Annotated in this window: 43 protein-coding genes and 1 pseudogene (1 of these 44 cut by a window edge); 31 read left to right on the forward strand and 13 right to left on the reverse strand. The window is 50.9% G+C overall.

Features of this window, described 5'->3' with window-relative positions:
• The 7 genes and pseudogenes from ftsK to dmsC all read left to right on the forward strand — a co-directional run.
• Positions 1-1,575 (forward strand): annotated as a pseudogene (gene ftsK / locus D9738_RS25205) (DNA translocase FtsK); the annotation flags it as partial.
• 158 nt (positions 1,576-1,733) lie between these two features.
• Positions 1,734-2,345: an outer membrane lipoprotein chaperone LolA gene (lolA, locus tag D9738_RS17735; RefSeq protein ID WP_001295343.1), complete on the forward strand. Its 612-nt coding sequence runs from the start codon at positions 1,734-1,736 to the stop codon at positions 2,343-2,345.
• Positions 2,346-2,355: 10 nt separating this feature from the next.
• Positions 2,356-3,699, forward strand: a complete 1,344-nt coding sequence (rarA, locus tag D9738_RS17740) for a replication-associated recombination protein RarA (RefSeq protein WP_130205287.1) — start codon at positions 2,356-2,358, stop codon at positions 3,697-3,699.
• A 90-nt stretch (positions 3,700-3,789) separates the two neighbouring features.
• On the forward strand, positions 3,790-5,082 hold the full coding sequence (gene serS / locus D9738_RS17745) for a serine--tRNA ligase (protein WP_000886683.1): 1,293 nt from the start codon (positions 3,790-3,792) through the stop codon (positions 5,080-5,082).
• A gap of 238 nt (positions 5,083-5,320) precedes the next feature.
• Complete coding sequence (gene dmsA / locus D9738_RS17750) at positions 5,321-7,765, forward strand: dimethylsulfoxide reductase subunit A (RefSeq protein WP_130260770.1); 2,445 nt, start codon at positions 5,321-5,323, stop codon at positions 7,763-7,765.
• A gap of 10 nt (positions 7,766-7,775) precedes the next feature.
• Complete coding sequence (dmsB, locus tag D9738_RS17755; RefSeq protein WP_000213094.1) at positions 7,776-8,393, forward strand: dimethylsulfoxide reductase iron-sulfur subunit DmsB; 618 nt, start codon at positions 7,776-7,778, stop codon at positions 8,391-8,393.
• A gap of 1 nt (position 8,394) precedes the next feature.
• On the forward strand, positions 8,395-9,258 hold the full coding sequence (dmsC, locus tag D9738_RS17760; RefSeq protein ID WP_130260771.1) for a dimethyl sulfoxide reductase anchor subunit DmsC: 864 nt from the start codon (positions 8,395-8,397) through the stop codon (positions 9,256-9,258).
• 35 nt (positions 9,259-9,293) lie between these two features.
• Here dmsC and ycaC read toward each other — a convergent pair whose 3' ends face one another.
• Entirely contained in the window at positions 9,294-9,920 is a 627-nt protein-coding gene (gene ycaC, locus D9738_RS17765) for an isochorismate family cysteine hydrolase YcaC (RefSeq protein ID WP_012133028.1), read from the reverse strand.
• Between the two features lie 314 nt (positions 9,921-10,234).
• Between ycaC and D9738_RS17770 the strand changes: the two genes are divergently transcribed.
• Together D9738_RS17770 and D9738_RS17775 are read left to right on the forward strand one after the other, a co-directional pair.
• Positions 10,235-11,383 (forward strand): MFS transporter, encoded by a 1,149-nt coding sequence (locus tag D9738_RS17770; protein ID WP_130205293.1) that lies wholly within the window; start codon positions 10,235-10,237, stop codon positions 11,381-11,383.
• Between the two features lie 209 nt (positions 11,384-11,592).
• A complete protein-coding gene (locus D9738_RS17775; RefSeq protein ID WP_130260772.1) occupies positions 11,593-13,023 on the forward strand; it encodes an amino acid permease in 1,431 nt (476 codons plus the stop codon).
• A gap of 78 nt (positions 13,024-13,101) precedes the next feature.
• Here D9738_RS17775 and pflA read toward each other — a convergent pair whose 3' ends face one another.
• The 4 genes from pflA to ycaO all read right to left on the reverse strand — a co-directional run bounded on the left by pflA (position 13,102) and on the right by ycaO (position 19,394).
• Positions 13,102-13,842, reverse strand: a complete 741-nt coding sequence (gene pflA / locus D9738_RS17780; RefSeq protein WP_000111043.1) for a pyruvate formate lyase 1-activating protein — start codon at positions 13,840-13,842, stop codon at positions 13,102-13,104.
• Positions 13,843-14,033: 191 nt separating this feature from the next.
• The gene (gene pflB, locus D9738_RS17785) at positions 14,034-16,316 is read right to left on the reverse strand and encodes a formate C-acetyltransferase (RefSeq protein WP_001292820.1); all 2,283 of its coding nucleotides are present in this window, start codon (positions 16,314-16,316) and stop codon (positions 14,034-14,036) included.
• Positions 16,317-16,370: 54 nt separating this feature from the next.
• Positions 16,371-17,228, reverse strand: coding sequence for a formate transporter FocA (gene focA, locus D9738_RS24925; RefSeq protein WP_000642546.1), 858 nt, complete (start codon positions 17,226-17,228; stop codon positions 16,371-16,373).
• A gap of 405 nt (positions 17,229-17,633) precedes the next feature.
• Complete coding sequence (gene ycaO / locus D9738_RS17795) at positions 17,634-19,394, reverse strand: 30S ribosomal protein S12 methylthiotransferase accessory factor YcaO (RefSeq protein WP_130260773.1); 1,761 nt, start codon at positions 19,392-19,394, stop codon at positions 17,634-17,636.
• A 129-nt stretch (positions 19,395-19,523) separates the two neighbouring features.
• On the opposite strand from ycaO, the gene D9738_RS17800 reads away from it, so the two are divergent.
• From D9738_RS17800 to D9738_RS17870, 14 genes are all read left to right on the forward strand, one after another.
• Positions 19,524-20,216: a DUF421 domain-containing protein gene (locus D9738_RS17800; RefSeq protein WP_130205321.1), complete on the forward strand. Its 693-nt coding sequence runs from the start codon at positions 19,524-19,526 to the stop codon at positions 20,214-20,216.
• A 198-nt stretch (positions 20,217-20,414) separates the two neighbouring features.
• Positions 20,415-21,503, forward strand: coding sequence for a 3-phosphoserine/phosphohydroxythreonine transaminase (gene serC / locus D9738_RS17805; protein ID WP_022645462.1), 1,089 nt, complete (start codon positions 20,415-20,417; stop codon positions 21,501-21,503).
• A gap of 70 nt (positions 21,504-21,573) precedes the next feature.
• Positions 21,574-22,857 (forward strand): 3-phosphoshikimate 1-carboxyvinyltransferase, encoded by a 1,284-nt coding sequence (gene aroA / locus D9738_RS17810; protein WP_130260774.1) that lies wholly within the window; start codon positions 21,574-21,576, stop codon positions 22,855-22,857.
• Positions 22,858-23,021: 164 nt separating this feature from the next.
• A complete protein-coding gene (gene ycaL / locus D9738_RS17820) occupies positions 23,022-23,786 on the forward strand; it encodes a metallopeptidase YcaL (protein WP_130205325.1) in 765 nt (254 codons plus the stop codon).
• A gap of 172 nt (positions 23,787-23,958) precedes the next feature.
• Positions 23,959-24,642 carry a (d)CMP kinase gene (cmk, locus tag D9738_RS17825; protein ID WP_000125014.1) on the forward strand — a complete coding sequence of 228 codons (684 nt, stop codon included), beginning with the start codon at positions 23,959-23,961 and terminating at the stop codon, positions 24,640-24,642.
• A gap of 110 nt (positions 24,643-24,752) precedes the next feature.
• A complete protein-coding gene (gene rpsA / locus D9738_RS17830) occupies positions 24,753-26,426 on the forward strand; it encodes a 30S ribosomal protein S1 (protein WP_000140327.1) in 1,674 nt (557 codons plus the stop codon).
• Between the two features lie 159 nt (positions 26,427-26,585).
• On the forward strand, positions 26,586-26,870 hold the full coding sequence (gene ihfB, locus D9738_RS17835; protein WP_000167336.1) for an integration host factor subunit beta: 285 nt from the start codon (positions 26,586-26,588) through the stop codon (positions 26,868-26,870).
• A 205-nt stretch (positions 26,871-27,075) separates the two neighbouring features.
• Positions 27,076-29,340, forward strand: coding sequence for a ComEC family protein (locus D9738_RS17840; RefSeq protein WP_130260775.1), 2,265 nt, complete (start codon positions 27,076-27,078; stop codon positions 29,338-29,340).
• 36 nt (positions 29,341-29,376) lie between these two features.
• Positions 29,377-31,125 (forward strand): lipid A ABC transporter ATP-binding protein/permease MsbA, encoded by a 1,749-nt coding sequence (msbA, locus tag D9738_RS17845; RefSeq protein ID WP_130205329.1) that lies wholly within the window; start codon positions 29,377-29,379, stop codon positions 31,123-31,125.
• Positions 31,122-32,108: a tetraacyldisaccharide 4'-kinase gene (gene lpxK, locus D9738_RS17850; RefSeq protein ID WP_130260776.1), complete on the forward strand. Its 987-nt coding sequence runs from the start codon at positions 31,122-31,124 to the stop codon at positions 32,106-32,108. The genes msbA and lpxK overlap by 4 nt, the downstream gene beginning before the upstream one ends.
• Before the next feature lie 36 nt (positions 32,109-32,144).
• Positions 32,145-33,377 (forward strand): crosslink repair DNA glycosylase YcaQ, encoded by a 1,233-nt coding sequence (gene ycaQ, locus D9738_RS17855; protein WP_130260777.1) that lies wholly within the window; start codon positions 32,145-32,147, stop codon positions 33,375-33,377.
• A 51-nt stretch (positions 33,378-33,428) separates the two neighbouring features.
• Entirely contained in the window at positions 33,429-33,611 is a 183-nt protein-coding gene (ycaR, locus tag D9738_RS17860; protein ID WP_000350058.1) for a protein YcaR, read from the forward strand.
• On the forward strand, positions 33,608-34,354 hold the full coding sequence (kdsB, locus tag D9738_RS17865; protein WP_064528339.1) for a 3-deoxy-manno-octulosonate cytidylyltransferase: 747 nt from the start codon (positions 33,608-33,610) through the stop codon (positions 34,352-34,354). Before ycaR ends, kdsB begins: the two co-directional genes overlap by 4 nt.
• Before the next feature lie 154 nt (positions 34,355-34,508).
• Positions 34,509-35,402: a YcbJ family phosphotransferase gene (locus tag D9738_RS17870; protein WP_130205335.1), complete on the forward strand. Its 894-nt coding sequence runs from the start codon at positions 34,509-34,511 to the stop codon at positions 35,400-35,402.
• Here the strand turns inward: D9738_RS17870 and elyC are convergent.
• Positions 35,379-36,158: an envelope biogenesis factor ElyC gene (gene elyC / locus D9738_RS17875; RefSeq protein ID WP_130260778.1), complete on the reverse strand. Its 780-nt coding sequence runs from the start codon at positions 36,156-36,158 to the stop codon at positions 35,379-35,381. The genes D9738_RS17870 and elyC overlap by 24 nt on opposite strands.
• A gap of 135 nt (positions 36,159-36,293) precedes the next feature.
• Between elyC and cmoM the strand changes: the two genes are divergently transcribed.
• The 7 genes from cmoM to gloC all read left to right on the forward strand — a co-directional run bounded on the left by cmoM (position 36,294) and on the right by gloC (position 47,051).
• Positions 36,294-37,079, forward strand: a complete 786-nt coding sequence (cmoM, locus tag D9738_RS17880) for a tRNA uridine 5-oxyacetic acid(34) methyltransferase CmoM (protein ID WP_130260779.1) — start codon at positions 36,294-36,296, stop codon at positions 37,077-37,079.
• Positions 37,076-38,398, forward strand: coding sequence for a chromosome partition protein MukF (mukF, locus tag D9738_RS17885; RefSeq protein ID WP_130205341.1), 1,323 nt, complete (start codon positions 37,076-37,078; stop codon positions 38,396-38,398). Before cmoM ends, mukF begins: the two co-directional genes overlap by 4 nt.
• A complete protein-coding gene (gene mukE / locus D9738_RS17890) occupies positions 38,379-39,083 on the forward strand; it encodes a chromosome partition protein MukE (RefSeq protein WP_010344468.1) in 705 nt (234 codons plus the stop codon). The genes mukF and mukE overlap by 20 nt, the downstream gene beginning before the upstream one ends.
• Positions 39,083-43,543, forward strand: coding sequence for a chromosome partition protein MukB (mukB, locus tag D9738_RS17895; protein ID WP_130260780.1), 4,461 nt, complete (start codon positions 39,083-39,085; stop codon positions 43,541-43,543). The genes mukE and mukB overlap by 1 nt, the downstream gene beginning before the upstream one ends.
• Positions 43,544-43,800: 257 nt before the next feature.
• Positions 43,801-45,648, forward strand: coding sequence for a L,D-transpeptidase (gene ldtD, locus D9738_RS17900; RefSeq protein WP_130260781.1), 1,848 nt, complete (start codon positions 43,801-43,803; stop codon positions 45,646-45,648).
• Positions 45,649-45,828: 180 nt separating this feature from the next.
• The gene (locus tag D9738_RS17905) at positions 45,829-46,377 is read left to right on the forward strand and encodes a YcbK family protein (protein ID WP_130205347.1); all 549 of its coding nucleotides are present in this window, start codon (positions 45,829-45,831) and stop codon (positions 46,375-46,377) included.
• 26 nt (positions 46,378-46,403) lie between these two features.
• Entirely contained in the window at positions 46,404-47,051 is a 648-nt protein-coding gene (gloC, locus tag D9738_RS17910; RefSeq protein WP_130260782.1) for a hydroxyacylglutathione hydrolase GloC, read from the forward strand.
• 221 nt (positions 47,052-47,272) lie between these two features.
• Here the strand turns inward: gloC and aspC are convergent, their stop codons facing one another.
• From aspC to pncB, 4 genes are all read right to left on the reverse strand, one after another.
• Positions 47,273-48,463 (reverse strand): aspartate transaminase, encoded by a 1,191-nt coding sequence (aspC, locus tag D9738_RS17915; protein ID WP_130205351.1) that lies wholly within the window; start codon positions 48,461-48,463, stop codon positions 47,273-47,275.
• Between the two features lie 183 nt (positions 48,464-48,646).
• Positions 48,647-49,717, reverse strand: coding sequence for a porin OmpF (ompF, locus tag D9738_RS17920; protein WP_130205353.1), 1,071 nt, complete (start codon positions 49,715-49,717; stop codon positions 48,647-48,649).
• 602 nt (positions 49,718-50,319) lie between these two features.
• Positions 50,320-51,720 (reverse strand): asparagine--tRNA ligase, encoded by a 1,401-nt coding sequence (asnS, locus tag D9738_RS17925; protein ID WP_130205355.1) that lies wholly within the window; start codon positions 51,718-51,720, stop codon positions 50,320-50,322.
• A 168-nt stretch (positions 51,721-51,888) separates the two neighbouring features.
• Positions 51,889-53,091, reverse strand: a complete 1,203-nt coding sequence (pncB, locus tag D9738_RS17930; RefSeq protein ID WP_130205357.1) for a nicotinate phosphoribosyltransferase — start codon at positions 53,089-53,091, stop codon at positions 51,889-51,891.
• Positions 53,092-53,356: 265 nt separating this feature from the next.
• Between pncB and pepN the strand changes: the two genes are divergently transcribed.
• A complete protein-coding gene (gene pepN / locus D9738_RS17935) occupies positions 53,357-55,969 on the forward strand; it encodes an aminopeptidase N (RefSeq protein WP_130260783.1) in 2,613 nt (870 codons plus the stop codon).
• Between the two features lie 89 nt (positions 55,970-56,058).
• Here the strand turns inward: pepN and ssuB are convergent, their stop codons facing one another.
• The 3 genes in view from ssuB to ssuD are tightly spaced (at most 11 nt apart) and all read right to left on the reverse strand, a layout consistent with a single transcriptional unit that may run on beyond the window.
• Positions 56,059-56,826 carry an aliphatic sulfonates ABC transporter ATP-binding protein gene (gene ssuB, locus D9738_RS17940; protein ID WP_130260784.1) on the reverse strand — a complete coding sequence of 256 codons (768 nt, stop codon included), beginning with the start codon at positions 56,824-56,826 and terminating at the stop codon, positions 56,059-56,061.
• The gene (ssuC, locus tag D9738_RS17945) at positions 56,823-57,614 is read right to left on the reverse strand and encodes an aliphatic sulfonate ABC transporter permease SsuC (RefSeq protein ID WP_130260817.1); all 792 of its coding nucleotides are present in this window, start codon (positions 57,612-57,614) and stop codon (positions 56,823-56,825) included. Before ssuC ends, ssuB begins: the two co-directional genes overlap by 4 nt.
• Positions 57,615-57,625: 11 nt before the next feature.
• Positions 57,626-57,671: the end of an FMNH2-dependent alkanesulfonate monooxygenase gene (ssuD, locus tag D9738_RS17950; protein ID WP_130260785.1), read on the reverse strand. The gene runs 1,100 nt beyond the window's last position; the window shows 46 of its 1,146 coding nt (coding positions 1,101-1,146); its start codon lies beyond the right edge, outside the window; its stop codon occupies positions 57,626-57,628.

Here is a 57,671-nt window from a genome sequence, read left to right on the forward strand (position 1 = left end):
CAGCCGCAGCAACCGGTAGCACCACAGCCGCAGGATACCCTGCTTCATCCGTTGTTAATGCGCAACGGTGATAGCCGTCCGTTGCATAAACCAACGACGCCACTACCCTCGCTGGATTTGCTGAAACCACCGCCAAGCGAAGTTGAGCCAGTAGATACCTTTGCGCTTGAGCAAATGGCGCGTCTGGTAGAAGCACGGCTGGCCGATTTCCGCATTAAAGCTGATGTGGTCAATTATTCACCAGGACCTGTAATCACCCGTTTTGAGTTGAATCTGGCGCCGGGCGTAAAAGCCGCACGTATTTCTAACCTGTCACGCGACCTTGCCCGTTCATTGTCGACCGTGGCGGTGCGTGTGGTTGAAGTCATTCCTGGTAAACCTTACGTAGGTCTGGAGTTGCCGAACAAAAAACGACAAACCGTTTATCTGCGCGAAGTGCTGGATAACGCGAAGTTCCGTGATAACCCATCGCCGCTGACGATTGTTTTGGGTAAAGATATCGCAGGCGATCCGGTCGTAGCCGATCTGGCTAAAATGCCTCACTTGCTGGTTGCGGGGACCACTGGTTCCGGTAAGTCGGTGGGTGTAAACGCCATGATCCTGAGCATGCTCTATAAAGCGCAGCCGGAAGATGTTCGTTTCATTATGATCGACCCGAAAATGCTGGAGCTTTCGGTTTATGAAGGCATCCCGCATCTGTTAACGGAAGTCGTAACAGACATGAAAGATGCTGCCAACGCTCTGCGCTGGTGCGTAAATGAAATGGAACGCCGTTATAAGCTGATGTCGGCACTGGGAGTGCGTAATCTTGCGGGGTATAACGAAAAAATTGCTGAAGCGGACCGAATGATGCGTCCGATTCCAGACCCGTACTGGAAGCCAGGTGACAGTATGGATGCCCAGCATCCAGTGCTGAAAAAAGAGCCGTACATTGTAGTGCTGGTGGATGAATTTGCCGACCTGATGATGACGGTAGGTAAAAAAGTGGAAGAGTTGATTGCGCGTCTGGCGCAAAAAGCCCGTGCCGCAGGTATTCACCTCGTGCTGGCAACGCAGCGCCCTTCGGTGGATGTTATTACGGGGCTGATTAAAGCGAACATTCCAACCCGTATCGCCTTTACCGTATCCAGCAAGATCGACTCACGTACCATTCTTGATCAGGCTGGCGCGGAATCACTGCTTGGTATGGGGGATATGCTTTACTCCGGGCCGAACTCAACCATGCCGGTACGTGTCCATGGTGCTTTTGTTCGCGATCAGGAAGTTCATGCCGTGGTGCAGGACTGGAAAGCGCGTGGTCGTCCGCAGTATGTAGATGGCATCACCTCCGATAGCGAAAGCGAAGGCGGAGCTGGTGGTTTCGACGGTGCTGAAGAACTGGATCCGCTGTTCGATCAGGCGGTGGCGTTTGTCACTGAAAAACGCAAAGCGTCTATTTCTGGTGTTCAGCGTCAGTTCCGCATCGGTTACAACCGTGCTGCACGCATTGTTGAACAGATGGAAGCGCAAGGGATCGTCAGCGAACAGGGTCACAACGGTAATCGTGAAGTACTGGCTCCGCCACCGTTTGACTAATTAGTGCATCGTAGGCCGGATAAGACGCGATAGCGTCGCATCCGGCACTCTATCAACTGAAAATTCAGTATTTTCTTCTTTCCTCAAGCTGATTATTAGCCTGGAATAGAGAGTAGAGGGAACTCCCGATCGGGAGTGACGTAATTTGAGGAACAATGATGAAAAAAATTGCCATCACCTGTGCATTACTCTCAAGTTTAGTGGCGTCCAGTGTTTGGGCTGATGCCGCAAGCGATCTGAAAAGCCGTCTGGATAAAGTCAGCAGCTTCCACGCCAGCTTTACGCAAAAAGTAACTGACGGTAGCGGCGCGGCGGTGCAGGAAGGTCAGGGCGATCTGTGGGTGAAACGTCCAAACTTATTCAACTGGCATATGACGCAACCTGATGAAAGCATTCTGGTTTCCGACGGTAAAACATTGTGGTTCTATAACCCGTTTGTTGAACAGGCTACGGCGACCTGGCTGAAAGATGCCACCGGGAATACGCCATTTATGCTGATCGCACGTAACCAGTCCAGCGACTGGCAGCAGTACAACATCAAACAGAACGGCGATGATTTTGTCCTGACGCCGAAAGCCAGCAATGGCAATCTGAAGCAGTTCACTATTAACGTGGGCCGTGATGGCACCATCCATCAATTCAGCGCGGTGGAACAGGACGATCAACGCAGCAGTTATCAGCTGAAATCCCAGCAAAACGGTGCTGTGGATGCAGCGAAATTTACCTTCACCCCGCCGCAAGGCGTAACGGTAGATGATCAACGTAAGTAGAGGCACCTGAGTGAGCAATCTGTCGCTCGATTTTTCGGATAATACTTTTCAACCTCTGGCCGCACGTATGCGGCCAGAAAATTTAGCACAGTATATTGGCCAGCAACATTTGCTGGCTGCGGGGAAGCCGTTGCCGCGCGCTATCGAAGCCGGACATCTGCATTCCATGATCCTCTGGGGGCCGCCAGGTACCGGTAAAACTACCCTTGCCGAAGTGATCGCCCGCTATGCAAATGCTGATGTGGAACGTATTTCTGCTGTCACTTCTGGCGTGAAAGAAATTCGCGAAGCGATAGAGCGCGCGCGGCAAAACCGCAATGCCGGTCGCCGTACCATTTTGTTTGTCGATGAAGTGCATCGCTTTAATAAAAGCCAACAGGATGCGTTTCTGCCACACATTGAAGATGGCACCATCACGTTTATTGGTGCAACCACTGAAAACCCGTCGTTTGAGCTTAATTCGGCGCTGCTTTCCCGTGCTCGTGTCTATTTGCTCAAATCCCTGACCACCGAGGATATAGAGCAAGTACTGACTCAGGCGATGGAAGACAAAACCCGCGGCTACGGTGGGCAGGATATTGTTCTGCCAGATGAAACACGCCGCGCGATTGCTGAACTGGTGAATGGCGACGCGCGCCGGGCGTTAAATACGCTGGAAATGATGGCGGATATGGCCGAAGTCGATGACAGCGGCAAACGTGTCCTGAAGCCTGAGTTACTCACCGAAATTGCTGGTGAGCGTAGCGCTCGTTTTGATAACAAAGGTGATCGCTTTTACGATCTGATTTCCGCGCTGCATAAATCGGTACGCGGTAGCGCACCTGATGCGGCGCTGTACTGGTATGCGCGGATTATTACTGCGGGCGGTGATCCGTTATATGTCGCACGTCGCTGCCTGGCGATTGCTTCAGAAGATATCGGTAACGCCGATCCGCGGGCGATGCAGGTGGCGATTGCTGCCTGGGATTGCTTTACCCGCGTAGGTCCGGCAGAAGGTGAACGCGCCATTGCCCAGGCGATTGTTTATCTCGCTTGTGCGCCAAAAAGTAACGCTGTCTACACCGCGTTTAAAGCCGCGTTAGCTGATGCCCGTGAACGTCCGGATTATGACGTGCCGGTACACCTGCGTAATGCGCCAACCAAACTGATGAAGGAAATGGGCTACGGGCAGGAATATCGTTACGCCCACGATGAAGCAAACGCTTATGCTGCCGGTGAGGTTTACTTCCCGCCGGAAATAGCACAAACGCGCTATTATTTCCCGACAAACAGAGGCCTTGAAGGCAAGATTGGCGAAAAGCTCGCCTGGCTGGCTGAACAGGATCAAAATAGCCCCATAAAACGCTACCGTTAATGTTATCGTTGCGGTAATGTTGTTACTGTATCCCTGTGGTCGCAGGCTGTGGCCACATCTCCCATTTAATTCGATAAGCACAGGATAAGCATGCTCGATCCCAATCTGCTGCGTAATGAGCCAGACGCAGTCGCTGAAAAACTGGCACGCCGGGGCTTTAAGCTGGATGTAGATAAGCTGGGCGCTCTTGAAGAGCGTCGTAAAGTATTGCAGGTCAAAACGGAAAACCTGCAAGCAGAGCGTAACTCTCGATCGAAATCCATCGGCCAGGCGAAAGCGCGCGGGGAAGATATCGAGCCTTTACGTCTGGAAGTGAACAAACTGGGCGAAGAGCTGGATGCAGCAAAAGCCGAGCTGGATGCTTTACAGGCTGAAATTCGCGATATCGCGCTGACAATCCCTAACCTGCCTGCAGATGAAGTGCCGGTTGGTAAAGATGAAAATGACAACGTTGAAGTCAGCCGCTGGGGTACCCCGCGTGAATTTGACTTCGAAGTTCGTGACCACGTGACGCTGGGTGAAATGCACTCCGGCCTCGACTTTGCGGCAGCGGTTAAGCTGACAGGTTCGCGCTTTGTGGTGATGAAAGGGCAGATCGCTCGCATGCACCGCGCACTGTCGCAGTTTATGCTGGACCTGCACACCGAGCAGCATGGCTATAGCGAAAACTATGTCCCGTACCTGGTTAACCAGGATACGCTGTATGGTACGGGTCAGTTGCCGAAGTTTGCTGGCGATCTGTTCCATACTCGTCCGCTGGAAGAAGAAGCTGATACCAGTAACTACGCGCTGATCCCAACTGCAGAAGTTCCGCTGACCAACCTGGTTCGCGGTGAAATCATCGATGAAGATGATCTGCCGATCAAAATGACCGCTCATACCCCATGCTTCCGTTCTGAAGCCGGTTCTTATGGTCGTGATACCCGTGGTCTGATTCGTATGCACCAGTTCGACAAAGTTGAAATGGTTCAGATCGTGCGTCCGGAAGATTCAATGGCGGCACTTGAAGAGATGACTGGTCATGCGGAGAAAGTCCTGCAACTGCTGGGCCTGCCGTACCGCAAAATCATCCTTTGCACTGGCGACATGGGCTTTGGCGCTTGCAAAACTTACGACCTGGAAGTATGGATCCCGGCGCAGAATACCTACCGCGAGATCTCTTCCTGCTCCAACGTCTGGGATTTCCAGGCGCGTCGTATGCAGGCACGTTGCCGCAGTAAGTCTGACAAGAAAACCCGTCTGGTTCATACCCTGAACGGTTCTGGTCTGGCTGTTGGTCGTACGCTGGTTGCGGTAATGGAAAACTATCAGCAGGCTGATGGTCGTATTGAAGTACCAGAAGTTCTGCGCCCGTATATGAACGGACTGGAATATATCGGCTAATATCCAACTATTCTGAATCTAAAAAGCGCCTGCGGGCGCTTTTTTTATCTCCCTTTGATACCAAACAATAATTACAGCTGACTTAAGCGCAATACTACTTTCGAGTGAAAATCTACCTATCCCGTTGATTTTCAAATTATTCGATGTATACAAACCTATATAGCGTGCCGCTATGAAAATAATTACATAAGACGGTTTGTTACTGGAATCAATCGTAAGCAAGCTTGAGTGAGCCATTATGAAAACGAAAATTCCTGATGCGGTATTGGCTGCTGAGGTGAGTCGCCGTGGTTTGGTAAAAACGACAGCGATCGGCGGCCTGGCGATGGCCAGCAGCGCGTTAACATTACCCTTTAGCCGGATTGCGCACGCTGCTAATAGTGTCGCTCCGGCAAATTCAGACGAAAAGGTGATATGGAGCGCCTGTACTGTTAACTGTGGCAGCCGCTGTCCACTGCGTATGCATGTAGTGGACGGCGAAATCAAATATGTCGAAACGGATAATACCGGGGATGACAATTACGAAGGACTGCACCAGGTGCGCGCGTGCCTGCGTGGGCGTTCTATGCGTCGCCGCGTTTACAATCCCGACCGCCTGAAATATCCGATGAAACGAGTAGGTGCTCGTGGCGAAGGTAAGTTTGAGCGTATTAGTTGGGAAGAAGCCTACGATATCATCGCCACGAATATGCAGCGCCTGATAAAAGAGTACGGTAACGAATCCATCTATCTGAACTATGGTACCGGTACGCTGGGCGGCACCATGACCCGTTCCTGGCCGCCGGGAAATACTCTGGTAGCGCGTTTGATGAACTGCTGCGGCGGTTATCTGAACCATTATGGTGACTACTCCTCGGCGCAAATAGCCGAAGGTTTGAACTATACCTATGGCGGCTGGGCCGATGGCAACAGTCCGTCAGATATCGAAAATAGTAAACTGGTGGTGCTATTTGGTAACAACCCTGGCGAGACGCGTATGAGCGGCGGCGGGGTGACCTATTACCTGGAGCAGGCGCGGCAAAAATCAAATGCACGTATGATCATTATCGATCCGCGCTATACCGATACGGGCGCCGGACGCGAAGATGAATGGATCCCGATTCGTCCGGGAACAGATGCGGCATTGGTTAACGGTCTGGCGTATGTCATGATCACCGAAAACCTGGTTGATCAGGAATTCCTCGACAAATATTGTGTCGGCTACGACGAAAAAACGTTGCCTGCCAGCGCGCCGAAAAATGGTCACTACAAAGCGTATATTCTGGGTGATGGGCCAGACGGTGTTGCCAAAACACCGGAATGGGCCTCGCAAATTACCGGTATCCCGGCAGATAAAATCATCAAACTTGCTCGTGAAATCGGTAGCACCAAACCGGCATTTATCAGCCAGGGGTGGGGGCCGCAGCGCCATGCCAACGGTGAAATCGCCACGCGTGCCATTTCGATGCTGGCAATCCTCACCGGGAACGTCGGTATTAACGGTGGTAACAGCGGTGCGCGAGAAGGTTCATACAGCTTACCGTTTGTGCGGATGCCTACCCTGGATAACCCGATTCAGACCAGCATTTCCATGTTTATGTGGACCGATGCCATTGAACGTGGCCCGGAAATGACGGCACTGCGTGACGGTGTGCGCGGGAAAGATAAGCTGGATGTTCCGATCAAGATGATCTGGAACTATGCCGGTAACTGCCTGATTAACCAGCATTCGGAAATCAACCGTACCCATGAAATCCTCCAGGATGATAAGAAGTGTGAGCTGATTGTGGTTATCGACTGCCACATGACCTCATCGGCGAAATATGCTGACATCCTGCTGCCGGACTGCACTGCCTCCGAACAGATGGACTTTGCGCTGGATGCATCCTGCGGGAATATGTCTTACGTGATTTTTAACGATCAGGTGATTAAACCGCGCTTTGAATGTAAGACTATCTACGAGATGACCAGCGAACTGGCAAAACGTCTTGGCGTCGAGCAACAGTTTACTGAAGGTCGTACCCAGGAAGAGTGGATGCGTCACCTGTATGCCCAGTCACGCGAAGCGATTCCGGAACTGCCAACCTTTGAAGAGTTCCGCAAACAAGGGATCTTTAAAAAGCGCGATCCGCAAGGGCATCACGTTGCTTACAAAGCCTTCCGTGAAGATCCGCAGGCTAATCCATTGACCACGCCATCGGGCAAAATTGAGATCTATTCACAGGCGCTGGCTGACATTGCCGCCACCTGGGAATTGCCGGAAGGCGATGTGATCGATCCGCTGCCGATCTACACACCGGGCTTTGAAAGCTATCAGGATCCGCTGAACAAACAGTATCCGCTGCAGCTTACGGGTTTCCATTACAAATCTCGTGTTCACTCGACTTACGGTAACGTAGACGTGCTGAAAGCAGCTTGCCGTCAGGAAATGTGGATCAACCCACTTGATGCGCAAAAACGTGGTATCAGCAACGGCGATAAGGTGCGGATCTTTAACGATCGTGGTGAAGTCCATATTGAGGCGAAAGTGACGCCACGAATGATGCCGGGCGTGGTCGCATTGGGCGAAGGTGCCTGGTATGACCCGGATGCGAAACGTGTCGATAAGGGCGGTTGTATTAACGTACTGACCACTCAACGTCCGTCTCCTCTTGCCAAGGGGAATCCATCACATACGAACCTTGTTCAGGTTGAAAAGGTGTAAGGAGTAACCGATGACAACCCAGTATGGATTTTTTATTGATTCCAGCCGTTGCACCGGTTGCAAAACCTGCGAGCTGGCCTGTAAAGACTACAAAGATCTGACGCCGGAAGTTAGTTTCCGCCGCATTTATGAATATGCTGGTGGAGACTGGCAGGAAGATAACGGCGTCTGGCATCAAAACGTATTTGCCTACTATTTGTCGATTTCATGCAACCACTGCGAAGATCCGGCTTGTACCAAAGTCTGCCCAAGCGGTGCAATGCATAAACGTGAAGATGGTTTTGTCGTTGTCGATGAAGATGTGTGTATTGGCTGTCGTTACTGCCATATGGCCTGCCCGTATGGCGCACCGCAGTACAACGCAACCAAAGGTCATATGACCAAATGTGATGGTTGCTATGACCGCGTCGCAGAAGGTAAAAAACCGATCTGCGTCGAATCTTGCCCGCTACGGGCGCTGGATTTCGGACCTATCGACGAGCTGCGTAAAAAACACGGCGATCTGGCGGCTGTTGCGCCGTTGCCGCGTGCGCACTTCACCAAACCGAATATTGTGATTAAACCTAACGCCAATAGCCGCCCAACCGGGGATACCACTGGCTATCTGGCAAACCCGAAGGAGGTGTGAGATGGGAAGTGGATGGCATGAATGGCCGCTGATGATCTTCACGGTCTTCGGGCAATGTGTGGTGGGCGGTTTTATCGTTCTGGCTTTGGCACTGCTCAAAGGCGATCTGCGAGCAGAAGCCCAGCAGCGTGTTATCGCCTGCATGTTTGGCTTATGGGTTCTGATGGGCATTGGGTTTATCGCCTCTATGCTCCATCTTGGCTCACCAATGCGCGCCTTTAACTCGCTTAACCGGGTAGGGGCTTCAGCTCTGAGTAACGAAATCGCCAGCGGTTCGATCTTTTTTGCCGTAGGCGGAATTGGCTGGTTGTTGGCGATGCTGAAAAAATTGTCACCGGCATTACGCACGCTTTGGCTGGTGGTGACGATGGTTCTCGGCGTGGTCTTTGTCTGGATGATGGTGCGTGTCTATAACAGCATCGATACCGTACCGACCTGGTACAGCATCTGGACGCCGATGGGCTTCTTCCTGACCATGTTTATGGGCGGACCGTTGCTGGGTTACCTGTTGCTGAGCCTGGCAGGCGTCGATGGATGGGCGATGCGTCTGTTGCCTGCAATTTCCGTGTTGGCACTGGTGGTGAGTGGCGTGATGTCAGTAATGCAGGGCGCAGAACTGGCGACCATTCATAGTTCAGTGCAACAGGCTGCCGCACTGGTGCCTGACTACGGTGCGCTGATGTCCTGGCGGATTGTGCTTTTGGCCGTGGCACTGTGCTTGTGGATTGCACCGCAGGTGAAAGGCTTTCAGCCTGCGGTGCCTCTGCTTTCCGTATCATTCATCCTGCTTCTTGCAGGGGAATTAATCGGCCGCGGGGTATTCTACGGTTTGCACATGACCGTTGGCATGGCCGTTGCCAGTTAAGGTGTAATAACCGGGGTTTCGGCCCCGGTTCTCTCTTATTTCTGTTTCGTTAACGTGTCATAACTGGTCATCAAATTACGATAATCAGGAATGTGGTTAGAGAACAACGTCGCCAGCCCCTCAATATCGTTACGCCAGTCGCGGTGCAGCTCACAAGCCACGCCGAACCATGTCATCAATTGAGCGCCAGCTTGTGACATACGATCCCACGCTGAATGCCGGGTAATCTCGTTAAAGGTTCCAGAAGCGTCGGTTACCACAAAGACATCAAACCCTTCTTCAATAGCCGAAAGCGCCGGGAATGCTACGCAAACCTCGGTTACCACCCCTGCAATAATCAGTTGTTTTTTACCTGTCGCTTTAACTGCTTTGACAAAATCTTCGTTATCCCAGGCGTTAATATTTCCAGGACGCGCAATATAAGGCGCATCCGGAAACTGTGCTTTCAGCTCGGGGACTAATGGGCCGTTAGGGCCGGTTTCAAAACTGGTGGTGAGAATGGTGGGGAGATTGAAATATTTTGCTAAGTCACCCAGCGCCAGCACGTTATTTTTGAATTTGTCGGGGTCAATATCCCGCACAAGGGAAAGCAAACCAGCCTGGTGATCAACTAACAAAACAGCAGCATCATTTTTATCGAGACGAACATACGGTTTGGTCATTCTCTTCTCCTTTCGAGAGTCAGTGATACGCCTGAAAGCGTTCAGGCGCGATGCGTTGCCTTGAAAGCATAGACGGGAAATCTTAGTTTGCTGTGACCATGAAATTTTTCGACTGAACGAAGCGCATGATGTTTGTGTTAGATCAATAAAAACAAGTAGATGAGATTAATTGTCTTTTTATTATTAGTGTTATGAATGAGTAATATCAATCGATAATACAGCCGCTGCGTTATGGGGGTATTTTACCCCATTGACAATGTTTTTAGCGGTGGCATGATGCGCATAAAATTTGAACTTCCTCACGGTTTTTATCCATGTCCACGTATACCCGGCCTGTCATGCTTTTGCTGTCTGGCCTGCTTTTGTTGACCTTAGCGATCGCAGTGTTAAATACACTCGTGCCGCTATGGCTCGCCCAGGAGCACTTGCCCACATGGCAGGTCGGCGTCGTCAGTTCGTCCTATTTTACCGGCAATCTGGTGGGGACTTTACTGACAGGGTATGTCATTAAACGTTTTGGATTTAATCGTAGCTATTACATGGCCTCGTTTATTTTTGCGGCGGGCTGTGCCGGGCTTGGCCTGATGATTGGTTTCTGGAGCTGGTTAACCTGGCGTTTTGTCGCAGGCGTTGGTTGCGCTATGATTTGGGTTGTGGTCGAAAGTGCGCTGATGTGCAGCGGGACCTCACGTAATCGTGGGCGACTACTTGCCGCTTATATGATGGTCTATTACGTGGGGACGTTTCTGGGCCAGTTGCTGGTCAGCAAAGTGTCGACTGAGCTGATGGCCGTGTTACCGTGGGCAACGGGTTTGATACTGGCAGGCATCTTACCGTTGTTGTTTACTCGTATTCTGAATCAGCAAACGGAAAAACATCCGGCTACGCCGATTACATCAATGCTTAAACTCCGCCAGGCACGGCTTGGGGTCAATGGCTGTATTATCTCCGGGATTGTCCTGGGCTCTCTGTATGGTCTGATGCCATTGTATCTTAACCATCAGGGGATCAATAACGCCAGCATCGGTTTCTGGATGGCTGTACTGGTCAGCGCAGGAATCCTTGGGCAGTGGCCTATTGGGCGTCTGGCGGATAAATTTGGTCGTCTACTGGTACTGCGCGTTCAGGTTTTTGTTGTCATTCTTGGTAGTATTGCAATGTTAAGCCAGGCTGCGATGGCGCCTTCATTGTTTATTCTCGGTGCTGCGGGGTTCACGCTGTATCCAGTAGCGATGGCCTGGGCTTGTGAGAAGGTTGAACATCATCAACTGGTGGCGATGAATCAGGCTTTACTGTTGAGTTATACAGTCGGTAGTCTGCTTGGTCCGTCTTTTACCGCCATACTGATGCAGAATTTTTCCGATAAACTGTTATTTATTATGATTGCCAGTGTGTCATTTATCTACTTATTGATGCTGCTGCGTAACGCCGGTCATACACCCAAACCTGTCGCTCATGTGTAAATGAATTAGTGTAGAGTGTGAACATGCTGTATCGCACTCTGTTTTTTTGTTTCCTCTATACAACTTGCTTTTACCAAATTTCATTTATGGAAAAATAAATTGTGCAGCAGGTTATAATTTTTCATTCCGCTATTTTCGTACTTCTTATTAGCCGCGCATAATCCCTCGTTTTACAGATATCTATTAAAAAAATAGCGAAGGATCGAACTATGGCTGGGAACGTTCAGGAAAAACAGTTGCGCTGGTACAACATTGCACTGATGTCTTTTATTACGGTTTGGGGATTTGGCAATGTTGTTAATAATTATGCCAACCAGGGGTTGGTCGTTGTTTTTTCATGGCTGTTTATATTTGCGCTCTATTTTACACCATATGCATTGATTGTCGGTCAGTTGGGGTCGACTTTTAAAGATGGGAAAGGCGGAGTCAGTACCTGGATTAAGCACACAATGGGCCCCGGATTGGCTTATCTTGCCGCGTGGACCTATTGGGTGGTGCATATACCCTATCTGGCACAAAAACCACAGGCCATTCTGATTGCGCTCGGCTGGGCGATGAAAGGTGACGGTTCGTTAATCAAAGAATATTCAGTCGTAGCGTTACAGGGGTTAACGCTGGTGCTGTTTGTCTTCTTTATGTGGATCGCTTCACGTGGTATGAAATCGCTGAAAATCGTCGGTTCTGTGGCAGGGATTGCGATGTTTATCATGTCGCTCCTGTATGTGGCGATGGCAGTAACCGCGCCTGCGATTACTGAAGTGCATATTGCGACCACGAACATTACCTGGGAAACGTTCATTCCCCATATCGATTTTACCTATATTACCACTATTTCAATGCTGGTTTTCGCGGTTGGCGGTGCAGAGAAGATTTCTCCCTACGTTAATCAGACGCGCAACCCAGGAAAAGAATTTCCAAAAGGGATGCTATGCCTGGCGGTGATGGTTGCGGTTTGTGCCATTCTGGGCTCTCTCGCAATGGGGATGATGTTTGACTCGCGTAATATTCCTGATGACTTAATGACTAACGGTCAGTATTACGCTTTTCAGAAGCTGGGCGAGTATTACAACATGGGGAATACCCTAATGGTGATTTACGCCATTGCAAATACCCTGGGACAAGTCGCCGCTCTGGTGTTCTCCATCGATGCTCCTCTGAAAGTGTTATTAGGTGATGCGGATAGTAAATATATTCCTGCCAGATTGTGCCGGACCAATGATTCAGGTACACCGGTTAATGGTTATCTACTGACCCTGGTGCTGGTGGCGATTCTGATTATGCTGCCAACACTGGGTATTGGTGACATGAATAATCTCTACAAATGGCTGCTCAATTTGAACTCAGTAGTGATGCCACTGCGTTATTTGTGGGTGTTCGTGGCGTTTATTGCAGTAGTTCGCCTGGCGCAGAAATATAAGCCGGAATATGTCTTTATTCGTAATAAGTCTCTGGCGATGACTGTCGGGATTTGGTGTTTTGCCTTTACTGCTTTTGCCTGTTTGACGGGAATCTTCCCGAAAATGGAAGCCTTCACTGCAGAGTGGACCTTCCAACTAGCGCTGAATATCGCTACACCATTTGTGCTGGTGGGGTTAGGGTTGATATTCCCGCTATTGGCTCGTAAAGCGAATACGAACTAATCATTGTGGTTAGTTCTGCAGAATGAAGCGCGGAATAACAAAGCGGCAACTCAATAAAGTTGCCGCTTTACGGGGAAATTAGAACATTACTTTATGACCATATTGCTCAAGAATACCTTTCACGCGTTCCATGGTCTCTTTCTTCGGTGGTTTCACACCATCGAGTTTGTACTCTTCACCCATCGCCACCCATTTGTGTTTGCCCAGCTCGTGATAGGGGAGAAGCTCGATTTTCTCAACGTTGCCCATATCACGGGTAAATTCACCGAGGCGATGCGCTGAATCGTCATCGTCAGACCAGCCTGGGACAACAACGTAGCGGATCCAGACTTTCACATTTTTGTTCGCCAGATATTTGGCGAACTCCAGCGTACGATGATTGGAAACGCCGACCAGATTCTGGTGGATCTCATCGTTCATCTGTTTGAGATCGAGCATTACCAGATCGGTCACTTCCAGCAGTTCATCAATCACTGGATCGTAACGACGAACAAAACCGTTGGTGTCCAGGCAGGTATGAATGCCTTCTTTTTTGCAGGCGCGGAACCAGTCACGAACAAATTCAGCTTGCAGGATTGCTTCACCGCCGGATGCGGTAACGCCACCGCCTGAAGCATTCATAAAGTGGCGATAGGTCACCACCTCTTTCATTAAATCTTCAACGGTAACTTCTTTGCCGCCATGCGTGTCCCAGGTGTCGCGGTTATGGCAATACAGGCAGCGCATCAGGCAGCCCTGGAAAAAGGTGATAAAGCGAATACCCGGGCCGTCTACGGTTCCACAGGATTCAAAGGAGTGAATGCGACCAATAACTGACATTGCGGTGTTTCTCCAGATGTGGCCCATCTGAGGCCGTGTTGGTGCGCAGCTCGAAGGCTACGTCGAGTCTGTTTTGGCAGTTACCTTAAAGTATAGATAGCTGACAAAAAAGGCTCTCTTGCTAAAAAAGGCCCCACTTTCGTGGAGCCTTTATTGTACGCTTTTTACTGTACGATTTCAGTCAAATCTAATTACATAGATTGAGTGAAGGTACGAGTAATAACGTCCTGCTGCTGCTCTTTAGTCAGCGAGTTGAAACGTACTGCGTAGCCAGATACACGGATGGTCAGCTGCGGATATTTTTCCGGGTTTTCCATCGCGTCGAGCAGCATTTCACGGTTCATCACGTTAACGTTCAGGTGCTGACCACCTTCGATGGACGCTTCGTGGTGGAAGTAACCATCCATCAGACCAGCCAGGTTGGTCTTACGAACTTCGTCGTCTTTACCCAGTGCGTTCGGAACGATAGAGAAGGTGTAAGAGATACCATCTTTAGCGTAAGCGAACGGCAGTTTAGCAACGGAAGTCAGGGAAGCTACAGCACCTTTCTGGTCACGGCCGTGCATCGGGTTAGCACCCGGTCCGAACGGCGCGCCAGCACGACGACCGTCTGGGGTGTTACCGGTTTTCTTACCATACACAACGTTAGAAGTGATGGTCAGAACAGACTGAGTCGGGATAGCGTCACGGTAGGTGTGCAGTTTCTGAATTTTCTTCATGAAACGTTCAACCAGGTCAACAGCCAGGTCATCTACACGCGGATCGTTGTTACCAAACTGCGGGTATTCGCCTTCGATTTCGAAGTCGATAGCCAGACCGTCTTCGTCACGAATCGGTTTAACTTTCGCATATTTGATTGCAGACAGGGAGTCAGCAGCAACGGACAGACCAGCGATACCACACGCCATGGTGCGGATAACGTCACGGTCGTGCAGCGCCATCAGAGAGGCTTCGTAGCTGTACTTGTCGTGCATGTAGTGGATGATGTTCAGTGCAGTGATGTACTGTTTAGCCAGCCAGTCCATGAAGTGATCCATGCGCTCCATCACTTCATCGTAGTTCAGGAGGTCGCCTTTGATCGGTTCAGACTTCGGACCAACCTGCATTTTCAGTTTTTCGTCAACACCGCCGTTGATTGCGTACAGCATGGTTTTCGCCAGGTTTGCACGCGCACCGAAGAACTGCATTTGTTTACCAACGATCATCGGGCTTACGCAGCAAGCGATAGCGTAGTCATCGTTGTTGAAGTCCGGACGCATCAGGTCATCGTTCTCGTACTGCAGAGAAGAGGTGTCGATGGACACTTTAGCGGCGAATTTCTTGAAGTTCAGCGGCAGTTTTTCAGACCACAGAATGGTCATGTTCGGTTCCGGAGACGGACCCATGGTGTACAGGGTGTTCAGGAAACGGAAGCTGTTTTTGGTAACCAGGGTACGACCGTCGAGGCCCATACCACCGATAGATTCGGTTGCCCAGATCGGGTCGCCAGAGAACAGTTCATCGTACTCCGGAGTACGCAGGAAGCGAACCATACGCAGTTTCATGACCAGGTGGTCAACCATTTCCTGCGCTTCTTGTTCGGTGATCTTGCCAGCTTTCAGGTCACGTTCGATGTACACATCCAGGAAGGTGGAGGTACGACCGAAGGACATTGCAGCACCGTTCTGAGACTTAACAGCAGCCAGGTAGCCGAAGTAAGTCCACTGGATAGCTTCCTGAGCGTTGGTTGCCGGACCAGAAATGTCGTAGCCGTATTTCGCAGCCATTTCTTTCATCTGACCCAGAGCGCGGTGCTGTTCAGCGATTTCTTCGCGCAGACGGATAGTCTGTTCCAGGTTTACGCCGTTTTCCAGATCAGCCTGCAGAGAGGTGAACTGTGCCAGTTTGTCTTTCATCAGGTAGTCGATACCGTACAGCGCAACGCGACGGTAGTCACCGATGATACGACCACGGCCATATGCATCTGGCAGACCGGTCAGAACACCAGATTTACGGCAACGCAGGATGTCCGGAGTGTAAACGTCGAACACGCCCTGGTTGTGAGTTTTACGGTATTCAGTGAAGATTTTTTTGATCATCGGATCCAGTTCGCGGTTGTACGCTTTGCAGGAACCTTCGATCATTTTGATACCACCGAACGGGATAAGAGCACGTTTCAGCGGAGCTTCAGTCTGCAGACCAACGATTTTCTCAAGCTGCTTGTTGATGTAGCCAGCGTCGTGAGAGGTGATGGTGGAAGCAACAGCGGTGTCAAAGTCAACTGGCGCGTGAGTGCGGTTTTCCAGTTTAACGCCTTCCATTACTTTGTCCCACAGGGTGGTGGTCGCTTCAGTAGCGCCAGCCAGGAAGGACTCGTCACCCTCGTACGGAGTGTAGTTTTTCTGAATGAAGTCACGGACGTTTACTTCATTCTGCCAGTCACCTTTGGTAAAACCTTCCCAGGCTGTGGCTAACTTTTCATTAAGCTCGGACATGTAACACCTACCTTCTTAAGTGGATTTTTTATTTACTACGTACTTCGACAACCATTAATGGTGATCGTTTTCACGCAGGTAAATGACCCAGTATGTCAACCCAACCAACAAACCACCGCCGATAATATTACCGATCGTAACCGGAATCAGGTTATCAGTGATGAAGTTCATCACGGTCAGGTGAGAAAAATTTTCCGGTGCAGAACCGACAGCGGTCCAGAATTCCGGAGATGCGAAGTCGCGGATTACAATACCCATCGGGATCATAAACATGTTTGCGATACTGTGCTCAAAACCGCTGGCAACAAACATCGCGACCGGCAGCACCATGATAAACGCTTTGTCCATCAGGCTGCGGCCAGAATAACTCATCCATACTGCCAGACATACCATCAGGTTTGCCAGGATACCAAGACAGACGGCCTCAATAAAAGTATGGTGCACTTTGTGGTCGGCGGTTTGTAGGACGTTTAGTCCCCATTGACCATTCGCGGTCATATATTCGCCAGAAAGCCACATTAAAAGTACAAACAGCAGTGCGCCGACCAGGTTGCCAAAATAGACATTTAGCCAGTTTTTCGCCAACTGGCCCCAGGTGATGCGCCCACTCGCCTTGGCAACAACAATCAACACTGTGGAAGTAAAGAGATCGGCTCCGCAGACAACACAAAGAATCAGCCCCAGAGAGAAGCAAATGCCGCCAACTAGTTTTGCCATGCCGAAGGGCATTGTGCCTGTGCCAGTGGTTGCTGTGATATAGAAGACGAATGCGATTGAGATGAAAACACCGGCGGTAATCGCCAGATAGAAAGTCTTAAGCGGATGTTTCGTTGCTTTATAGACACCTGCCTCTTCGGCCACTTTGGCCATTGCAGCAGGAAGTAAAAGATCAAAAGGGTTGTCAGCTTTCACACTAACTCTCTCTTTATTAAGTCGGCGACGAGATACTAACAAAGCATTATAGATGAGAAATTGATATAGATCATATCTCGCCTGGCTTATAGGCCCGTAACTCGCATGGTTTTTATGCAAATACGGAGTAACTATTTGATTATCCAAATAAAAATAAATTTTAAAAATTAACAAATGAGTTGAATTTTTTCCGCATCCTCCGCTAAAACAGTTAATTAAAAGGGAGCACCAGGCGAATAAAGTAACAATATCGATCGTATTTATTAAATACAAATTACCGATATTTAACCTTATAATTACAATTATTTTATTAATGCAAATATATGTAAAGCGGGGCATTAAAAAAACGCCCCGTAATATAACTCAGACGAATCATTAAGCCTACATTGCGTAGGCTATTTGATTTTATTTTGCCCAGAATGCTGCTTTGGCGCGCTGCAGCTTTTCGTAGGCCTTCAACAACGATTGATGCGCGGCAAACGCGTGCAGATCGCTATCCACTGGCTGTAGGCCATAAAACGCGGCTTCGCCACTCATTGCCGCGCTGGCTGCCTCAACCGCATCTGCACCGTACATACGAATAAATGCATTCAGATATTGCAGCGGTTGACGATCTTCTTCCTGAGCAAGCAGCAATAAAGTTTGCAGGCAGCGATAATAGTTGGCGCGTTCAGGGCTGAACACCGATGAATTAAATTCCATCGTCCATTCGGTCCAGACCAGAGCCTGTTCCATATCGCCGCCAGCCAGCGCCAGCATGGCTTTCAGCTCACCGATACGCAGGGTATACCAGCCATTATCTGGCCCGGTCGCCAGACCCAGCAGCTCACGCACGCGGGTAAAGTCATCAAAACCTTCTTCATCCAGTTGCTCAATGAGGTTTAGATAATCTTCTTTTTCCCACTCACTACCGGGCAGTGACAGAATTGTTTCCCGTAAATGGCTGCCCATACTGTTATTTGCCAGCCATAAATCTTCAGCCGGATAAATATCGGACATGCCAGGCACGATAATTCGGCAAGCATAGACACCCAGATGCTCGTAATCGGCAATATAAACTTCTTTATCTTCCTTTTTGAAGATAGCCATCAGCGTGGCGAACTCCTCTTCAGTGGTGCCGGAGAAGCTCCAGTCCACAAACGGATAATCGGCATCCTGCTTGAACAGGTCCCAGGAGATCAAACCGCTGGAGTCGATAAAGTGCGTTTCGAGGTTAGTATGTTCAGCGACTTCTTCATCATCGAAGGTTGGCGGAGTAAATACATCCAGGTCTTTCAGACCGCGACCTTGCAGCAGCTCGGTCACGGTACGTTCCAGTGCAACGCCAAAATCAGGATGCGCACCGAATGAGGCAAAGCAGGTGCCGTTAGCAGGATTAAACAGTACCACGCAAATCACCGGATACTGGCCGCCAAGGGAACCATCATATGCGAAGATCGGGAAACCTTCCGCTTCCAGCGTTTCGATCGCTTCAACTACTGCTGGATAACGCGCCAGCACGTCTGCTGGGATCTCTGGCAGGCTGATGCTTTCAGCAATAATGCGGTTTTTCACGTAGCGTTCGAAAACTTCGGACAACCCCTGAACGCGTGCTTCGTTGCGGGTATTACCTGCGGACATACCGTTAGAGACGTACAGGTTACCAATGATATTCATCGGAATATAAACGGTCTGATTGTCGGACTGACGTGTAAACGGCAGGCCGCAAATACCACGATCTTCGTTACCGGATTGCAGGTCAATCAGCATACTGCCGGTCAGTTCATTTTCCGGATCGTAAAACGCGCGCAGACGGTCATCGAGCAGCCCTTCTGGCACATCGTCATTTTCGGTCAGTGGGAACCATTTTTCGTTGGGATAATGCACGAACGGACCGTTGGCGATGGTTTCGCCCAGCCAGAAGTCCGCAAAAAAGTAGTTGGTAGACAGACGCTCGAAATATTCACCGAGGGCAGAAGCCAGCGCCGCTTTTTTGGTTGCGCCTTTGCCGTTGGTAAAACACAGGGAGCACTCTTTGTCGCGAATGTGCACGGACCAGACGTTAGGTACCGGATTCAGCCAGGAGGCCTCTTCAATATGAAAACCGAGGTCGGAGAGTTTTTGCTGGAAGCGAGCGATGGAATCTTCCAGTGCGGCATCTTTGCCGGGGATAAATGTTTGCGTCATGAAAATCACTTTAGTCGTACGGAAAGCGCGCAATAATACGGGTTTTATCTCAAAGGTGCTATCACCGCCGCCACGCTGATGAACTGTTAGCTATGCTTTTAGCGGATAAACTACGATAAGAGCATAAAAATGAAGGCGTTCGATCTCCACCGTATGGCATTCGATAAAGTGCCTTTTGATTTTCTTGGCGAAGTTGCACTACGTAGTCTCTATACCTTTGTGTTGGTCTTTTTGTTCCTCAAAATGACAGGAAGACGCGGCGTGCGGCAAATGTCGCTATTTGAAGTATTAATCATTCTGACGCTGGGGTCGGCGGCGGGGGATGTGGCGTTTTATGACGATGTGCCGATGGTCCCGGTGCTTATTGTCTTTATTACCCTGGCGTTGTTATACCGCCTGGTGATGTGGTTGATGGCGCACAGTGAAAAACTGGAAGATTTGCTGGAAGGTAAACCGGTTGTCATTATTGAAGATGGCGAGCTGGCCTGGTCGAAACTCAATAACTCCAACATGACGGAATTTGAGTTCTTTATGGAACTACGGTTGCGTGGCGTGGAACAACTGGGGCAGGTGCGTCTGGCTATTCTCGAAACCAATGGCCAAATTAGCGTCTATTTCTTTGAAAATGACAAAGTAAAACCAGGCTTACTTATTTTACCCAGTGACTGTACTCAGCGTTACAAAGTGGTGCCGGAGTCGGCGGACTATGCATGCATCCGTTGCAGTGAAATCATTCATATGAACGCGGGGGAAAAACAATTATGTCCGCGCTGTGCAAATCCAGAATGGACGAAGGCAAGTCGGGCAAAACGGGTGACCTGACAGTAAAAACATCGGCTTTTTGCTAATAATCCGAGAGATTCTTTTGTGTGATGCAAGCCACATTTTTGCCCTCAACGGTTTTACTCATTGCGATGTGTGTCACTGAATGATAAAACCGATAGCCACAGGAATAATGTATTACCTGTGGTCGCAATCGATTGACCGCGGGTTAATAGCAACGCAACGTGGTGAGGGGAAATGGCTCAAATCTTCAATTTTAGTTCTGGTCCGGCAATGCTACCGGCAGAGGTGCTTAAACAGGCTCAACAGGAACTGCGCGACTGGAACGGTCTTGGTACGTCGGTGATGGAAGTGAGTCACCGTGGCAAAGAGTTCATTCAGGTTGCAGAGGAAGCCGAGAAGGATTTTCGTGATCTTCTTAATATCCCCTCCAACTACAAAGTATTGTTCTGCCACGGCGGCGGTCGCGGTCAGTTTGCTGCTGTACCGCTGAATATTCTTGGTGATAAAACCACCGCAGATTATGTTGATGCTGGTTACTGGGCGGCAAGTGCCATTAAAGAAGCGAAAAAATACTGCACGCCAAATGTCTTTGACGCCAAAGTGACTGTTGATGGTCTTCGTGCGGTTAAGCCAATGCGTGAATGGCAGCTCTCTGATAATGCTGCTTATATGCATTACTGCCCGAATGAAACCATTGATGGTATCGCCATCGACGAAACGCCAGACTTCGGCAAAGATGTGGTGGTCGCTGCTGACTTCTCTTCAACCATTCTTTCCCGTCCGATTGATGTCAGCCGTTATGGCGTAATTTACGCTGGCGCACAGAAAAATATCGGCCCGGCTGGCCTGACAATCGTCATCGTTCGTGAAGATTTGCTGGGCAAAGCGAATATCGCTTGTCCGTCGATTCTGGATTATTCCATCCTCAACGATAACGACTCCATGTTTAACACGCCGCCAACGTTTGCCTGGTATCTGTCTGGTCTGGTCTTCAAATGGCTGAAAGCGAACGGCGGTGTGGTTGCAATGGATAAGATCAATCAGCAAAAAGCAGAACTGCTGTATGGGGTGATTGATAACAGCGATTTCTACCGCAATGATGTGGCGAAAGCTAACCGTTCGCGGATGAACGTGCCGTTCCAGTTGGCGGATAGCGCGCTTGATAAATTGTTCCTCGAAGAGTCTTTCGCTGCGGGCTTACATGCGCTGAAAGGTCACCGTGTGGTCGGCGGAATGCGTGCTTCTATTTATAACGCCATGCCGCTGGAAGGCGTTAAAGCACTGACAGACTTCATGGTTGAGTTCGAACGTCGTCACGGCTAATGCCGACATTTTGCGTAATCCCCACAGCCAGACTGTGGGGTTTTTATTTCTGTTGTAGAGAGTTGAGTTCATGGAATCCCTGACGTTGCACCCCATCGCCCGTGTCGATGGCACTATTAATCTGCCCGGTTCCAAGAGCGTTTCTAACCGCGCTTTATTGCTGGCGGCATTAGCACACGGCAAAACAGTATTAACTAATCTGCTTGATAGCGATGACGTGCGCCATATGCTGAATGCATTAACGGCGTTAGGGGTAAGTTACACGCTTTCAGCCGATCGTACGCGTTGCGAAATCATCGGTAACGGCGGTCCATTACACGCAGAAAGTGCCCTGGAGTTGTTTCTTGGAAACGCCGGAACGGCTATGCGTCCGCTGGCGGCGGCACTTTGTCTGGGAAACAATGATATTGTCCTGACTGGTGAGCCGCGTATGAAAGAACGCCCGATTGGTCACCTGGTGGATGCGTTGCGCCAGGGCGGAGCGAAAATCACTTACCTGGAACAAGATAATTATCCACCGTTGCGTTTACAGGGCGGTTTTACTGGCGGCAACGTTGACGTTGATGGCTCCGTTTCCAGCCAGTTCCTCACCGCAATGTTAATGACTGCGCCTCTTGCGCCGAAAGATACAGTTATTCGTATTAAAGGTGATCTGGTTTCTAAACCTTATATCGATATCACGCTCAACCTGATGAAAACGTTTGGTGTTGAGATTGAAAATCAGCACTATCAACAATTTGTCGTAAAAGGGGGGCAGTCTTATCAGTCTCCGGGTACTTATTTGGTCGAAGGAGATGCATCTTCAGCTTCTTACTTCCTGGCAGCAGCAGCAATCAAAGGCGGCACGGTAAAAGTGACCGGCATTGGACGCAACAGTATGCAGGGCGATATTCGATTTGCTGATGTACTGGAAAAAATGGGGGCGACCATTAGCTGGGGCGATGATTATATTGCCTGCACGCGTGGCGAACTGAACGCCATCGATATGGATATGAACCATATTCCCGATGCGGCGATGACCATTGCCACGACGGCGTTATTTGCAAAAGGCACAACCACGCTGCGCAATATTTATAACTGGCGCGTAAAAGAAACGGATCGCCTGTTCGCGATGGCAACAGAGCTACGTAAAGTCGGTGCGGAAGTTGAAGAGGGGCACGATTTCATTCGCATAACTCCACCGGAAAAACTGAACTTTGCCGAGATCGCGACATACAATGATCACCGGATGGCGATGTGTTTCTCGCTGGTGGCATTGTCAGATACGCCAGTGACGATTCTTGACCCCAAATGTACGGCTAAAACCTTCCCGGATTACTTCGAACAACTGGCGCGGATAAGCCAACCAGCTTGAATAACGGGCGATAAATAGACAAATATTTCTTTCTAAAAGCGTCGGCACATTGCCGGCGTTTTTTTTCGGACCTTGTGAGTCATTTTGAACAGTGGTAACGTCGATTATCAATGTAAGTTATTGATACATAATATTTATATATGATTAATCAACGGATGATTCACATGAAGAATACTAAATTACTGCTGGCGATTGCGACTTCTGCAGCACTACTGACAGGGTGTCAAAATACGCACGGTATTGATACCAATATGGCTATCAGCTCCGGTTTAAATGCCTATAAAGCTGCAACGTTAAGCGACGCCGATGCAAAAGCCATTGCCAATCAGGGCTGTACCGAAATGGACAGCGGCAATCAAGTTGCAAGCAAATCCAGCAAGTACGGTAAACGTCTGGCAAAAATCGCCAAAGCATTGGGTAACAACATTAACGGTACGCCGGTCAACTATAAGGTTTATATGACCAGCGACGTTAACGCATGGGCGATGGCAAACGGCTGTGTCCGAGTCTACAGTGGCCTGATGGACATGATGAACGACAACGAAATTGAAGGCGTTCTGGGTCATGAACTGGGACACGTTGCATTGGGTCACTCGCTGGCTGAAATGAAAGCATCTTATGCGATCGTTGCCGCACGTGATGCAATTTCCGCCACCAGCGGTGTTGCTTCCCAGCTTTCTCGCTCGCAACTGGGCGATATCGCAGAAGGCGCTATCAATGCTAAGTACTCCCGCGATAAAGAGTCTGAAGCAGATGATTTCTCCTTTGATCTGCTGAAGAAACGTGGCATTAACACCCAGGGACTGGTCGGTAGCTTTGAAAAACTGGCCAGCCTGGATGGCGGTCGTACTCAGTCTATGTTTGACTCTCATCCACCATCAGCAGAGCGTGCACAGCACATCCGCGATCGTATTGCCTCCGGTAAGTAAATCATTGTCATCTTTCGGGCTGGTCTTTCGCCAGCCCGCTATAATTGCGCAATAAATCCCCATCTGAATACAGACAAAACTGGTTTTTGCACACAACGTTAACGATTTGTGGCGCCGACGCGTATAATGCGCGCGGTTATGTTAACGGTACGCCTGTTTTAAGGAGATAAAGATGACGGCAATTGCCCCGGTTATTACCATTGATGGCCCAAGCGGTGCAGGGAAAGGCACCTTGTGTAAGGCTATGGCGGAAGCGTTGCAATGGCATCTGCTGGACTCGGGTGCAATTTATCGCGTACTGGCACTGGCGGCATTACATCACCATGTTGATGTTGCGTCGGAAGATGCGCTGGTGCCGCTGGCATCCCATCTGGACGTACGTTTTGTGTCGACCAATGGCAATCTGGAAGTGATCCTCGAAGGGGAAGATGTCAGCGGCGAAATTCGTACTCAGGAAGTGGCGAATGCTGCTTCACAAGTCGCTGCATTCCCACGCGTTCGTGAAGCATTATTGCGTCGCCAACGCGCATTCCGGGAGTTACCCGGTTTGATCGCCGATGGTCGCGATATGGGGACAGTGGTATTCCCTGATGCGCCAGTAAAAATTTTCCTTGACGCCTCCTCGGAAGAACGTGCGCATCGCCGCATGCTACAGTTGCAGGAGAAGGGCTTTAGTGTTAACTTTGAGCGCCTTTTGGCCGAGATCAAAGAACGCGACGACCGCGATCGTAATCGCGCGGTAGCGCCCTTGGTTCCGGCAGCCGATGCTTTAGTTTTGGATTCCACCACCTTAAGCATTGAGCAAGTGATTGAAAAAGCGTTACACTACGCGCGCCAAAAATTGGCTCTCGCATAAGCGACCGAATTTGCAGTACCCCCGTTGCAATGGAATGACAGCGGGTATGTTAAACAACCCCATCCGGCACGGAGCCAGGTGGACGTTAAATATAAACCTGAAGATTAAACATGACTGAATCTTTTGCTCAACTCTTTGAAGAGTCCTTAAAAGAAATCGAAACCCGCCCGGGTTCTATCGTTCGTGGCGTTGTTGTTGCTATCGACAAAGATGTAGTACTGGTTGACGCTGGTCTGAAATCTGAGTCTGCCATCCCGGCTGAGCAGTTCAAAAACGCCCAGGGCGAACTGGAAATCCAGGTAGGTGACGAAGTTGACGTTGCTCTGGACGCAGTAGAAGACGGCTTCGGTGAAACTCTGCTGTCCCGTGAGAAAGCTAAACGTCACGAAGCCTGGATCACGCTGGAAAAAGCTTACGAAGATGCTGAAACTGTTACCGGTGTTATCAACGGCAAAGTTAAGGGCGGCTTCACTGTTGAGCTGAACGGTATTCGTGCGTTCCTGCCAGGTTCTTTGGTAGACGTTCGTCCGGTGCGTGACACTCTGCACCTGGAAGGCAAAGAGCTTGAATTCAAAGTAATCAAGCTGGATCAGAAGCGCAACAACGTTGTTGTTTCTCGTCGTGCCGTTATCGAATCCGAAAACAGCGCAGAGCGCGATCAGCTGCTGGAAAACCTGCAGGAAGGCATGGAAGTTAAAGGTATCGTTAAGAACCTCACTGACTACGGTGCATTCGTTGATCTGGGCGGCGTTGACGGCCTGCTGCACATCACTGACATGGCCTGGAAACGCGTTAAGCATCCGAGCGAAATCGTCAACGTGGGCGACGAAATCACTGTTAAAGTGCTGAAGTTCGACCGCGAACGTACCCGTGTATCCCTGGGCTTGAAACAGCTGGGCGAAGATCCGTGGGTAGCTATCGCTAAACGTTATCCGGAAGGTACCAAACTGACTGGTCGCGTGACCAACCTGACCGACTACGGTTGCTTCGTTGAAATCGAAGAAGGCGTTGAAGGCCTGGTACACGTTTCCGAAATGGATTGGACCAACAAAAACATCCACCCGTCCAAAGTTGTTAACGTTGGCGATGTAGTGGAAGTTATGGTTCTGGATATCGACGAAGAACGTCGTCGTATCTCCCTGGGTCTGAAACAGTGCAAAGCTAACCCGTGGCAGCAGTTCGCGGAAACCCACAACAAGGGCGACCGTGTTGAAGGTAAAATCAAGTCTATCACTGACTTTGGTATCTTCATCGGCCTGGACGGCGGCATCGACGGCCTGGTTCACCTGTCTGACATCTCCTGGAACGTTGCAGGCGAAGAAGCAGTTCGTGAATACAAAAAAGGCGACGAAATCGCTGCAGTTGTTCTGCAGGTTGACGCAGAACGTGAACGTATCTCCCTGGGCGTTAAACAGCTCGCAGAAGATCCGTTCAACAACTGGGTTGCTCTGAACAAGAAAGGCGCTATCGTAACCGGTAAAGTAACTGCAGTTGACGCTAAAGGCGCAACCGTAGAACTGGCTGACGGCGTTGAAGGTTATCTGCGTGCTTCTGAAGCATCCCGTGACCGCGTTGAAGACGCTACCCTGGTTCTGAGCGTTGGCGACGAAGTTGAAGCTAAATTCACTGGCGTTGATCGTAAAAACCGCGCTATCAGCCTGTCTGTTCGTGCGAAAGACGAAGCTGACGAGAAAGATGCAATCGCAACTGTTAACAAACAGGAAGATGCAAACTTCTCCAACAACGCAATGGCTGAAGCTTTCAAAGCAGCTAAAGGCGAGTAATTCTCTGACTCTTCGGGATTTTTATTCCGAAGTTTGCTGAGTTTACTTGACAGATTGCAGGTTTCGTCCTGTAATCAAGCACTAAGGGCGGCTACGGCCGCCCTTAATCAATGCAGCAACAGCAGCCGTTAAATTTGCCTTTAAGGAACCGGAGGAATCATGACCAAGTCAGAATTGATAGAAAGACTTGCCACCCAGCAATCGCACATTCCCGCCAAGACGGTTGAAGATGCAGTAAAAGAGATGCTGGAGCATATGGCCTCGACTCTTGCGCAGGGCGAGCGTATTGAAATCCGCGGTTTCGGCAGTTTCTCTTTGCACTACCGCGCACCGCGTACCGGACGTAATCCGAAGACTGGCGATAAAGTAGAGCTGGAAGGAAAATACGTTCCTCACTTTAAACCAGGTAAAGAACTGCGCGATCGCGCCAATATTTACGGTTAAGTTTTAGTAAAACTTGAACGCGGAAAAAGCACCTGTCGGGTGCTTTTTTCATTTCTGCAATATGGTTCTGGAAGCTGTCTCGCAGAGTTGTGTACAGTTTTCATCATCCTGCTAAATTCTTCTGAACGTGCCTCGGGCAACGCAAAACTCCCGCCAGACAACCACCCAACAAAGTTGCACACTTTCCAAAAACAGGGAGGAGTGCATGAAAATAACGACAGTTAGCCTGTGCATAATTTGCGGGATTTTTCCGCTGCTGATTTTGCCGCAGTTGCCTGGGACATTAACTCTTGCGAGTCTGACTGTATTCGTCTGCGTACTGGCATTTATTCCTGTTAAAGTCGTCCGTTATTTCACGCTGACATTGCTGTTTTTTCTTTGGGGCGTGTTGGCGGCGAAGCAAATTCTGTGGGCAGGAGAAAACTTAACTGGCGCGACGCAGGATGCAGTCGTCGAGATTACCGCCACTGACGGCATGACCACGCATTACGGGAAAATTACTCATCTACAAGGGCGGCGGTTATTCCCCGCGCCAGGCATCGCGCTATATGGCGAATATTTGCCACAATCGGTATGCGCCGGGCAACGATGGTCGATGAAACTCAAAGTGCGTGCTGTTCATGGTCAACTTAATGATGGCGGCTTTGATAGCCAGCGTTATGCCATTGCCCAGCATCAGCCACTTACCGGACGTTTTCTGCAAGCAAGCGTCATTGAACCAGGTTGTAGCCTACGTGCGCAATATCTGGCATCCCTGCAAACGACGCTGCAGCCGTATTCATGGCAGACGGTGATGCTCGGCTTAGGAATGGGTGAACGGTTATCGGTATCTAAAGAAATTAAAAATATAATGCGCGATACCGGTACGGCACATTTAATGGCGATATCGGGTTTACACATCGCTTTTGCAGCATTACTGGCTGCGGGGCTAATTCGTGGCGGGCAAATTTTCCTCCCCGGGCGTTGGATTTACTGGCAGATGCCATTAATCGGTGGAGTTTGCTGCGCTGCTTTTTATGCCTGGCTTACCGGTATGCAGCCGCCTGCATTGCGTACCGTGGTGGCGCTTGTGACCTGGGGAGCGCTCAAATTGAGCGGCCGACAATGGAGTGGTTGGGATATGTGGATATGCTGCCTGGCAGCAATTCTGCTGATGGATCCTGTTGCTATCCTCTCGCAAAGTTTGTGGCTCTCTGCCGCAGCGGTGGCAGCGCTGATATTTTGGTATCAGTGGTTTCCCTGCCCAGTCTGGCCATTGCCGCCTGTATTGCAATCTATTGTTTCACTTATCCATCTGCAACTTGGTATAACACTCCTGCTAATGCCGGTGCAAATAGTCATGTTTCATGGCGTTAGTCTGACTTCATTTATGGCAAATTTGTTCGCTATTCCCTTAGTGACATTTATTTCGGTTCCGTTGATCCTCGCCGCGATGGTTGTGCATTTAATCGGGCCATTAATCCTGGAACAAGGTATATGGTTTCTTGCCGATCGGTCCTTAGCTTTACTTTTTTGGGGGTTAAACAGTTTGCCTGAAGGGTGGATAAGCATTGCTGAACGTTGGCAATGGCTATCATTTTCGCCCTGGTTATTACTGGTGATATGGCGACTAAACGCATGGCAAACGTTGCCTGCGGTGTGTATGGCTGGAGGAATTATAATGTGTTGGCCACTGTGGCAAAAACCACGGTCTGATGAGTGGCAGGTTTATATGCTTGATGTCGGGCAAGGGCTGGCAATGGTGATCGCTCGAAACGGTAAAGCGGTTCTCTATGATACAGGGCTCGCCTGGCCGGAGGGGGACAGTGGGCAACAACTGATTATTCCCTGGCTCCGCTGGCATGACCTTGAACCGGAAGGCGTTATTCTTAGTCATGAACATCTTGATCACCGGGGTGGACTGGACTCGATATTACATGCCTGGCCGACGTTATGGGTAAGAAGCCCCTTAAACTGGGTGCATCATCAGCCCTGCGTGCGCGGCGAAGCGTGGCAGTGGCAAGGATTGCAGTTTAGTGTGCACTGGCCTTTGCAAGGGAGTAACGAAAAGGGAAATAACCATTCCTGTGTGATTAAGGTTGATGATGGAACACATAGCATTCTTTTGACTGGCGATATTGAAGCCCCCGCTGAACAAAAAATGCTAAGTCATTACTGGCAACAGGTTCAGGCAACCTTGATTCAGGTACCCCATCACGGCAGTAATACCTCGTCATCTGTGCCATTAATTCAGCGGGTTAATGGAAAAATGGCACTGGCATCGGCATCGCGCTATAACGCATGGCGACTGCCCTCCAGTAAAGTTAAACTTCGCTATCAACTACAAGGATATCAATGGGTTGACACCCCGCATCAGGGGCAAATAACGGTCAATTTTTCAGCGCAAGGTTGGCGGGTCAGCAGCCTAAGGGAGCAAATTTTACCTCGTTGGTATCATCAGTGGTTTGGCGTGCCAGTGGATAACGGGTAGAATATGCGGCTATTTCAACAAATGCTGGTTTTTTGAATGCATAACGACAAAGATCTCTCTACGTGGCAGACATTCCGCCGACTGTGGCCAACCATTGCGCCTTTTAAAGCGGGTCTGATCGTGGCGGGCATAGCGTTAATTCTCAACGCAGCCAGCGATACCTTCATGTTATCGCTCCTTAAGCCGCTTCTCGATGATGGCTTTGGTAAAACAGATCGCTCCGTGCTGATGTGGATGCCGCTGGTGGTTATCGGCCTGATGATTTTACGTGGTATCACCAGTTATATCTCCAGCTACTGTATCTCCTGGGTATCAGGAAAAGTGGTTATGACCATGCGTCGACGTCTGTTCGGCCACATGATGGGAATGCCAGTGTCATTTTTTGACAAACAATCAACCGGGACACTGCTTTCACGTATTACTTACGATTCTGAACAGGTTGCTTCGTCATCTTCCGGCGCGCTGATTACGGTGGTGCGTGAAGGTGCTTCCATTATCGGTCTGTTCGCCATGATGTTCTATTACAGCTGGCAGCTGTCGATCATTTTGATTGTGTTGGCGCCGATTGTCTCGATTGCGATTCGTATCGTATCGAAGCGTTTTCGCAGCATCAGTAAAAACATGCAGAACACCATGGGGCAGGTGACCACCAGTGCTGAACAGATGCTGAAAGGCCACAAAGAAGTATTGATTTTTGGCGGCCAGGAAGTAGAAACAAAGCGTTTTGATAAGGTCAGCAACAAGATGCGTTTGCAGGGGATGAAGATGGTTTCTGCTTCTTCCATCTCTGACCCGATCATTCAGCTGATCGCCTCTCTGGCGCTGGCATTTGTTCTCTACGCTGCGAGCTTCCCAAGCGTGATGGATAGCCTGACTGCCGGTACGATTACTGTCGTCTTCTCTTCGATGATTGCACTGATGCGTCCGTTGAAATCGCTGACCAACGTTAACGCCCAGTTCCAACGCGGGATGGCGGCATGTCAGACGCTGTTTACCATTCTGGATAGTGAACAGGAGAAAGACGAAGGTAAACGCGAGATTGAGCGTGCTACTGGTGACGTTGAATTCCGCAATGTCACTTTTACCTATCCGGGGCGTGAAGTCCCTGCGCTGCGTAATATCAACCTGAAGATCCCGGCAGGGAAAACAGTGGCTTTGGTAGGGCGTTCTGGGTCGGGTAAATCGACCATTGCCAGCCTGATCACCCGTTTTTATGATATCGATGAAGGCGAGATCCTGATGGATGGTCACGATCTGCGCGAGTATACCCTGGCGTCTTTACGTAACCAGGTTGCTCTGGTGTCGCAGAATGTCCATCTGTTTAATGACACGGTTGCCAACAACATTGCTTACGCCCGTACTGAACAGTACAGCCGTGAGCAGATTGAAGAAGCGGCACGTATGGCCTATGCCATGGACTTTATCAATAAGATGGATAACGGTCTTGATACGGTGATTGGTGAAAACGGCGTGTTGCTTTCTGGCGGCCAGCGCCAGCGTATTGCCATTGCCCGTGCCTTGCTGCGTGATAGCCCAATTCTGATTCTGGATGAAGCCACCTCGGCGCTGGACACCGAATCCGAACGCGCGATTCAGGCGGCGCTGGACGAGTTGCAGAAAAACCGTACCTCACTGGTGATTGCCCACCGCTTGTCTACCATTGAAAAGGCAGACGAAATTGTGGTCGTCGAGGACGGGATCATTGTGGAACGCGGTACGCATAACGATTTGCTTGAGCACCGTGGAGTCTACGCGCAACTTCATAAAATGCAGTTTGGCCAATGATCGAAAAAATCTGGTCTGGTGAATCCCCTTTGTGGCGGTTATTGCTGCCACTCTCCTGGTTGTATGGCCTGGTGAGTGGCGCTATCCGTCTTTGCTATAAACTAAAACTGAAGCGCGCCTGGCGTGCCCCCGTACCGGTTGTCGTGGTTGGTAATCTCACCGCAGGCGGCAACGGAAAAACTCCGGTGGTTGTCTGGCTGGTGGAACAACTACAAAAGCGCGGTATTCGTGTTGGCGTGGTGTCACGGGGCTATGGCGGTAAAGCTGAGTCGTATCCGCTGTTATTGTCGGCAGATACCACCACCGCACAAGCGGGCGATGAACCGGTGCTGATTTATCAGCGTACGGGTGCACCTGTTGCAGTTTCTCCTGTCCGTTCAGATGCGGTAAAAGCCATTTTGGCGCAATATCCCGATGTGCAGATTATCGTGACTGATGACGGTTTACAGCATTATCGTCTGGCGCGTGATGTGGAAATCGTCGTCATCGATGGCGTGCGTCGCTTTGGCAATGGCTGGTGGTTGCCGGCGGGGCCAATGCGCGAGCGCGCGGGGCGCTTAAAATCGGTTGATGCGGTAATCGTCAATGGCGGCGTACCGCGTCACGGTGAAATCCCGATGAACTTAATACCGGGTCAGGCAGTGAATTTACTTACCGGCACGCGTTGTGACGTTACACAACTTAAACATGTGGTGGCGATGGCAGGTATTGGTCACCCGCCGCGATTTTTTGCCACACTAAAGATGTGCGGTATACAACCGGAAAAATGTGTGCCGCTGGCAGATCATCAATCTTTGAATCATGCGGATGTCAGCGCACTATTAAGCGCCGGGCAAACACTGGTCATGACTGAAAAAGATGCGGTGAAATGTCGGGCTTTTGCAGAAGAAAACTGGTGGTATTTGCCCGTTGACGCACAGCTTACGGGCGATGAACCAGAGAAACTGCTCGCACAACTTTCCTCGCTGGCTTCTGGCAACTAATTCAGCCGCGGCAGCGTTTAATTGACGGAGCAATGAATGACGCTGCCTTATCTCTCCCTCACCGATGCACGAAATCTTCATCTCACCGCGCAAGGGCTGTTAAACAAGCCCCGTCGTCGCGCGTCGCCGGAAGATATTCTGGCTACCATTTCTCGCATGTCCTTGTTGCAAATCGATACCATCAATATTGTTGCCCGTAGTCCATATCTGGTGCTTTTCAGTCGTCTGGGAAATTATCCTGCGCAGTGGCTGGATGAGTCTCTGGCGTGTGGCGAATTAATGGAATACTGGGCGCATGAAGCCTGCTTTATGCCGCGTAGCGATTTTCGTCTTATTCGCCACCGCATGCTGGCACCTGAAAAAATGGGCTGGAAATACAAAGATGCCTGGATGCAGGAACATGCGGCGGAAATTGCACAGTTAATTCAGCATATTCATGATAAGGGGCCGGTACGTTCAGCCGATTTTGAGCATCCTCGTAAAGGGGCGAGCGGCTGGTGGGAGTGGAAGCCGCATAAACGGCATCTGGAAGGGCTCTTTACCGCCGGAAAGGTGATGGTGATTGAACGGCGCAACTTCCAGCGAGTTTATGATTTAACCCACCGTGTCATGCCTGACTGGGATGATGAGCGCGATCTCGTTTCGCAAACAGAAGCAGAAATCATCATGCTGGATAACAGTGCGCGCAGCCTGGGAATATTTCGCGAACAGTGGCTGGCGGATTACTACCGGCTGAAACGTCCGGCGCTGGCGGCGTGGCGCGAAGCGAGGGCTGAACAGCAGCAAATCATTGCTGTGCATGTTGAAAAATTGGGTAATCTTTGGCTGCATGCTGATTTGCTGCCGCTACTCGAACGTGCGCTCGCCGGAAAGCTCACTGCAACGCACAGCGCGGTACTTTCGCCTTTTGATCCTGTTGTCTGGGATCGTAAACGGGCAGAGCAACTTTTTGATTTTAGCTACCGGCTGGAGTGCTACACGCCAGCGCCCAAACGCCAGTATGGTTATTTCGTTCTACCGTTATTGCATCGTGGGCAATTAGTTGGGCGAATGGATTCTAAGATGCATCGCCAGACTGGCATCTTTGAAGTGCTCTCTCTCTGGCTACAGGATGGGGTAAAACCAACAGTGACCCTTCAAAAAGGGCTGCGTCAGGCGATTACGGATTTTGCTCACTGGCAGCAGGCAACGCGAGTAACAATAGGGCGCTGCCCGCACGGTTTCTTTACCGATTACCGCACTGGCTGGGAAATAGACCCCGACGCATAAATGATTATGATAAGATTTATGCATTCATAACCCGATCCATCTGGAGGAACTATGGATCATCGTCTGCTTGAAATCATTGCCTGCCCGGTTTGCAACGGCAAACTTTGGTATAACCAGGAAAAACAAGAACTTATTTGCAAACTGGACAACCTGGCTTTTCCGCTGCGCGATGGCATTCCAGTGCTGCTGGAAACGGAAGCCCGCGTGCTGACTGCTGATGAGAGTAAATCATGAGTTTTGTGGTCATTATTCCCGCGCGCTACGCTTCCACGCGTCTGCCAGGTAAGCCGCTGGTCGATATTAACGGCAAACCTATGATTGTTCATGTACTCGAACGCGCGCGCGAATCAGGTGCCGAGCGCATCATCGTCGCAACCGATCATGAGGATGTCGCCCGCGCTGTTGAAGCTGCTGGCGGTGAAGTATGCATGACGCGTGCAGATCACCAGTCAGGTACAGAACGCCTGGCGGAGGTTGTCGAAAAATGCGCGTTCAGCGACGACACGGTGATTGTGAATGTGCAGGGTGATGAACCGATGATCCCCGCGACAATCATTCGTCAGGTTGCCGATAACCTTGCCCAGCGTCAGGTTGGAATGGCGACCTTGGCTGTGCCTATCCACAGTGCGGAAGAAGCCTTTAACCCGAATGCGGTTAAAGTTGTTCTCGACGCCGAAGGTTATGCGCTCTACTTCTCGCGTGCCACTATCCCGTGGGATCGTGACCGTTTTGCGAAAGGTCTGGAAACCGTAGGAGATAACTTTCTGCGCCATCTCGGCATTTATGGCTATCGTGCAGGTTTTATCCGCCGCTATGTTAACTGGCAGCCAAGCCCGTTAGAACATATCGAAATGTTAGAACAGCTTCGTGTGCTGTGGTATGGAGAAAAAATCCATGTTGCTGTCGCCCAGGAGGTTCCTGGCACCGGTGTAGATACTCCCGAAGATCTTGAGCGTGTTCGCGCTGAAATGGCTTAATTTTTCCCCACGACACTCCATCTCAATTTTGGGAGGAGTGTCGTAGCGTTACGATTCTCTTCATTTTTTCCCTTCAACAATTGATCTCATTCAGGTGACATCTTTTACATTGGCGCTCATTATGAAAGCAGTAGCTTTTATGAGGGTAATCTGAATGGAACAGCTGCGTGCCGAACTAAGCCATTTACTGGGCGAAAGATTGAGTCGTATAGAGTGTGTGAATGAAAAAGCAGACACAACTCTGTGGGCGTTGTATGACAGCCAGGGAAACCCGATGCCGCTCATGGCGCGAAGTTTTTCTACCCCGGGGCAGGCCAGACAGCTGGCATGGAAAACCACCATGCTGGCTCGGAGCGGGACTGTTCGCATGCCGACTATCTATGGCGTGATGACGCATGAAGAACATCCCGGCCCCGATGTCTTGTTGCTGGAGCGGATGCGCGGTGTTTCTGTGGAAGCCCCCGCAAGAACGCCAGAGCGCTGGGAACATCTGAAAGATCAAATTGTTGAAGCGTTGCTGGCCTGGCACCGTCAGGACAGCCGCGGATGTGTTGGCGCGGTTGACAATACTCAGGAAAATTTCTGGCCTTCCTGGTATCGTCAGCACGTTGAAATGCTGTGGGCGACGCTCAATCAGTTCAATAACACAGGTTTAACCATGCAGGATAAGCGGATTCTGTTTCGCACTCGTGAATGTCTGCCGGTGTTGTTTGAAGGTTTTAACGATAATTGTGTGCTGATTCACGGCAATTTCTGTTTGCGTAGCATGCTGAAAGATTCCCGTAGCGATCAGCTCCTGGCGATGGTCGGACCGGGGTTAATGCTCTGGGCACCGCGTGAGTATGAATTATTCCGGTTGATGGATAACACCCTGGCGGAAGATTTGCTCTGGAGTTACCTTCAACGCGCGCCAGTGGCGGAGTCTTTCATCTGGCGGCGTTGGCTGTATGTGTTATGGGATGAAGTTGCGCAACTGGTCAATACCGGGCGGTTTAACCGTAGCAACTTTGATCTGGCGACTAAATCACTCCTGCCGTGGCTCGCCTGACGTACCTTTTAGCCACTGCCAGATGCGGCCAAGCGTTTCATAGCCAACGCGGTCGCTATGCATTAACCAGACCGGAGAGGGGATTGCCCGTTCCCACGGATTAAGCGGCGAGTCGATTGCCAACTGGTTCGCCGGGGCTGGCAGCGGATTTAGCCCTTCCTGCTGAAAAAAGATCATCGCGCGTGGCAAATGAGACGCAGATGTCACCAGCAGGAAAGGGGCATCGCCAATCGCCTGTTTCACTGCGGCAGCTTCTTCTTCGGTATCTTTTGGTAAATCCAGTGTGATAATTTGCTCGCGTGGGACACCCAGCGATTGCGCCACTCTGGCACCTACTTCCGCTGTACTCACCGTATTGGTTTTTGCTACGCCTCCCGTGAAGATCAGCTTTGATCCCGGATTTTCGCGCCATAAGCGAATACCTTCATTCAGGCGCGGCAAACTGTTATTGATTAAATTAGAGCTCGGTGCCCACTGCGGGTTCCAGGTATAACCACCTCCGAGCACCACGATATAGTCCACTTTTTGCGAATTATTCCATGTCGGATAGGTGCTTTCGATGGGACGCAGCAGGCGGTCGGCTACCGGTTGCAAACTCAATAACAAGAGCGCCAGCCACCCAATGCTAATAAAAATCTTCCCGGTTTTTTGAAAACGGCTAAACCACAGCAGCGCCAGGCCAGCACCAATAATCAACAACATCAGCGGAAGTGGCAGCAGCATGCCGCCAATCACTTTTTTCAGTGTAAAAAGCATCCTTTCTGGTTCCTTTTTTGACCATATAGCAAGGGATCGCCAGCGATATTACACCAGACGGGTTCATTCTCGCCGTGGCTGTGACAAAATAGCGTCTTTATCAGAAAACGTCTTAGCCAACCGGTGGAGAAAGCAATGCAGGATCGCAATTTTGATGATATTGCGGAAAAGTTTTCCCGTAACATTTACGGCACCACCAAAGGGCAGCTTCGACAGGCTATTCTGTGGCAAGATCTCGATCGCGTGCTGGCGGAAATGGGCGCGCAAAAACTGCGTGTGCTGGATGCCGGTGGCGGTGAAGGGCAGACCGCAATCAAAATGGCCGAGCGCGGGCATCAGGTCATTTTATGCGATCTCTCTGCGCAGATGATCGACCGCGCAAAACAGGCGGCAGAAGCAAAAGGTGTGAGCGACAACATGCAATTTATACATTGCGCCGCTCAGGATGTTGCTTCACATTTGGAAACGCCCGTTGATCTGATATTGTTCCATGCGGTACTGGAGTGGGTGGCCGATCCCCGCAGCGTATTGCAGACCCTGTGGTCCGTGTTGCGTCCAGGCGGCGTGTTGTCATTAATGTTCTACAATGCGCACGGCTTGCTGATGCATAACATGGTCGCCGGGAATTTTGATTACGTGCAGGCGGGAATGCCGAAAAAGAAAAAACGGACGCTTTCGCCAGATTATCCACGCGACCCGGCGCAAGTTTATCTGTGGCTGGAAGAAGCTGGTTGGCAAATTATGGGTAAGACAGGCGTTCGCGTGTTTCATGATTATCTGCGTGAAAAGCACCAACAGCGCGACAGCTATGAAGCATTACTTGAATTAGAAACGCGTTATTGCCGTCAGGAACCGTATATTAACCTGGGGCGTTATATTCATGTCACCGCGCACAAACCGCAGAGCAAGGATAAAGTATGAGTGAATTATCCCAGACAGTCCCCGAACTGGTTGCCTGGGCCAGAAAAAATGACTTCTCCATCTCGCTGCCGGTAGACCGACTCTCTTTTCTGCTGGCTGTTGCCACGCTGAATGGCGAGCGTCTTGATGGTGAGATGAGTGAAGGCGAGCTGGTGGATGCGTTCCGCCATGTGAGTGATGCGTTTGAGCAAACCAGCGAAACCATCGGCGTGCGCGCCAACAACGCGATCAACGATATGGTGCGTCAACGTCTGCTGAACCGCTTTACCAGCGAGCAGGCGGAAGGGAATGCTATTTATCGCCTGACGCCGCTCGGCATCGGCATTACTGACTACTACATCCGTCAGCGCGAGTTTTCTACGTTGCGCCTTTCTATGCAGTTGTCGATTGTGGCGGGTGAGTTAAAACGTGCAGCCGATGCCGCCGAAGAGGGCGGTGATGAATTTCACTGGCACCGCAACGTCTATGCGCCGCTGAAATATTCGGTAGCGGAAATTTTCGACAGCATCGACCTGACGCAACGTCTGATGGACGAACAGCAGCAGCAGGTGAAGGACGATATCGCTCAGTTACTGAATAAAGACTGGCGGGCGGCGATCTCCAGCTGTGAATTGTTGCTTTCGGAAACTTCCGGAACGCTGCGTGAATTGCAGGATACGCTGGAAGCGGCAGGCGACAAACTCCAGGCCAATCTGTTGCGCATTCAGGATGCCACTATGACCCATGACGATCTGCATTTTGTCGATCGCCTGGTGTTCGATCTGCAGAGCAAACTCGACCGTATTATCAGTTGGGGCCAGCAATCCATCGACTTGTGGATTGGCTACGATCGCCACGTACACAAATTTATTCGTACCGCTATCGATATGGATAAAAACCGCGTCTTTGCCCAGCGTTTACGCCAGTCGGTACAAACCTATTTTGATGAGCCGTGGGCGCTGACTTACGCCAATGCCGATCGTCTGCTGGATATGCGTGACGAAGAGATGGCACTGCGCGATGAAGAAGTGACCGGGGAACTTCCGCCAGATTTAGAGTACGAAGAGTTTAACGAGATCCGCGAACAACTCGCAGCGATTATCGAAGAGCAGCTCGCCGTCTATAAAACCAGGCAAGTACCGCTGGATCTTGGTCTGGTGGTACGCGAATATCTGGCGCAGTATCCGCGTGCGCGTCACTTTGACGTCGCGCGTATTGTTATTGATCAGGCGGTACGCCTCGGCGTAGCGCAAGCAGACTTCACCGGACTGCCAGCGAAATGGCAGCCGATTAATGATTACGGAGCCAAGGTACAGGCGCATGTCATCGACAAATATTGAACAAGTGATGCCGGTTAAGCTGGCGCAGGCGCTGGCGAATCCGTTATTTCCGGCGCTGGATAGCGCCTTACGTTCAGGCCGCCATATTGGCCTCGACGAACTGGATAATCATGCTTTCCTGATGGATTTTCAGGAATATCTGGAAGAATTTTACGCGCGTTATAACGTGGAGCTAATCCGCGCGCCGGAAGGTTTCTTCTATTTACGTCCACGTTCCACCACCATCATCCCACGTTCCGTGTTGTCGGAACTGGACATGATGGTCGGGAAAATCCTCTGTTATCTCTATCTCAGCCCGGAACGGCTGGCGAACGAGGGGATCTTTACCCAGCAGGAACTGTATGACGAACTGCTCACCCTGGCCGATGAAGCAAAATTGCTGAAACTGGTGAACAATCGTTCTACCGGTTCAGACGTTGACCGCCAGAAGTTGCAGGAAAAAGTACGCTCTTCGCTCAACCGTCTGCGTCGCTTAGGCATGGTGTGGTTTATGGGCCACGACAGCAGCAAGTTCCGCATTACCGAATCGGTGTTCCGCTTTGGTGCCGATGTGCGTGCGGGCGACGATCCGCGTGAAGCACAACGTCGTCTGATTCGCGATGGTGAAGCAATGTCGCTGGAAAATCACCTGCAACTCAATGACGAAACTGAAGAGAATCAGCCAGATAGCGGAGAGGAAGAATAATGATTGAACGCGGTAAATTTCGCTCACTGACGCTGATTAACTGGAACGGCTTTTTTGCTCGCACCTTTGACCTGGATGAGTTGGTCACGACGCTTTCCGGCGGTAACGGTGCGGGTAAATCCACCACGATGGCGGCGTTTGTTACGGCGCTCATTCCCGACTTGACCCTGCTGCATTTCCGTAACACCACGGAAGCCGGGGCTACCAGTGGTTCGCGTGATAAAGGTCTGCACGGTAAGCTGAAAGCGGGTGTCTGTTATTCGATGCTTGACACCATTAACTCGCGCCACCAGCGCGTGGTGGTCGGTGTGCGTCTGCAACAGGTTGCCGGACGCGATCGTAAAGTTGATATCAAGCCGTTTGCCATTCAGGGACTGCCGATGTCGGTGCAGCCGACGCAGCTGGTGACCGAATCCCTGAACGAACGCCAGGCGCGCGTGCTGCCGCTTAACGAGCTGAAAGAAAAGCTCGAGGCGATGGAAGGCGTGCAGTTTAAACAGTTCAACTCCATTACCGATTACCACTCGCTGATGTTCGATCTGGGCATCATCGCGCGTCGTCTGCGTTCGGCGTCTGACCGTAGCAAATTCTATCGTCTGATCGAAGCTTCGCTGTACGGTGGTATCTCCAGTGCCATCACCCGTTCTCTGCGCGACTACCTGTTGCCGGAAAACAGCGGCGTGCGTAAAGCGTTCCAGGACATGGAAGCGGCGCTGCGTGAAAACCGTATGACGCTGGAAGCGATTCGCGTCACCCAGTCGGACCGCGACCTGTTTAAACATCTGATCAGCGAAGCCACCAACTACGTGGCGGCGGACTACATGCGTCACGCCAACGAGCGCCGTGTCCATCTCGATAAAGCGCTGGAGTTTCGTCTCGAGCTACATACTTCGCGTCAGCAACTGGCGGCGGAGCAGTACAAACATGTCGATATGGCGCGTGAACTGGCAGAGCACAACGGTGCCGAGGGCGATCTGGAAGCGGATTATCAGGCGGCCAGCGATCACCTGAACCTGGTGCAAACCGCTTTGCGTCAGCAGGAGAAAATCGAACGCTACGAAGCGGACCTCGATGAACTGCAGATCCGTCTCGAAGAGCAAAATGAAGTGGTGGCAGAAGCCATCGAGCGCCAGGAAGATAACGAAGCGCGCGCGGAAGCCGCCGAACTGGAAGTGGACGAGCTGAAAAGTCAGCTTGCTGACTACCAGCAGGCGCTGGACGTCCAGCAAACGCGTGCGATCCAGTACAACCAGGCGATTGCTGCGCTTAATCGCGCCAAAGAACTGTGCCATCTGCCGGACTTAACCGCCGACAGCGCCGCCGAATGGCTGGAAACCTTCCAGGCGAAAGAGCTGGAAGCGACCGAAAAAATGCTCTCTCTTGAGCAGAAAATGAGCATGGCGCAAACTGCGCACAGCCAGTTTGAGCAGGCTTATCAGCTGGTGGTTGCAATCAACGGCCCGCTGGCGCGTAACGAGGCGTGGGATGTCGCCCGCGAACTGCTGCGCGAAGGGGTTGATCAGCGTCACCTGGCAGAGCAGGTTCAGCCACTGCGGATGCGCTTAAGCGAACTGGAACAGCGTCTGCGCGAGCAGCAAGAAGCTGAGCGTCTGCTGGCAGATTTCTGCAAACGTCAGGGCAAGAATTTTGATATCGACGAACTGGAAGCCCTGCATCAGGAACTGGAAGCGCGCATTGCCTCTCTTTCTGACAGCGTTTCCAACGCCCGTGAAGAGCGTATGGCGCTGCGTCAGGAGCAGGAACAGCTGCAGTCTCGCATTCAGAGCCTGATGCAGCGTGCGCCGGTTTGGCTGGCAGCGCAAAACAGCCTCAACCAGTTGAGCGAGCAGTGCGGTGAAGAGTTCACCTGCAGCCAGGATGTCACCGAATATCTGCAACAACTGCTGGAGCGTGAGCGCGAAGCGATTGTTGAACGTGATGAAGTGGGCGCGCGCAAAAACGCTGTCGATGAAGAGATCGAACGTTTAAGCCAGCCTGGCGGCTCCGAAGACCAGCGTCTGAATGCGCTGGCCGAGCGTTTTGGCGGCGTACTGCTGTCAGAAATTTATGACGACGTTAGCCTGGAAGATGCGCCGTACTTCTCGGCGCTGTATGGCCCGTCTCGCCACGCCATTGTGGTGCCGGATCTGTCTCAGGTGGCCGAACAGCTGGAAGGCTTAACCGATTGTCCGGAAGATCTCTACTTGATCGAGGGGGATCCGCAGTCGTTCGATGATAGCGTGTTCAACGTCGATGAGCTGGAAAAAGCGGTGGTGGTGAAAACCGCCGAGCGTCAGTGGCGTTACTCGCGTTTCCCGGAAGTGCCGCTGTTTGGTCGCGCGGCGCGTGAAAGCCGGATCGAAAGCCTGCACGCCGAGCGCGAATTGCTCTCTGAACGCTTTGCTACGCTCTCCTTTGATGTTCAGAAAACCCAGCGACTGCATCAGGCATTCAGCCGCTTTATTGGCAGCCATCTGGCAGTGGCGTTTGAGTCCGATCCAGAAGCCGAAATTCGCCAACTGAACAGCCGTCGTGTCGAACTGGAGCGGGCGTTGAGTAATCATGAAAATGATAACCAGCAGCAGCGAATTCAGTTTGAGCAGGCGAAAGAGGGCGTTGCGGCACTGAACCGTATCCTGCCGCGTCTCAACCTGTTAGCGGATGACTCACTGGCGGATCGTGTCGATGAAATCCGCGAACGTCTTGATGAAGCTCAGGAAGCCGCGCGTTTTGTTCAGCAGTTTGGCAATCAACTGGCGAAACTGGAGCCGATCGTTTCTGTGTTGCAGAGCGACCCGGAACAGTTCGAACAGTTAAAAGAAGATTACGCGTATTCTCAGCAGATGCAGCGCGATGCCCGTCAACAGGCATTTGCTCTGACTGAAGTGGTACAGCGTCGTGCGCACTTTAGCTACTCTGACTCGGCAGAAATGCTGAGTGGGAACAGCGATCTCAACGAAAAACTGCGCGAACGTCTGGAGCAGGCGGAAGCGGAACGTACTCGTGCTCGTGAAGCGTTGCGCGGCCACGCTGCGCAGTTGAGTCAGTACAACCAGGTACTGGCTTCGCTGAAAAGTTCTTACGACACCAAAAAAGAGCTGCTTAACGATCTACAACGAGAACTACAGGATATCGGCGTGCGTGCCGATAGCGGGGCAGAAGAGCGGGCGCGTATTCGCCGTGACGAGCTGCACGCGCAACTGAGCAATAACCGTTCACGCCGCAATCAACTGGAAAAAGCGCTGACCTTCTGCGAAGCGGAGATGGACAACCTGACCCGCAAACTGCGCAAGCTGGAACGTGATTACTTTGAGATGCGCGAGCAGGTAGTGACCGCGAAAGCGGGCTGGTGTGCGGTAATGCGCATGGTGAAAGATAATGGCGTTGAACGCCGCTTACACCGTCGTGAGTTGGCTTATCTCTCTGCCGATGATTTACGTTCCATGTCGGATAAGGCGTTAGGTGCGCTGCGTCTGGCGGTGGCGGATAACGAACATCTGCGCGACGTGCTGCGCATGTCGGAAGATCCAAAACGACCTGAGCGCAAAATCCAGTTCTTCGTGGCGGTTTATCAGCATCTGCGCGAACGTATTCGCCAGGATATTATTCGTACTGATGATCCGGTGGAAGCTATCGAGCAGATGGAAATCGAACTTAGCCGTCTGACCGAAGAGTTAACTTCTCGCGAACAGAAACTGGCGATCAGCTCCCGCAGTGTGGCGAACATCATTCGCAAAACCATTCAGCGCGAACAGAACCGTATCCGCATGCTCAACCAGGGCTTGCAGAGCGTATCGTTCGGTCAGGTGAACAGTGTGCGTCTGAACGTGAACGTGCGTGAAACCCACGCCATGCTGCTTGACGTGCTTTCAGAACAGCATGAGCAACATCAGGATCTGTTCAAGAGCAACCGTCTAACCTTCTCGGAAGCTCTGGCAAAACTGTATCAGCGACTTAATCCACAAATTGATATGGGGCAGCGCACGCCGCAAACCATTGGTGAAGAACTTCTGGATTACCGTAACTACCTGGAGATGGAAGTTGAGGTTAACCGTGGTTCCGATGGCTGGTTGCGCGCGGAGTCTGGCGCACTGTCGACCGGTGAGGCTATCGGTACGGGTATGTCGATTCTGGTGATGGTGGTACAGAGCTGGGAAGATGAATCTCGCCGCCTGCGCGGTAAAGATATCTCTCCTTGCCGTCTGCTATTCCTCGATGAAGCTGCGCGACTGGATGCCCGTTCCATCGCCACGCTGTTTGAATTGTGTGAGCGTTTGCAAATGCAGCTCATCATCGCGGCACCTGAAAATATCAGCCCGGAGAAAGGCACCACCTATAAACTGGTGCGTAAAGTCTTCCAGAATACCGAACACGTTCACGTCGTTGGCCTGCGAGGATTTGCGCCGCAACTCCCTGAAACGCTTCCAGGTACGGATGAAGCGCCTTCTCAGGCAAGTTAAGTTCAAGGCGGCAGCGATGCCGCCTTTTTTTTCGAAAAACTCCGTTTCTGCACTAAAAAAATGCCGCATTATGGCGCGCTTTTCTTTAAACTTCTTTACATTAGGTTGTGTAAAAACGTACCGACGTTTATATACTGAAGGTAAGCTTGAGAAGTAACAGGCTTGCTCGTCATACTTTCATGAGTATTGGCGTTGTAAAGGCAGTTAAGATAAAACAGCCTGGCTATTCAGAGTATGATAAAAACAGGGGGCAAGGGATGTTGCTTAACATGATGTGTGGTCGTCGGCTTTCGGCAATCAGTTTGTGCCTGGCCGTAACATTCGCTCCACTGTTCAGTGTGCAGGCTGATGAGCCTGAGGTTATCCCTGGTGACAGCCCGGTGGCTGTAAGTGAACAGGGAGATGTACTGCCGCAGGCGCAAGCCACGGCAATAATGGCGGGGATCCAACCGCTACCTGAAGGTGCGGCAGAAAAGGCCCGCACGCAAATTGAATCACAATTACCTGCAGGTTATAAGCCGGTTTATCTTAACCAGCTTCAACTCTTGTATGCAGCACGCGATATGCAGCCGATGTGGGAAAATCGTGATGCAGTTAAAGCTTTCCAGCAGCAGTTGGCGGAAGTGGCGATTGCCGGTTTTCAACCGCAGTTTAACAAATGGGTGGAGTTACTGACTGACCCTGGCGTTAACGGTATGGCACGTGATGTGGTGCTATCGGATGCAATGATGGGGTATCTCCATTTCGTCGCAAACATTCCGGTCAAAGGTACCCGCTGGCTGTACAGCAGTAAACCTTATGCGCTCTCAACACCGCCGCTCTCGGTCATTAACCATTGGCAGGTGGCGCTGGATAACGGTCAACTGACCACGTTTGTCACAGGGTTGGCACCACAGCATCCGCAATATTCAGCAATGCATGAATCTTTGCTGAACTTATTGAGTGATTCCAAACCGTGGCCGCAACTGACCGGTAAAGCAACGCTACGCCCTGGTCAATGGAGTAACGACGTCCCGGCGCTGCGCGAGATTTTGCAGCGTACAGGTATGCTCGAAGGTGGGCCGAAAATAGCACTGCCGGGCGATGAAACATCGACAGGCGCGGTAGTTAGTCCGTCTGCCGCTGCAATCGAAACAGCCGAAACTAAGCCGATGGGTAAGCAAACTACAGCTCGCAGTAAACCTGCGCCAGCCGTCCGAGCTGCCTATGATAATGAGCTGGTGGAAGCCGTGAAACGTTTTCAGGCATGGCAAGGCTTAGGGGCAGATGGCTCTATTGGCCCGGCAACGCGAGACTGGTTAAACGTCACGCCTGCACAGCGAGCGGGCGTGCTGGCGCTCAATATCCAGCGATTGCGCTTGCTGCCATCCGAGCTTTCTACTGGCATCATGGTTAACATTCCGGCCTATTCGCTGGTCTATTATCAGAACGGCAATCAAGTGCTGGATTCAAGGGTCATTGTCGGTCGTCCCGATCGCAAAACGCCGATGATGAGCAGTGCCTTAAACAATGTGGTGGTAAACCCGCCGTGGAACGTACCACCGACGCTGGCACGCAAAGATATTCTGCCAAAGGTGCGTAACGATCCCGGTTATCTTGAAAGCCATGGCTATACGGTTATGCGCGGCTGGAACAGCAAAGATGCGCTTGACCCGTGGCAGATTGACTGGTCGACGATAACCGCATCGAATTTGCCGTTCCGCTTCCAGCAAGCTCCTGGCCCGCGAAATTCGCTAGGACGGTATAAATTTAATATGCCGAGTTCAGACGCTATCTATTTGCATGACACGCCGAATCACAATCTTTTCAAACGTGAAACGCGCGCGTTGAGTTCTGGCTGTGTGCGGGTGAATAAGGCGTCGGATCTGGCAAATATGCTGCTGCAGGATGCTGGCTGGAATGACAAGCGTATCTCCGATGCTCTAAAGCGGGGTGATACCCGTTACGTTAATATTCGTCAATCGATACCGGTTAATCTTTACTATCTGACCGCTTTTGTTGGTGCAGATGGTCGTACCCAATATCGTACAGATATTTACAATTATGATCTGCCGGCACGATCCAGCTCGCAAATTGTCTCAAAAGCGGAACAATTAATCAGGTAAATGAAGTAGTTCGGGAAAATCTGTTGTCGTAATAATTAGCATTTTCGGGGGCTATTCTCTGTAGCCCCCGTCGCTGCTGGGGGTGAGTCATCTTGACGTCAGCTTTATGGGCGGTTAAGGTGCCTCTTGTGCGCCAGAAGTGCATATAAACGATAACATTGACCTGTAGACTTGATTATCATGGACAAATTCGACGCTAATCGCCGCAAACTACTGGCGCTTGGTGGTGTTGCACTTGGTGCCGCCATCCTGCCGACGCCTTCATTTGCGACACTCTCTACCCCACGTCCGCGCATTTTGACACTTAACAATCTCCATACCGGAGAGTCAATTAAGGCGGAGTTTTTCGATGGCAGAGGCTATATTCAGGAAGAATTGGCAAAACTAAACCATTTTTTCCGCGATTTCCGCGCGAACAAAATAAGGTCCATCGACCCAGGATTATTCGACCAGTTATATCGCCTGCAAGGGTTGTTAGGCACTCGCAAGCCAGTACAGCTCATATCTGGCTACCGTTCGATTGACACCAATAATGAATTACGCGCCCACAGCCGTGGAGTAGCAAAGAAAAGCTATCACACTAAAGGGCAGGCGATGGACTTCCATATTGAAGGTATTGCGTTAAGCAATATACGCAAAGCAGCGTTATCTATGCGCGCAGGTGGTGTAGGATATTACCCACGCAGTAACTTTGTGCATATTGATACCGGGCCAGCGCGGCACTGGTAACAATCGCTTAACGAAACAGGGGCAGTATGAATTATCGTATTATTCCGGTCACCGCATTTTCCCAGAACTGTTCATTGATCTGGTGTGAGCAAACTCGCCTGGCCGCACTGGTCGATCCGGGTGGCGATGCGGAAAAAATCAAACAGGAAGTTGACGCCAGCGGCCTGACGCTAATGCAGATCCTGCTGACGCATGGTCATCTGGACCACGTTGGCGCAGCGGCGGAACTGGCACAACACTACGGCGTGCCAGTGCTTGGCCCGGAAAAAGAAGATGAGTTCTGGCTGCAAGGCTTGCCTGCGCAGAGTCGCATGTTTGGCCTGGAAGAGTGTCAGCCATTAACACCAGATCGCTGGCTGAATGAAGGCGACACTATCAGCATAGGGAATGTGACTTTACAGGTGTTACATTGCCCAGGGCATACGCCAGGCCATGTGGTTTTCTTTGATAATCAGGCAAAACTGTTGATTTCTGGCGACGTCCTTTTCAAAGGCGGAGTAGGGCGCAGTGACTTCCCACGAGGCGATCACAAACAACTGATTTCTTCAATCAAAGATAAATTGCTGCCATTGGGGGATGACGTGACATTTATTCCGGGTCACGGACCATTATCCACTCTTGGTTATGAGCGCCTGCATAACCCCTTCCTGCAAGACGAAATGCCCGTCTGGTAAAAGCGCATAAAAAAGCCCGCTTTTAATGCGGGCCTGGATTTCTGACAAAGTGCGCTTTGTTTATGCCGGATGCGGCGCGAGCACCTTATCCAGCTTACAAAATCGTGCAAATTCAAAATGTTGCAGGGGGCGCGTAGGCCTGATAAGCGTAGCGCATCAGGCAATGTTGCGTTTGTCATCAGTCTCAGCCCGCTTTCAGCGGGCTTCATTGGTTTTAACGCTTACAGCACAGCCACAATCGCTTCGCACAGCGGCGCCATATTATCTGGCGTCATTCCGGCCACGTTTACGCGACCAGAAGCAACAGCGTACACGCCAAACTCTTCACGCAGACGCAGTACCTGTTCTTTTGTCAGGCCACTGAAAGAGAACATACCATTCTGTTTGATGATAAAGCTAAAGTCGCGGTTTGCGCCTTTCTCCTGCAGTGTATTAACAAATAACTGACGCATACGCTGAATGCGCTGGCGCATATCGGTCAGCTCTTGTTCCCAGATCGCACGCAAAGCCTCGTTGCTCAGGATCGTAGCAACAACCGAAGCCCCGTGAGCCGGTGGGTTAGAATAGTTTGCGCGAATTACTGCTTTCATCTGGCTGAATGCACGATCGACAGTTTCACTGTCTGCGGCAACCAGAGTACAAGCGCCAACACGCTCGTTGTACAGGCCAAAGTTCTTAGAGTAGGAACTGGCGACGATCAGCTCTTTATGCAGAGCCGCGAAAGCGCGCAGACCTTCAGCATCCTCTTCCAGACCACGGGCGAAACCCTGGTAAGCGAAGTCAAATAGCGGCAGCCAGCCTTTCTCAACAGAAAGCTGCGCCAGTGTTTGCCATTGCTCCAGTGTAGGATCGATGCCGGTAGGGTTATGGCAGCAGCCGTGGAACAGGACAACGTCACCAGCCTGAGCTTCGTTCAGACTGTTAACTAAAGCGTCGAAGTCCAGAGTGTGATTTTCCGCATCGTAATAAGCGTATTCACGAACTTCCAGACCCGCAGAGTTAAATACGCTCTTATGGTTTGGCCAGCTTGGGTTGCTCACCCACACGCGCTTAACGCTGGTATTTTTTGCCAGGAAATCGGCGGCTACACGTAATGCACCGGTACCACCTGGGGTCTGGGCTGTACGTGCGCGTTTGTCATTGATTAAGGCGCTACCTTTACCAAACAGCAATTCCTGGGTACAACGACCAAATTCAGGAATACCGTCAATGCCGAGGTAGTTTTTGGTGGTTTCATTTTCGAGCAGATACTGTTCAGCCTTTTTAACGCTGGTCAATACCGGGGTTTTGCCCGTCTCATCTTTATAGACACCAATCCCGAGGTTAATTTTGCCGGGACGTTCATCGGCACGAAACAGATCGGCCAGGCCCAGAATCGGGTCGGCAGGAGCGGCGGTAATGTTCTCAAACATGACGAGGTTCCATTATGGTTACAGAAGGGAAGTCCGCTATCAGGGTAACGGGAGATTTACAAAATTCCAACTATTACTGATGAAAACGCAGGCTGTTTTTTCAAGACGTGAGATTGCTCTGGAAGGCATAAAAAAACAGGACCAAAGTCCTGTTTTTTCGGCATTTAACAAAGAGGTCTGCTATTAGAACTGGTAAACGATACCTACGGCAACGGTATCATCAGAACCTACGCCCAGTTTGTTGTCAGAATCGATCTGGTTGATGATGTAGTCAACATAGGTGGACATGTTTTTGTTGAAGTAGTAGGTTGCGCCCACTTCAACGTAGTTCACCAGATCAACATCACCGATGCCTTCTACGTCTTTCGCTTTAGATTTGGTGTAAGCGATGGACGGACGCAGACCAAAGTCAAACTGGTATTGCGCAACTAACAGAACGTCTTGCGTTTTGTTGGCAAAGCCACCAGTGATCGGGGTGGCGTTACGGGTTTCACCGTAGTTTGCAGCCAGGTAGATGTTATTTGCATCATACTTCAGACCAGTTGCCCACTGTTCAGCTTTTTTACCCTGGCCGAGAGGCTGAGCTTCTTGCAGGTCGGTGCGGTCAGCTGCACCATAAGCACCAACGATACCAAAGCCTTCGAATTCGTAGCTGATGGAACCGCCAACACCGTCGCCGTTAGAACGTCGTGCAGTATCACGCTCGTTTTTACCCAGGTACTGAACAGCGAAGTTCAGGCCATCAACCAGACCAAAGAAGTTGGAGTTACGGTAGGTAGCAACGCCGCCTACACGACCAACGAAGAAGTCATCGCTGTATGCGGTATCGCCACCGAACTCTGGCAGCATATCGGTGTAGCCCAGTGCGTCATAAACAACACCGTAATTACGACCGTAATCGAAAGAACCTACGTCAGCGTATTTCAGACCAGCGAATGCCAGACGGGTTTTGTTGCCAGTTTGAGCGTCAGCACCTTCAGAGTTGTTACCCTGGAAGTTGTATTCCCACTGACCGTAACCGGTCAGATCGGAATTGATTTGAGTTTCCCCTTTAAAACCAAGGCGGGCATAGGTCATGTCACCATTGCCACCGTAACTGTTTTCACCGTTATCCTTGGAAAAATAATGCAGACCGACAGCTTTACCGTACAGATCTACTTTGTTGCCATCTTTGTTATAGATTTCTGCAGCGTTTGCAGTACCTGCTACTAACAGAGCAGGGACAATCACTGCCAGAATATTGCGCTTCATCATTATTTATTACCCTCATGGTTTTTTTTATAACACCTGCCACTGCCGCCAATAAGTTCTGTCAATGAATCTTTACGGAACTATTGATGAGAGTTTGGTGTTTTATGTATCTGCAGGCATCTTTCCATTCAAACTAACGTTTCGCTACCGTGAAAGTGCTACAAAGATAAAGATATAGTTACAAAAAGCAAAAATGTGTAACCATTGGTAAAATTTAAGGAACTTTGTGAACGCCGTCATATTTCCATTGGACTTTAATGATATTTGCAGTGAATTTGATCTATTTATATGATTTCCTTATGTTTAAATTAACTAAACGAAAATTTTCTTTCTGATTATTTTTCCCCGCAGTCTCACTGAATCACGCTTTCAGGCGTCCAGAAAGCCAAAAATAAGTATAAAAATTGTGCTATCAGCTAAGAAATTGCTAATCCGCAATAAGACTGTGGGTTAATTTTTTGTTCGCAAATATTTCAGAGAAATATTCCGTAACAGGAAGAGGGGCCTTGAGGGGTTGCAAATAGATTGATTGACTTAACAAACAGATAACTTGACAGAAGGGGATAAAAAAGAGCCAGCGTGCGCTGGCTCTTTCAGGAAGTGAATTAGAAGCTGGCGTTACGCGGAGTACGTGGGAAAGGAATCACGTCACGCACGTTCTGTACGCCGGTCACGTAGGCAATCAGGCGTTCAAAGCCAAGACCGAAACCGGAATGTGGAACAGTACCGTAGCGACGCAGATCGCGATACCACCAGTAATCTTCTTTGTTCAGGCCCATCTCCAGCATGCGCTCGTCCAGCACGTCCAGACGCTCTTCACGCTGCGAACCACCAATGATCTCACCGATACCCGGCGCCAGAACGTCCATTGCGGCAACGGTTTTACCGTCTTCGTTAAGGCGCATATAGAACGCTTTAATGTCTTTCGGATAGTTTTTAACCACTACCGGTGCTTTAAAGTGTTCTTCCGCCAGATAACGCTCGTGCTCAGAAGAGAGATCGACGCCCCAGTAAACCGGGTTTTCAAATTTCTTACCGCAGTTTTCAAGGATGGTGACTGCTTCGGTGTAATCAACCTGGGCGAAGTCTGCTTCAATGAAACGTTCCAGGCGGCTTACAGCATCTTTGTCCACGCGTTCAGCGAAGAATTTCATGTCGTCAGCACGTTCTTCGAGAACTGCTTTGAAGACATATTTCAGCATGGCTTCAGCCAGACCGGCGATATCGTTCAGATTAGCAAACGCGACTTCTGGCTCCAGCATCCAGAATTCCGCCAGGTGACGACTGGTGTTGGAGTTTTCAGCACGGAATGTCGGGCCGAAGGTATAAATTTTCGATAGCGCACAGGCATAGGTTTCGCCGTTCAACTGACCAGATACGGTCAGGAAAGACTCTTTACCAAAGAAGTCTTTATCGAAATCGACTTTGCCCTGATCGTTACGTGGTAGGTTTTCCAGATCCAGCGTTGAAACGCGGAACATCTCGCCAGCGCCTTCGGTATCGGACGCGGTAATCAGCGGCGTAGAAACCCAGAAGAAGCCCTGCTCGTTAAAGAAGCGATGCAGTGCCTGTGCCAGCGTGTGGCGAACGCGTGCTACAGCGCCAATCAGGTTGGTACGCGGACGCAGGTGAGCGACTTCACGCAGATATTCGATGCTGTGGCGTTTTGCGGCCATCGGGTAAGTGTCTGGATCTTCAACCCAACCGGCAACTTCAACGTTGCTGGCCTGAATTTCAAATTGTTGCCCCTGGCCCGGCGATGCCACGACTTTACCCGTCACAATGACCGAGCAACCGGTGGTCAGACGCAGTACGTCTTCATTGTAATTGGGCAGAGAATTATTGATGACAGCCTGTACAGGATCAAAGCAGGAACCGTCATAAACGGCGAGGAAGGAGATGCCAGCTTTTGAATCTCGGCGGGTACGTACCCATCCGCGCACGGTGACTTCGCTGTCAACGGCTATGCGGCCCTGGAGTACGTCGGCTACAGGCACAACGCTCATAATATTCTCTCTGTTAATAGTCGGAAAAAATAAACACTTGTCCACCCGTCAATGGGGGGATACCTATGTTACCTGGCATCTGCAATCAGACAAGCAGAATTCGCAGATGGGGCAAAAGATTTCGGAATAAAAGGCAAAAAAGGGAGCCGTTATGGCTCCCTGATGATATTAACTGGCTTTTTTAATGTGCGGAAGGTCGAATGCTTTACGCAGCGCGCGGACAAACGCTTTGTCATGGCAGATAGTTTTGCCAGGGCTGTCAGAAAGTTTCGCCACCGGTTTACCGTTACACTCCACCAGTTTAATCACGATATTCAAGGGTTTTACCTGAGGAATATCACAAGTCAGGCGTGTACCAATGCCAAAACTTAATTGCACGCGAGAAGAGAAGTGGCGATAAAGCTCAACCGCTTTAGGTAAATCCAGATTGTCGGAGAAAACCAGTATTTTGCTTTGCGGGTCAATCCCCAGTTTCTCATAATGTGCAATCGCTTTTTCGCCCCATTCTACCGGGTCGCCAGAGTCATGGCGCAAGCCCTGATAGCGGCTGGCAAACTCCACGCCGAAATCACGTAAGAATGCATCCATCGTAATACAGTCGGTTAACGCAATCCCCAGTTGATCGGGATACTCTTCCAGCCAGGCAGCAAGTGCAGCTCGCTGGCTGTTGGCAAGGTCCGGGCTGATTTGCTGATGTGCCTGGAACCATTCGTGTGCCTGGGTTCCCATCGGCGTAAGGGAAAGGCGACGCGCCAGATCGTAATTACTGGTGCCAACGAACCACTTTTCCTGTTGCAGACGTTTAACGATGGTTTCTTGTACTTCGCGAGAAAAACGGCGGCGAGTGCCGAAATCCATCAGATGGAAGCGCGACATATCAAGGTCGGCGGTTAACGCCGAGAAGTTGACTAATTTGCTTTCCAGAGTGTCGAGGGCTTGCGCAACGTCGGCCTGCGGTGAGCGATAGCGATGTACCAGTTCACTAATGACCGCCAGCAAAGGAACTTCCCATAGGATGACTTCACGCCACGGACCGCTTAAACGAATATCCAGCTTACCGTTATCGTTGCTAACAGTGACCTGTTCCGGATTAAAGCGGAATTCACGCAGCCAGTCGAGATAGTCGGCTTTAAAGAAAGGCAGGGCAGAGAGCCACTGATATTCATCATCCCGCAGGCACAAGTTTTCCATCGCCTGAACCTGTTCACGAATAGCATCGGCATAAATACCCAGCAGATCGTCACCACGGCAACGAAATTCCGCCGCGACATGCACATCATAGTAGTGATGAAACACGGCTTGCTGCATATGCAACTTATAAGCATCTGTATCCAGCAACGAGTGCAGAACAGGAGAAGCGAATTGTGTCATAGGTGCGCAGTAGCGTCCTCTTACGGGAGCGTTTAGTACAATAAACATCTTAGGAAACTGCTGGAGTATACCTTGTTTCGCAATTTATTGAACCCCGATCACACCATATGCCACCTTTATGGTCGATAGCGTTGCGCTGTGTATGTTATACAAATGTAGCAATAAAAGCGTTTGTACCTGAAAAGATGAAGATTCTGCGTAGCGAGATTTACGCAACAGGAATAGACTGAACACCAGACTCTATAAAAGATGCTAAAGGTTATTTATGACTCAACAGCCACAAGCCAAATACCGTCACGATTATCGTGCGCCGGATTACCAGATTACTGATATTGACTTGACCTTTGACCTGGACGCGCAAAAGACGGTAGTTACCGCAGTCAGCCAGGCTGTCCGTCATGGTGCATCAGATGCACCGCTTCGTCTTGATGGCGAAGATCTTAAACTGGTTTCTATTCATATTAATGATGAGCCGTGGAACGCCTGGAAAGAAGAAGAGGGCGCGCTGGTCATCAGTAATTTGCCGGAGCGTTTTACGCTCAAGATTGTTAATGAAATTAGTCCGGCAGCGAATACCGCGTTGGAAGGGCTTTATCAGTCAGGCGATGCGCTTTGCACTCAGTGTGAAGCCGAAGGTTTCCGCCATATTACGTATTATCTCGACCGCCCGGACGTGCTGGCGCGTTTTACCACCAAAATTATTGCCGATAAAACCAAATATCCATTCCTGCTTTCCAACGGTAACCGCGTTGCGCAAGGCGAACTGGAAAACGGACGTCACTGGGTACAGTGGCAGGACCCGTTCCCGAAACCGTGCTACCTGTTTGCGCTGGTGGCAGGCGACTTCGACGTGCTGCGCGACACCTTCACCACGCGTTCTGGTCGCGAAGTGGCGCTGGAGCTGTATGTCGATCGTGGCAACCTCGACCGCGCACCGTGGGCGATGACTTCCCTGAAAAATTCCATGAAGTGGGATGAAGAACGCTTCGGTCTGGAATACGACCTCGACATCTATATGATCGTTGCGGTGGATTTCTTCAACATGGGCGCGATGGAGAATAAAGGTCTTAACGTCTTTAACTCCAAATATGTGCTGGCGCGTACCGACACCGCCACCGACAAAGATTACCTTGATATTGAACGCGTTATCGGTCATGAATATTTCCATAACTGGACCGGTAACCGTGTGACCTGCCGCGACTGGTTCCAGCTTAGTCTGAAAGAAGGTTTAACGGTGTTCCGCGATCAGGAGTTCAGTTCTGATCTTGGTTCCCGCGCAGTTAACCGCATCAATAATGTGCGCACCATGCGCGGATTGCAGTTTGCGGAAGACGCCAGCCCGATGGCGCACCCGATCCGCCCGGACATGGTCATTGAAATGAACAACTTCTACACCCTGACCGTTTACGAGAAGGGCGCGGAAGTGATCCGTATGATCCACACCCTGCTGGGCGAAGAAAACTTCCAGAAAGGGATGCAGCTCTATTTCGAGCGTCATGATGGCAGTGCAGCGACCTGCGACGATTTCGTTCAGGCGATGGAAGACGCGTCGAATGTCGATCTCTCCCATTTCCGCCGTTGGTACAGTCAGTCCGGCACGCCGGTTGTGACCGTCAAAGACGACTACAATCCGGAAACCGAGCAGTACACCCTGACCATCAGCCAGCGCACGCCTGCTACGCCGGATCAGGCAGAAAAACAGCCGCTGCATATTCCGTTTGCCATCGAACTGTATGACAACGAAGGCAAGGTGATCCCGTTGCAGAAAGGCGGTCATCCGGTGAATTCCGTGCTGAACGTTACTCAGGCGGAACAGACCTTTGTCTTTGATAATGTCTACTTCCAGCCGGTGCCTGCGCTGCTGTGCGAATTCTCTGCGCCAGTGAAACTGGAATATAAGTGGAGCGATCAGCAACTGACCTTCCTGATGCGTCATGCGCGTAATGATTTCTCCCGCTGGGATGCGGCGCAAAGTTTGCTGGCAACCTACATCAAGCTGAACGTCGCCCGTCATCAGCAAGGTCAACCATTGTCTTTACCAGCACACGTTGCCGATGCTTTCCGCGCGGTACTGCTCGATGAGAAGATTGACCCGGCACTGGCGGCAGAAATTCTGACACTGCCTTCCGTCAATGAAATGGCGGAACTGTTCGATATCATTGATCCGATTGCTATTGCCGAAGTGCGCGAAGCACTCACCCGTACTCTGGCTACTGAACTGGCGGATGAGCTGCTGGCAATCTATAACGCGAATTACCAGAGCGAGTATCGCGTTGAGCATGAAGATATTGCGAAACGGACGCTGCGTAATGCCTGCCTGCGCTTCCTCGCTTTTGGTGAAACGCATCTGGCTGATGTGCTGGTGAGCAAGCAGTTCCACGAAGCGAACAATATGACCGATGCGCTGGCAGCGCTTTCCGCGGCGGTTGCTGCGCAGTTGCCATGCCGTGACAAGTTGATGCAGGAATACGACGATAAGTGGCATCAGGACGGTCTGGTGATGGATAAATGGTTTATCCTGCAAGCCACCAGCCCGGCGGCGAATGTGCTGGAGACGGTGCGTGGTCTGTTGCAGCATCGCTCATTTACCATGAGCAACCCGAACCGTATTCGTTCGTTGATTGGCGCGTTTGCGGGCAGCAACCCGGCAGCGTTCCATGCCGAAGATGGCAGCGGTTACCAGTTCCTGGTGGAAATGCTTACCGACCTCAACAGCCGTAACCCGCAGGTGGCTTCACGTCTGATTGAGCCGTTGATTCGCCTGAAACGTTACGATGCCAAACGTCAGGAGAAAATGCGCGCGGCGCTGGAACAGTTGAAAGGGCTGGAAAATCTCTCTGGCGATCTGTACGAGAAAATAACTAAAGCTCTGGCTTGATACAAACATGCCTGATGCGACGCTTGACGCGTCTTATCAGGCCTACAAGCCCGTTGAAGCTGCTGGTTTTGTGCGCCGCATCCGGCATATTAACCATGACGCCGAATCGGTTGTTCAGAATGCCCACGATGCATCACCCGCTGCAACACTTCCGCTTCCAGCTCCGCTAATCGTACTGATCCTAACCGGCGCGGACGGGGGATATCCACCGTCAAATCCAGACCAATTTTTCCTTCTTCAATTAACAGCACCCGGTCAGCCATCGCTACCGCTTCGCTCACATCATGCGTCACCAGCAAAACAGTAAAGCCATGATCCTGCCAGAGTGACACAATCAAATCCTGCATCTCCAGTCGCGTTAAAGCGTCCAGCGCACCGAGTGGTTCATCAAGCAACAATAAACCCGGTCGATGGATCAACGCTCGCGCCAGCGCCACACGCTGTTTCTGCCCGCCAGAAAGTGCGGCCGGCCATTCCCCGGCGCGATTCTCCAGACCTACCGCAGCCAGCGCCTGACGCGCGGCATCGCGCCACTGGCCTTTAAGGCCTAACCCAACGTTATCAATCACCGATTTCCATGGCAGCAGACGCGCATCCTGAAACATCATTCGCGTATCATCCTGAATCTCAGCCAGCGGTGTTGTGCCTGCCAGCACATCGCCTGCGGTTGGCGTTTCCAGCCCGGCCAGCAGTCGCAGCAGGGTACTTTTGCCACCACCGCTGCGGCCCACTACCGCCACAAACTGGCCTGCCGGAATATGCAAATCCAGTTGGTTCAGGACGATATTTTCCGCGTAATGTTTGCTTACCTCATTGAGCAGTAGCGGCGTACCCTGGTTCAGACGAGCAGTATTCATACAGTGGCCTCCTTCAGATAATAAGCCGGATTCCAGCGCAACCAGAGGCGCTCTAAAAGTTGCGCGCTGACGTCAGCAAGTTTGCCGAGCAGGGCGTAGAGAATAATGGCGACTACCACCACGTCCGTTTGCAGAAACTCCCGCGCATTCATCGCCAGATAACCAATGCCAGAATTAGCAGAAATGGTTTCAGCAACAATCAGCGTTAGCCACATCAGACCTAACGCGAAGCGCACGCCGACCATAATTGAGGGTAGGGCGCCAGGCAGGAGCACATGGATAAACAGCGGTAATCCGGATAAGCCATAGCTACGCGCCATTTCCACCAGCCCGCGATCGATATTACGGATGCCGTGCCAGGTATTGATATAAATGGGGAAAAGCGTGCCGAGCGCCACCAGAAAGATTTTCGCGGATTCATCAATGCCAAACCACAAAATCACCAGCGGGATCAGTGCCAGATGCGGCACGTTGCGCAACATCTGAATTGAGGTATCCAGCAGCCGTTCTCCCCAGCGAGATAGTCCGCTAATCAGCCCCAGAATCAACCCCAGCGATCCGCCAATTGAAAAGCCAATCAGCGCCCGCCAGGAGCTGATCGCCAGATGCTGCCACAATTCGCCGCTGGCGGAGAGCGTCCAGAACGCCATCACCACCTCTTCCGGTGAGGGCAAAATACGCGTCGACAACCAGCCAACTGAGGAGGCCAGTTGCCACACCGCCACGATGCCCACCGGTAAAAACCAGGGGGCAACGCGCAATAACCACTTCTTCACTGGCGTTGCCATCATCGTGTTCCTTAGCTTTGCGCGACTTTACGGGGGATAAAATCATTCGCCACCGCT

Origin of the sequence: Escherichia sp. E10V5, assembly GCF_004212315.1 — a bacterium.
Classification (GTDB): Bacteria; Pseudomonadota; Gammaproteobacteria; order Enterobacterales; family Enterobacteriaceae; genus Escherichia.

What these genes read in the sequence shown, in the direction of transcription:
- lolA (WP_001295343.1), top strand. Translation starts at nt 1,734, where the DNA reads ATGAAAAAAATTGCCATCACCTGTGCATTACTCTCAAGTTTAGTGGCG.
- serS (WP_000886683.1), top strand. Translation starts at nt 3,790, where the DNA reads ATGCTCGATCCCAATCTGCTGCGTAATGAGCCAGACGCAGTCGCTGAA.
- dmsA (WP_130260770.1), top strand. Translation starts at nt 5,321, where the DNA reads ATGAAAACGAAAATTCCTGATGCGGTATTGGCTGCTGAGGTGAGTCGC.
- dmsB (WP_000213094.1), top strand. Translation starts at nt 7,776, where the DNA reads ATGACAACCCAGTATGGATTTTTTATTGATTCCAGCCGTTGCACCGGT.
- dmsC (WP_130260771.1), top strand. Translation starts at nt 8,395, where the DNA reads ATGGGAAGTGGATGGCATGAATGGCCGCTGATGATCTTCACGGTCTTC.
- ycaC (WP_012133028.1), bottom strand. Translation starts at nt 9,920, where the DNA reads ATGACCAAACCGTATGTTCGTCTCGATAAAAATGATGCTGCTGTTTTG.
- D9738_RS17770 (WP_130205293.1), top strand. Translation starts at nt 10,235, where the DNA reads ATGTCCACGTATACCCGGCCTGTCATGCTTTTGCTGTCTGGCCTGCTT.
- D9738_RS17775 (WP_130260772.1), top strand. Translation starts at nt 11,593, where the DNA reads ATGGCTGGGAACGTTCAGGAAAAACAGTTGCGCTGGTACAACATTGCA.
- pflA (WP_000111043.1), bottom strand. Translation starts at nt 13,842, where the DNA reads ATGTCAGTTATTGGTCGCATTCACTCCTTTGAATCCTGTGGAACCGTA.
- pflB (WP_001292820.1), bottom strand. Translation starts at nt 16,316, where the DNA reads ATGTCCGAGCTTAATGAAAAGTTAGCCACAGCCTGGGAAGGTTTTACC.
- ycaO (WP_130260773.1), bottom strand. Translation starts at nt 19,394, where the DNA reads ATGACGCAAACATTTATCCCCGGCAAAGATGCCGCACTGGAAGATTCC.
- D9738_RS17800 (WP_130205321.1), top strand. Translation starts at nt 19,524, where the DNA reads ATGAAGGCGTTCGATCTCCACCGTATGGCATTCGATAAAGTGCCTTTT.
- serC (WP_022645462.1), top strand. Translation starts at nt 20,415, where the DNA reads ATGGCTCAAATCTTCAATTTTAGTTCTGGTCCGGCAATGCTACCGGCA.
- aroA (WP_130260774.1), top strand. Translation starts at nt 21,574, where the DNA reads ATGGAATCCCTGACGTTGCACCCCATCGCCCGTGTCGATGGCACTATT.
- ycaL (WP_130205325.1), top strand. Translation starts at nt 23,022, where the DNA reads ATGAAGAATACTAAATTACTGCTGGCGATTGCGACTTCTGCAGCACTA.
- cmk (WP_000125014.1), top strand. Translation starts at nt 23,959, where the DNA reads ATGACGGCAATTGCCCCGGTTATTACCATTGATGGCCCAAGCGGTGCA.
- rpsA (WP_000140327.1), top strand. Translation starts at nt 24,753, where the DNA reads ATGACTGAATCTTTTGCTCAACTCTTTGAAGAGTCCTTAAAAGAAATC.
- ihfB (WP_000167336.1), top strand. Translation starts at nt 26,586, where the DNA reads ATGACCAAGTCAGAATTGATAGAAAGACTTGCCACCCAGCAATCGCAC.
- D9738_RS17840 (WP_130260775.1), top strand. Translation starts at nt 27,076, where the DNA reads ATGAAAATAACGACAGTTAGCCTGTGCATAATTTGCGGGATTTTTCCG.
- msbA (WP_130205329.1), top strand. Translation starts at nt 29,377, where the DNA reads ATGCATAACGACAAAGATCTCTCTACGTGGCAGACATTCCGCCGACTG.
- lpxK (WP_130260776.1), top strand. Translation starts at nt 31,122, where the DNA reads ATGATCGAAAAAATCTGGTCTGGTGAATCCCCTTTGTGGCGGTTATTG.
- ycaQ (WP_130260777.1), top strand. Translation starts at nt 32,145, where the DNA reads ATGACGCTGCCTTATCTCTCCCTCACCGATGCACGAAATCTTCATCTC.
- ycaR (WP_000350058.1), top strand. Translation starts at nt 33,429, where the DNA reads ATGGATCATCGTCTGCTTGAAATCATTGCCTGCCCGGTTTGCAACGGC.
- kdsB (WP_064528339.1), top strand. Translation starts at nt 33,608, where the DNA reads ATGAGTTTTGTGGTCATTATTCCCGCGCGCTACGCTTCCACGCGTCTG.
- D9738_RS17870 (WP_130205335.1), top strand. Translation starts at nt 34,509, where the DNA reads ATGGAACAGCTGCGTGCCGAACTAAGCCATTTACTGGGCGAAAGATTG.
- elyC (WP_130260778.1), bottom strand. Translation starts at nt 36,158, where the DNA reads ATGCTTTTTACACTGAAAAAAGTGATTGGCGGCATGCTGCTGCCACTT.
- cmoM (WP_130260779.1), top strand. Translation starts at nt 36,294, where the DNA reads ATGCAGGATCGCAATTTTGATGATATTGCGGAAAAGTTTTCCCGTAAC.
- mukF (WP_130205341.1), top strand. Translation starts at nt 37,076, where the DNA reads ATGAGTGAATTATCCCAGACAGTCCCCGAACTGGTTGCCTGGGCCAGA.
- mukE (WP_010344468.1), top strand. Translation starts at nt 38,379, where the DNA reads ATGTCATCGACAAATATTGAACAAGTGATGCCGGTTAAGCTGGCGCAG.
- mukB (WP_130260780.1), top strand. Translation starts at nt 39,083, where the DNA reads ATGATTGAACGCGGTAAATTTCGCTCACTGACGCTGATTAACTGGAAC.
- ldtD (WP_130260781.1), top strand. Translation starts at nt 43,801, where the DNA reads ATGTTGCTTAACATGATGTGTGGTCGTCGGCTTTCGGCAATCAGTTTG.
- D9738_RS17905 (WP_130205347.1), top strand. Translation starts at nt 45,829, where the DNA reads ATGGACAAATTCGACGCTAATCGCCGCAAACTACTGGCGCTTGGTGGT.
- gloC (WP_130260782.1), top strand. Translation starts at nt 46,404, where the DNA reads ATGAATTATCGTATTATTCCGGTCACCGCATTTTCCCAGAACTGTTCA.
- aspC (WP_130205351.1), bottom strand. Translation starts at nt 48,463, where the DNA reads ATGTTTGAGAACATTACCGCCGCTCCTGCCGACCCGATTCTGGGCCTG.
- ompF (WP_130205353.1), bottom strand. Translation starts at nt 49,717, where the DNA reads ATGATGAAGCGCAATATTCTGGCAGTGATTGTCCCTGCTCTGTTAGTA.
- asnS (WP_130205355.1), bottom strand. Translation starts at nt 51,720, where the DNA reads ATGAGCGTTGTGCCTGTAGCCGACGTACTCCAGGGCCGCATAGCCGTT.
- pncB (WP_130205357.1), bottom strand. Translation starts at nt 53,091, where the DNA reads ATGACACAATTCGCTTCTCCTGTTCTGCACTCGTTGCTGGATACAGAT.
- pepN (WP_130260783.1), top strand. Translation starts at nt 53,357, where the DNA reads ATGACTCAACAGCCACAAGCCAAATACCGTCACGATTATCGTGCGCCG.
- ssuB (WP_130260784.1), bottom strand. Translation starts at nt 56,826, where the DNA reads ATGAATACTGCTCGTCTGAACCAGGGTACGCCGCTACTGCTCAATGAG.
- ssuC (WP_130260817.1), bottom strand. Translation starts at nt 57,614, where the DNA reads ATGGCAACGCCAGTGAAGAAGTGGTTATTGCGCGTTGCCCCCTGGTTT.